Origin of the sequence: Amycolatopsis sp. M39, assembly GCF_001651785.1 — a bacterium.
Classification (GTDB): Bacteria; Actinomycetota; Actinomycetes; order Mycobacteriales; family Pseudonocardiaceae; genus Amycolatopsis; species Amycolatopsis rubida.
On sequence record NZ_LWSF01000040.1, the window covers coordinates 7789 to 51080 of the forward strand.

General features: G+C 68.7%; 41 protein-coding genes, 3 tRNA genes and 3 pseudogenes. 23 read left to right on the forward strand and 24 right to left on the reverse strand.

Annotation, left to right across the window (positions count from 1 at the left end; genetic code table 11):
* Nucleotides 1-92: 92 nt before the first annotated feature.
* Nucleotides 93-857: a hypothetical protein gene (locus tag A4R44_RS42980; protein ID WP_067594855.1), complete on the forward strand. Its 765-nt coding sequence runs from the start codon at nt 93-95 to the stop codon at nt 855-857.
* Nucleotides 858-916: 59 nt separating this feature from the next.
* Nucleotides 917-1600, forward strand: coding sequence for a DUF998 domain-containing protein (locus A4R44_RS42985; protein ID WP_067594858.1), 684 nt, complete (start codon nt 917-919; stop codon nt 1598-1600).
* Here A4R44_RS42985 and A4R44_RS42990 read toward each other — a convergent pair.
* Nucleotides 1578-2606, reverse strand: coding sequence for a D-cysteine desulfhydrase family protein (locus tag A4R44_RS42990; RefSeq protein WP_067594861.1), 1029 nt, complete (start codon nt 2604-2606; stop codon nt 1578-1580). The two genes, A4R44_RS42985 and A4R44_RS42990, sit on opposite strands and share 23 nt — an antisense overlap.
* A gap of 48 nt (nt 2607-2654) precedes the next feature.
* Nucleotides 2655-3260, reverse strand: a complete 606-nt coding sequence (locus A4R44_RS42995) for a DinB family protein (protein WP_067594864.1) — start codon at nt 3258-3260, stop codon at nt 2655-2657.
* A gap of 162 nt (nt 3261-3422) precedes the next feature.
* Here A4R44_RS42995 and A4R44_RS43000 point away from each other — a divergent pair, with 162 nt between their 5' ends.
* The 3 genes from A4R44_RS43000 to A4R44_RS43010 are packed head-to-tail and all read left to right on the forward strand — an operon-like array spanning nt 3423 to nt 6122.
* Complete coding sequence (locus tag A4R44_RS43000; protein WP_232792051.1) at nt 3423-4724, forward strand: amidase; 1302 nt, start codon at nt 3423-3425, stop codon at nt 4722-4724.
* Nucleotides 4691-5269 carry a TetR/AcrR family transcriptional regulator gene (locus tag A4R44_RS43005; protein ID WP_067594867.1) on the forward strand — a complete coding sequence of 193 codons (579 nt, stop codon included), beginning with the start codon at nt 4691-4693 and terminating at the stop codon, nt 5267-5269. The genes A4R44_RS43000 and A4R44_RS43005 overlap by 34 nt, the downstream gene beginning before the upstream one ends.
* The gene (locus A4R44_RS43010) at nt 5253-6122 is read left to right on the forward strand and encodes an oxygenase MpaB family protein (protein ID WP_202506508.1); all 870 of its coding nucleotides are present in this window, start codon (nt 5253-5255) and stop codon (nt 6120-6122) included. The genes A4R44_RS43005 and A4R44_RS43010 overlap by 17 nt, the downstream gene beginning before the upstream one ends.
* On the opposite strand, the gene A4R44_RS43015 is transcribed toward A4R44_RS43010, so the two are convergent.
* Nucleotides 6098-6643: an ABATE domain-containing protein gene (locus tag A4R44_RS43015; protein WP_161269481.1), complete on the reverse strand. Its 546-nt coding sequence runs from the start codon at nt 6641-6643 to the stop codon at nt 6098-6100. The genes A4R44_RS43010 and A4R44_RS43015 overlap by 25 nt on opposite strands.
* Before the next feature lie 45 nt (nt 6644-6688).
* Here A4R44_RS43015 and A4R44_RS43020 point away from each other — a divergent pair, with 45 nt between their 5' ends.
* The gene (locus A4R44_RS43020; RefSeq protein ID WP_067594873.1) at nt 6689-7546 is read left to right on the forward strand and encodes an alpha/beta fold hydrolase; all 858 of its coding nucleotides are present in this window, start codon (nt 6689-6691) and stop codon (nt 7544-7546) included.
* On the opposite strand, the gene A4R44_RS43025 is transcribed toward A4R44_RS43020, so the two are convergent.
* Entirely contained in the window at nt 7505-8944 is a 1440-nt protein-coding gene (locus A4R44_RS43025) for an amidase (RefSeq protein WP_067594876.1), read from the reverse strand. The two genes, A4R44_RS43020 and A4R44_RS43025, sit on opposite strands and share 42 nt — an antisense overlap.
* 169 nt (nt 8945-9113) lie before the next feature.
* Nucleotides 9114-9374, reverse strand: coding sequence for a DUF397 domain-containing protein (locus A4R44_RS43030; RefSeq protein WP_067594879.1), 261 nt, complete (start codon nt 9372-9374; stop codon nt 9114-9116).
* A gap of 468 nt (nt 9375-9842) precedes the next feature.
* Between A4R44_RS43030 and A4R44_RS43035 the strand changes: the two genes are divergently transcribed.
* The gene (locus tag A4R44_RS43035; RefSeq protein ID WP_067594882.1) at nt 9843-10079 is read left to right on the forward strand and encodes a hypothetical protein; all 237 of its coding nucleotides are present in this window, start codon (nt 9843-9845) and stop codon (nt 10077-10079) included.
* A 342-nt stretch (nt 10080-10421) separates the two neighbouring features.
* On the opposite strand, the gene A4R44_RS43040 is transcribed toward A4R44_RS43035, so the two are convergent.
* Complete coding sequence (locus A4R44_RS43040) at nt 10422-11270, reverse strand: SAM-dependent methyltransferase (protein ID WP_067594885.1); 849 nt, start codon at nt 11268-11270, stop codon at nt 10422-10424.
* Between the two features lie 120 nt (nt 11271-11390).
* On the opposite strand from A4R44_RS43040, the gene A4R44_RS43045 reads away from it, so the two are divergent.
* Nucleotides 11391-12545, forward strand: coding sequence for a glycosyltransferase (locus tag A4R44_RS43045; protein ID WP_067594888.1), 1155 nt, complete (start codon nt 11391-11393; stop codon nt 12543-12545).
* On the opposite strand, the pseudogene A4R44_RS43050 reads toward A4R44_RS43045, so the two are convergent.
* Nucleotides 12505-13340: pseudogene (locus A4R44_RS43050) on the reverse strand (helix-turn-helix domain-containing protein). The gene A4R44_RS43045 and the pseudogene A4R44_RS43050 sit on opposite strands and share 41 nt — an antisense overlap.
* 283 nt (nt 13341-13623) lie before the next feature.
* Here A4R44_RS43050 and A4R44_RS43055 point away from each other — a divergent pair.
* Together A4R44_RS43055 and gndA are read left to right on the forward strand one after the other, a co-directional pair.
* Nucleotides 13624-14541, forward strand: a complete 918-nt coding sequence (locus A4R44_RS43055; protein ID WP_067594890.1) for an MBL fold metallo-hydrolase — start codon at nt 13624-13626, stop codon at nt 14539-14541.
* An 86-nt stretch (nt 14542-14627) separates the two neighbouring features.
* Nucleotides 14628-16064 carry an NADP-dependent phosphogluconate dehydrogenase gene (gndA, locus tag A4R44_RS43060; protein WP_067594893.1) on the forward strand — a complete coding sequence of 479 codons (1437 nt, stop codon included), beginning with the start codon at nt 14628-14630 and terminating at the stop codon, nt 16062-16064.
* 55 nt (nt 16065-16119) lie between these two features.
* Here gndA and A4R44_RS43065 read toward each other — a convergent pair whose 3' ends face one another.
* The 4 genes from A4R44_RS43065 to A4R44_RS43080 form a co-directional block, all read right to left on the reverse strand.
* On the reverse strand, nt 16120-16842 hold the full coding sequence (locus A4R44_RS43065) for a Clp protease N-terminal domain-containing protein (RefSeq protein ID WP_067594896.1): 723 nt from the start codon (nt 16840-16842) through the stop codon (nt 16120-16122).
* A gap of 61 nt (nt 16843-16903) precedes the next feature.
* A complete protein-coding gene (locus A4R44_RS43070) occupies nt 16904-18076 on the reverse strand; it encodes a 4-hydroxybenzoate 3-monooxygenase (protein WP_067594899.1) in 1173 nt (390 codons plus the stop codon).
* 13 nt (nt 18077-18089) lie between these two features.
* Entirely contained in the window at nt 18090-19313 is a 1224-nt protein-coding gene (locus A4R44_RS43075) for an NAD(P)/FAD-dependent oxidoreductase (RefSeq protein WP_067594902.1), read from the reverse strand.
* A gap of 67 nt (nt 19314-19380) precedes the next feature.
* A complete protein-coding gene (locus A4R44_RS43080) occupies nt 19381-20460 on the reverse strand; it encodes an erythromycin esterase family protein (RefSeq protein WP_067594904.1) in 1080 nt (359 codons plus the stop codon).
* 89 nt (nt 20461-20549) lie between these two features.
* Here A4R44_RS43080 and A4R44_RS43085 point away from each other — a divergent pair.
* Nucleotides 20550-21222, forward strand: a pseudogene (locus tag A4R44_RS43085) (MerR family transcriptional regulator).
* Here A4R44_RS43085 and A4R44_RS43090 read toward each other — a convergent pair.
* Together A4R44_RS43090 and A4R44_RS43095 are read right to left on the reverse strand one after the other, a co-directional pair.
* On the reverse strand, nt 21223-21531 hold the full coding sequence (locus tag A4R44_RS43090) for an NIPSNAP family protein (protein ID WP_067594907.1): 309 nt from the start codon (nt 21529-21531) through the stop codon (nt 21223-21225).
* Nucleotides 21528-22649 carry a 5-methyltetrahydropteroyltriglutamate--homocysteine S-methyltransferase gene (locus A4R44_RS43095; protein WP_067594910.1) on the reverse strand — a complete coding sequence of 374 codons (1122 nt, stop codon included), beginning with the start codon at nt 22647-22649 and terminating at the stop codon, nt 21528-21530. Before A4R44_RS43095 ends, A4R44_RS43090 begins: the two co-directional genes overlap by 4 nt.
* A gap of 74 nt (nt 22650-22723) precedes the next feature.
* Between A4R44_RS43095 and A4R44_RS43100 the strand changes: the two genes are divergently transcribed.
* Nucleotides 22724-24064, forward strand: a complete 1341-nt coding sequence (locus A4R44_RS43100; protein WP_067594913.1) for a nucleobase:cation symporter-2 family protein — start codon at nt 22724-22726, stop codon at nt 24062-24064.
* Here A4R44_RS43100 and A4R44_RS43105 read toward each other — a convergent pair.
* Nucleotides 24021-24590 (reverse strand): TetR-like C-terminal domain-containing protein, encoded by a 570-nt coding sequence (locus A4R44_RS43105; RefSeq protein WP_067594916.1) that lies wholly within the window; start codon nt 24588-24590, stop codon nt 24021-24023. The two genes, A4R44_RS43100 and A4R44_RS43105, sit on opposite strands and share 44 nt — an antisense overlap.
* Nucleotides 24591-24680: 90 nt before the next feature.
* On the opposite strand from A4R44_RS43105, the gene A4R44_RS43110 reads away from it, so the two are divergent.
* A complete protein-coding gene (locus tag A4R44_RS43110) occupies nt 24681-25121 on the forward strand; it encodes a pyridoxamine 5'-phosphate oxidase family protein (RefSeq protein WP_067594919.1) in 441 nt (146 codons plus the stop codon).
* Between the two features lie 211 nt (nt 25122-25332).
* Nucleotides 25333-26751 carry a pyridoxal-dependent decarboxylase gene (locus tag A4R44_RS43115; protein WP_067594922.1) on the forward strand — a complete coding sequence of 473 codons (1419 nt, stop codon included), beginning with the start codon at nt 25333-25335 and terminating at the stop codon, nt 26749-26751.
* 40 nt (nt 26752-26791) lie between these two features.
* Here the strand turns inward: A4R44_RS43115 and A4R44_RS43120 are convergent, their stop codons facing one another.
* Nucleotides 26792-27322: a hypothetical protein gene (locus tag A4R44_RS43120; protein ID WP_067594925.1), complete on the reverse strand. Its 531-nt coding sequence runs from the start codon at nt 27320-27322 to the stop codon at nt 26792-26794.
* A gap of 148 nt (nt 27323-27470) precedes the next feature.
* Between A4R44_RS43120 and A4R44_RS49755 the strand changes: the two genes are divergently transcribed.
* The gene (locus tag A4R44_RS49755) at nt 27471-28475 is read left to right on the forward strand and encodes a rhomboid-like protein (RefSeq protein WP_232792052.1); all 1005 of its coding nucleotides are present in this window, start codon (nt 27471-27473) and stop codon (nt 28473-28475) included.
* A gap of 117 nt (nt 28476-28592) precedes the next feature.
* On the forward strand, nt 28593-31298 hold the full coding sequence (locus tag A4R44_RS43130; protein WP_095213987.1) for an EAL domain-containing protein: 2706 nt from the start codon (nt 28593-28595) through the stop codon (nt 31296-31298).
* A 123-nt stretch (nt 31299-31421) separates the two neighbouring features.
* Here the strand turns inward: A4R44_RS43130 and A4R44_RS47115 are convergent.
* Nucleotides 31422-32102, reverse strand: a pseudogene (locus tag A4R44_RS47115) (arylamine N-acetyltransferase); the annotation flags it as partial.
* A 156-nt stretch (nt 32103-32258) separates the two neighbouring features.
* On the opposite strand from A4R44_RS47115, the gene A4R44_RS43135 reads away from it, so the two are divergent.
* Nucleotides 32259-33092, forward strand: coding sequence for a hypothetical protein (locus tag A4R44_RS43135; RefSeq protein WP_067594928.1), 834 nt, complete (start codon nt 32259-32261; stop codon nt 33090-33092).
* A 36-nt stretch (nt 33093-33128) separates the two neighbouring features.
* Here the strand turns inward: A4R44_RS43135 and A4R44_RS43140 are convergent, their stop codons facing one another.
* The 6 genes from A4R44_RS43140 to A4R44_RS43165 form a co-directional block, all read right to left on the reverse strand.
* Nucleotides 33129-33935, reverse strand: a complete 807-nt coding sequence (locus A4R44_RS43140; RefSeq protein ID WP_067594932.1) for a glycoside hydrolase family 9 protein — start codon at nt 33933-33935, stop codon at nt 33129-33131.
* Between the two features lie 108 nt (nt 33936-34043).
* Complete coding sequence (locus tag A4R44_RS43145; RefSeq protein ID WP_067594935.1) at nt 34044-34259, reverse strand: cellulase N-terminal Ig-like domain-containing protein; 216 nt, start codon at nt 34257-34259, stop codon at nt 34044-34046.
* A 214-nt stretch (nt 34260-34473) separates the two neighbouring features.
* Nucleotides 34474-34547 (reverse strand) — tRNA-Phe (locus A4R44_RS43150).
* Nucleotides 34548-34578: 31 nt separating this feature from the next.
* A tRNA-Asp gene (locus A4R44_RS43155) sits at nt 34579-34652 on the reverse strand.
* Nucleotides 34653-34666: 14 nt separating this feature from the next.
* A tRNA-Glu gene (locus tag A4R44_RS43160) sits at nt 34667-34739 on the reverse strand.
* Nucleotides 34740-35119: 380 nt separating this feature from the next.
* Nucleotides 35120-35371, reverse strand: a complete 252-nt coding sequence (locus A4R44_RS43165) for a hypothetical protein (RefSeq protein ID WP_037807458.1) — start codon at nt 35369-35371, stop codon at nt 35120-35122.
* Nucleotides 35372-35821: 450 nt separating this feature from the next.
* Here A4R44_RS43165 and A4R44_RS43170 point away from each other — a divergent pair, with 450 nt between their 5' ends.
* Entirely contained in the window at nt 35822-36241 is a 420-nt protein-coding gene (locus A4R44_RS43170; RefSeq protein WP_067594937.1) for a hypothetical protein, read from the forward strand.
* 927 nt (nt 36242-37168) lie between these two features.
* Here the strand turns inward: A4R44_RS43170 and A4R44_RS43175 are convergent.
* Complete coding sequence (locus tag A4R44_RS43175) at nt 37169-37372, reverse strand: cold-shock protein (RefSeq protein WP_003097368.1); 204 nt, start codon at nt 37370-37372, stop codon at nt 37169-37171.
* A 458-nt stretch (nt 37373-37830) separates the two neighbouring features.
* On the opposite strand from A4R44_RS43175, the gene A4R44_RS43180 reads away from it, so the two are divergent.
* The 4 genes from A4R44_RS43180 to A4R44_RS43195 all read left to right on the forward strand — a co-directional run bounded on the left by A4R44_RS43180 (nt 37831) and on the right by A4R44_RS43195 (nt 40560).
* A complete protein-coding gene (locus tag A4R44_RS43180; protein ID WP_067594940.1) occupies nt 37831-39039 on the forward strand; it encodes an Ig-like domain-containing protein in 1209 nt (402 codons plus the stop codon).
* 162 nt (nt 39040-39201) lie between these two features.
* Complete coding sequence (locus tag A4R44_RS43185) at nt 39202-39501, forward strand: hypothetical protein (protein WP_067594946.1); 300 nt, start codon at nt 39202-39204, stop codon at nt 39499-39501.
* Between the two features lie 7 nt (nt 39502-39508).
* Nucleotides 39509-40054: a SigE family RNA polymerase sigma factor gene (locus tag A4R44_RS43190; RefSeq protein WP_067594949.1), complete on the forward strand. Its 546-nt coding sequence runs from the start codon at nt 39509-39511 to the stop codon at nt 40052-40054.
* A 5-nt stretch (nt 40055-40059) separates the two neighbouring features.
* A complete protein-coding gene (locus tag A4R44_RS43195; protein ID WP_143132350.1) occupies nt 40060-40560 on the forward strand; it encodes a hypothetical protein in 501 nt (166 codons plus the stop codon).
* Between the two features lie 353 nt (nt 40561-40913).
* On the opposite strand, the gene A4R44_RS43200 is transcribed toward A4R44_RS43195, so the two are convergent.
* Nucleotides 40914-42272 (reverse strand): MFS transporter, encoded by a 1359-nt coding sequence (locus A4R44_RS43200; protein WP_067594964.1) that lies wholly within the window; start codon nt 42270-42272, stop codon nt 40914-40916.
* A gap of 204 nt (nt 42273-42476) precedes the next feature.
* On the opposite strand from A4R44_RS43200, the gene A4R44_RS43205 reads away from it, so the two are divergent.
* Complete coding sequence (locus A4R44_RS43205) at nt 42477-43055, forward strand: PaaI family thioesterase (protein ID WP_067594954.1); 579 nt, start codon at nt 42477-42479, stop codon at nt 43053-43055.
* Nucleotides 43056-43292: the final 237 nt, after the last annotated feature.

The following is a 43292-nucleotide window of genomic DNA, read 5'->3' on the forward strand; positions in this document are numbered from 1 at the left end:
CTTCGGGGTGCCCCACACCAGCAACCAGGCCAATGTCGCCCCCAGGCGACGAGCCCCCCACCCCACCCCCACCCGCGAGCTACAGTCGACCAGTGCCCGAGATTTCGACCGCCGAGCGAGCCGGAGTCGGTTCCGACGGCCGCCCCCGCCCCACCGAAGACCACATCGCCCTCCTGGACCAAGCCGTCCTGGTCCTGGACGGAGCCACCTCGCCGAGCCCAGACCTCCCCCCAGGCGGCTGGTACGCCCACCTCCTCCGTGACCAGCTAGCCCAGGAACTACGCACCAACCCCCAAGAAGACCTCGGCAAGGCCCTGGCAACCGCAATCACCGCAGTAGCCAAAGACAACGGCTTAACCCCGGGAAACTCTCCCTCCAGCACAGTCTCCATCCTCCGCTGGAACGACTCCGAAATCGAAGCCCTGGTCCTGGCCGACAGCCCAATTGTCGCGTTTGGACAGTTCGGCGCCGACGTAGTCTCCGACGACCGCCTGCTCTCTCTCCGCAACAACGGCCTCCTGCAAACCGGTGCCGACGTCCGCCAGAAACGCAACGCCGAAGACGGCTTCTGGGTAGCCGAAGCCGACCCGTCCGCGGCCCACAAAGCAGTCCGCCGCAGCTGGTCCCGCACGGACGTCGACGCCGTCCTCATCGCCACCGACGGTGTCGCGATCGGAGTCGACGAATACGGCCTCTTCGCCTGGCCAGAAGTCCTGCAGCTAGCCAAAAACAAGGGCCCCGAAGCAGTACTGGACGCGGTACGCGCCGCGGAAAACGACGACCCGCACGCCGTCCGCTGGCCGCGCGCCAAACGGCACGACGACCAGGTGCTCGTCCTCGCCGACTTCGCGGGGTAGGGGCGGAATCAGGGGTTTTCCCTGATCACGAAACGCCGCGGAGCCGCCAATCTGGCTGCATGGGGAACTCACGAGGCGTCCGGGGATGGCGCCTGACCGCGCTCGCTGCGATCGCCTGGGGGCTGTTCACGATCACAGTGCTGCACATCATCAGCTCGCACGATCCGATCTACGACACGCTTTCGAGCTACACGATCACCGACCGCGGGGAGGGCATGCTCGGGGCGAGCGTGCTGTCGGTGGCCGTTGGATCACTCGCGGTGCTCGGCGCGCTGATCGCCGGCGGCGTGCCGATGACGTTCAGCACCAAGGCTTTGCTCATGCTGTGGGCGCTCGGGCTGGCGGTCGCCGCGGTTTTTCCGGCCAGTTACCCGCAAAGCCCGAGGCCGCTCAGCGGGGACATCCACCTGTACTCGTGCCTGGTCGCGTTCGCGAGCCTGCCCGGCGCGGCGATCACGATGCTGGAACCGTTGCGCGGCACGGCGGAGCGCGTGTTCGTGGTGCGGTGGCTGAAGTTCGGGCTCGCCGCGGTCGGGCTGTTCGCGCTGAGTTTCCTGTTCGTCCGGCTCGACGAAGCCGGGGTGCAGCCCTTCCACGTGCTCACCGAAGTGCTGCCGGTGGGCGCGACGCAGCGGCTCACGCTGATCGCGAACGTCGCCCTGCTGCTGGTCCTGCTCCGGATCGCGGCGCGGACCGAAACCGCTCGCGCCGCGGTGCTCGTTACTTCCGCGCCTCGGCCATGAATTCGGGCGCGTAGCCGAACAATCCGGGAAGACCGCCGGTGTGCACGAACACGACGGCCTCCTCGGGCGAGTACCGTCCCGCCGCCGCCCATTCCACGAGGGCGGCGGCGGCTTTTCCGGTGTAGACCGGGTCGAGCGCCACGCCCTCCGTGCGGCCGAACAACCGGATCGCTTCCCAGGTCCCCGACGCCGGAATTCCGTAGCCCTCGCCGATTGTCGTGTCGTTCAGCCACACGTGCGCCAGCTTCGGTGGGTCGAACCCAAGCAACTCCGCGGCCCCGGCGGTGAGCTGGGACAGGTTGTCCACAGCCTCGTTGAGCGGATGGCTGACGCAGGCGATGTCCAGGTCCAGCGAACCGAGCAACTCGGTACCGAGCGCCAGTCCGGCCGCCGTGGCCCCGCTGGCGTGCGGGCTGACGATCCGGGCGTGGTCCACGCCCTGCTCCACCAGTTGGACGGCTAGCTCGCGAGCGGCATCCACATAGCCAAGAACGCCGAGTGGGTCGGACCCACCAACTGGGACCGTCCTCACGTTCCGGCCCTCGTCCGCGGCTTCGACGAGCAGCCGTTCGTACGTCGCGGCCGCTTCCGCGTCGGACGCGCAGATGTGCACCTGGGCGCCGAAGAGCAGGTCAAGCGGGACATTGCCGGACCGCTCGTACGCGTCGCCGGAGCGCGGCACCTCAGTGATCAGCACCAGTTCGCAGCGCAAGCCAAGCCTGGCGCACGCTGCGGCGGTCTGGCGGCCATGGTTGGTCTGCAGCGCGCCGAAGGTGATCACGGTGTCGGTGCCGTCGGCGAGCGCCGCACCGAGGTGGAAGTCGAGTTTGCGCAGCTTGTTGCCGCCGACGCCGAGCGGATGGACGTCGTCGCGCTTGAGCAGCAGCCGGGGGACGCCGAGCGCTTCGCCGAGCCGCAGTGCCGGGACCAGCGGCGTCGGCCCGTGGTGAAGACCGGCGCGCGGAAAGCCGTCGAAGGAGGGGAACCGGGCGAAGTCGAACGTCATCGATCCTCCGTGCGCTGGCCGGGCTGGTGACGTGCAGTTTAGGTGGCGCTATCGAGCCGTGGCCGGGTCCGCGGCTTTAGCCGCCCGCTCGATTTCGGCCCGCCGCGCCTGCCAGAAGGCCGCGTCCCGGCCGCGTTTGGCCATAGCTTCCATGTCCATTTCGACCGTGCCGTCCAGCTGCTCGCGCAGGATGTCGGCGTGCCCGGCGTGCCGGCTGGTCTCGGTCAGCAGGTGGACAAGGACGTTGAACAACAGCACGTCCGGCCGTGGCCACCACGGCACGTGGCCGCGCGAATCGATGGCGAGAGCCGCGATCGTCGCGTCGGAATGCTCGCAGACGCGCTGGTAGCGGCTGGTGATTTCCTCGCGGGTTTCGTGCTCGGTCGCCCACAGGTCGCGACCGCGCTGTGCGAGGTCGTCCCACCGCGGGACCGGCTCGGGAAACGGACGACCGAAAACCTCGCCGAAGTACCGGGCCTCGGCTACCGCCAGGTGCTTGACCAGGCCGAGCAGGTTGGTTCCGGTCGACGTCAGCGGGCGGCGAATCGCGTACTCGGACAATCCGTCGAGCTTCCGGAGCATCGCCTGCCGGACCTCCTTCAGGTCGCTGTGCAGGTACTCCTTCGCGAAGTCATCGATCACGCCTGCGAGCATGCCCGAACCTCGCGGGGTGCTTTCCCGGCCGTCGCCGTGATACGTTCGTTCGAGCGAACGAGAGAACGGAGAGCCGCAGATGCCTTCCGCGACGACCGAGTTCACGACCCTTGCCGCNTTGCCGCCCAGGCCGCCGCGCTCGAATCCGGCGAGGTTACCGCCGTGGAGCTGACCGGGCTCGCGCTCAAGCGAGCGCACGCCAGCCAGCCCGTGCTCAACGCGTTTCGCGTGCTGCGCGACGAAGCCGCGCTCGCCGAGGCCGCCGAGGCTGATCAGCGCCGCGCCGGTGGTGACCGCGCGCCGTTGCTCGGGGTGCCGGTCGCGATCAAGGACGACGTGGACCTCATCGGCCTGCCCACCGCGTTCGGCTGCCCGGGCGAGTTCCCCGCGGCGACGGCGGACGCGCCCGCGGTCGCGAAGCTCAAGCAGGCAGGCGCGGTCATCATCGGCAAGACCAACACGCCGGAGCTGGGCCAATGGCCGTTCACTGAGGGAACCGCCTTCGGCGCGACGCGCAACCCGTGGCAGCCCGCGCACACGCCGGGCGGGTCGTCCGGCGGATCCGCCGCGGCGGTGGCGGCCGGGATCGTGGCCGCCGCGCTCGGGTCGGACGGCGCGGGTTCGGTGCGCATCCCGGCGGCGTGGACCGGACTGGTCGGCATCAAGACCCAGCGCGGACGGATCCCGACCGACAGCGAACTGTTCCACGGCCTCACCGTGCTCGGCCCGCTCGCCCGGACCGTCGCGGACGCAGCCACCCTGCTCGACGTCACCGCAGGCACCGGCACCGCGTTCCACACCGCCGCGCGACGCGAACCGGGACGGCTGCGGATCGGCCTCTCCACCCGGATTCCCTTCACCGCCACCAAAACCAGGCTCGACCCAGTGGTCGAGGCGGCGGTGCGGAAAACCGCCGAGACGCTGGCCGGGCTGGGGCACGAGATCGTTCCGGTCGAACCCGGATACGGCCTAATCGGCCTCACCTTCCTGCCGCGCTCGCTCACCGGCGTGCGGGATTGGGCCCGCCGTGTGCCGGAGCCGTCCGCGCTCGACCCGCGCACTCGCAGCAACGCCCAGCAAGGCGGTCTGCTCGCCGGGCCTGCCCTGAAAGCCGCCCGTGCGCTCGAACCGGTGCTGCGCCGCCGGATCGGCGGGATGTTCGGCGACATCGACGTCCTGCTCACCCCGACCACTGCGACCCCACCGCCCGCGATCGGGTCCTTCGACGGGCTTTCCGGCTGGCAGACCGATCAGTCGATGATCGCCGCGTGCCCGTACGCTTGGCCGTGGAACGTGCTGGGCTGGCCCGGGGTGAACGTGCCTGCCGGACTGACCGCGGACGGGTTGCCGCTCGGTGCCCAGCTGCTCGGCCCGTCGCATTCCGAGGAGCGGCTGATTTCCGTTGCCGCGCAACTGGAAGAGGAGCTGCGATGGCCGGACCGACGTCCCGAGCCGGGGTGGTGACCACGCGCGACGCGATCCTTCGCGCCACCCTGAAAGTGGTCGGCGAGCAGGGCGTCGGCGGGCTCACCAACCGGCGCATCGTCGCCGCGGCCGGGGTTTCGCTCGGCACGCTGACCTATCACTTCCCGAGCCAGACCGAACTGCTGCGCGAGGCGATGCTGCTATTCGCCGAGGAGGAAACGGCGAAGCTAGCAGGAATTGTCGAGGCCTACCGCGAACAGGGATTGAGCCTCGAACAAGCGGCGACCGTCGTCGAGCACGTGATCAAGCAGCTGCCCTTCGGCACGGACGAACTCGCGCCGCACGAGCTGTACCTGCAAGCCGCGCGCGACCCCGGGCTGCACGAGGCGTCCGCGAAATGCTTTGCCGCGTATGACGAATTGGCCATCACGATCCTCACCGCCCTCGGTCTGCCGGATCCGGAACGGGTCGCCGGTCCGGTGGTCGCGCTGATCGCCGGGCTGCAGTTGCGCCGCCTCGCGACTGGCACGGACGTTCCGGCTGCCGAGCCGTTGATGATGCTGTTGCATGGTGCGCGAGGCTGACGTGGCCCCGCCGGTCGTTCGCGGTACCGCGGCTTGGCGCTATTTCGGCGACTTCCGCGACGCGCTGCTCGCGGGGCAGGTGCTCGTGCTGCAGGTCGCGCATCCGATCGTCGCGGCCGGGGTGCGGGATCACTCGGACTACCGCGAGGACCCGTGGACCCGGTTGACACGCACCGTCGCTTCGCTGTCGATCTACGTTTACGGCGGAACAAAGGGCGCGCAAGCCGAGGCCGACCGGTTGCGGAAACTGCACCGCTCGTTCACCGGCACCGCCGATGGTCGTCGATACAGCGCGCTCGATCCTGGCGCGTACGCGTGGGTGCACGCGACATTGGTGATGGCTCCCGTTGACGCACAACGATTTTTCGGTCGCCCAATGTCCGCTTCGGAGCTTGACGAGTACTACGCGCAGATGTGCGGCATCGGCCGGATCCTCGGCGTGCGCGAGCGGGATCTGCCGCCGACCTGGCCGGAGTTCGAACGCTACTACCGGGAGACGATCGCCGGGTTCGGTCCGAACGAGACGATCAGCACGCTGTTCGAGACCATCGACACGGTGCGGAAACCGTTCTCCCGCATGTCCGACCGACGGTGGTCGAGACTCCAAAAAGGATACTCAAGCGCGCAGATGTTCCTGATCCGCGCGACAATCCCGTCCGAACTGCGCGCCCGCCTCGGTCTGCAATGGACCGAACAGGACGCACGCAGGTTCTCCCGCCTGTGCCGAGCGACCAGAATGCTCGCCACCTTGGTTCCGCCGCCGCTGCGGACTGTCCTCATGAGAGCGATCGGCAAGCTGAACGTGTGGTTGCGCGCGCACCCGTGGGCCTACCGGTTCTTCGTCCGCTCGTAATGCGCCCTGGCCTTCGCCCGGTTCCCGCAGCGGGACATCGAGCACCACTGCCGCGTCCGGCGAGGCGACGCGTCGACGAACCGCAAGCCACAGTCGTCCGCCGAGCAGATGCGAATGTCTGCCCCGCCGGTAGCGAGGTCGACGGCGTCGGCGGCCAGCACGGCGAGCGTCGTCGCCACCGGGTCTGCCGGAGCGGGTACTTCCCGCCGCAGCACACCGCCCTTCACCACCAGCCGGTCCGGTTTCGGCGCGGCCGCGAGCGCGTCGTTGACCAGCCGGACATCGGCGACCAGCGGTTTGGCGGTCAGCAGCCGGTTCACCGCCTCGCGTAAGTCCTTTGCCGCAGCCAGCTGGGCGGCGGTCGTCGACAGGCGGCCGAATCCGGCCAGCTCAAGCCATTCCGTCAGCGCGTCCGGGCCGGTCAGCAGCTCGATGCCCTCGGCGAGGTGCCGGGAGCGCAGCGTGTTCACCAGGTGCAGACACGGCCGTCCAGCGTCGAACACCCAATCCATGCCGCTCATTCTAACCATTGAAACCGGTGAGAACCCGCGCTACTGTCTAACCCCATGAGCCGGTTAGAAGCAGCCATGGCCCAAGTAGGCGACCTGCGTATGCACTACCTTCGCGGTGGCGACGGCCCGCCGCTGGTCCTCCTGCACGGCTGGCCGCAGACGTCGCACTGCTGGCATCGCGTCGCCGGGCCGCTGGCCGAGACGTACACCGTGATCGCTCCAGACCTGCGCGGATACGGGCGCACCGACAAACCCCGCACCGGCTACGACAAGCGGACGATGGCCGCCGACGTCGCGAAGCTGGCCGAGCAGCTCGGGTTCGACCGGGTCGCCGTCGCCGGGCACGATCGCGGCGGACGAGTTGCGCATCGATGGGCACTCGACCGTCCGGACCAGGTCGAACGGCTGGCCGTGCTGGACATCGCGCCGACGCGGGAAATGTGGCGTCGCCTCGACCGGGACCTCGGGAAGGCTTACTGGCACTGGCTTTTCCACCTTCAGCCAGACCTGCCGGAACTGCTGGCCGGGCAGAACGTCGCCGCCTACCTCAGGTACTTCTTCGAGCGCTGGACCTTCCAACGCCAGGGGCTGCCCGCCGAGGACGTCGCCGAATATGTGCGCGCGTTTGAAGCACCCGGCGCGCTCCGTGCCGGTTTCGACGACTACCGCGCCTCCTTCCCGGACGACGCCGAACTGGACGACACTGACTACGCCGCCGGGAAGCGCCTCACCCAGCCAGTACTGGCGATGTGGGGCAAGGCCGGACTGCTCGGCAGCCTGCCCACGCTCGACATCTGGCGCGACTACGCGGACAACGCGACCGGCATCGGCCTCGAAGACTGCGGGCACTTCCTCCCCGAGGAACAACCCTCACCGGTCGTGGCGCATCTGCGGGAATTCCTGGCCAGCTAAGGGAATCCGCGCGAACCCGGCACCCACCGTCTGTTCGATCGCCGCACCGACTCGGAACACCGTGCCGTCGTCGTACTTGCCCGCGACCACCTGGACCCCCGTCGGCACGCCGGTGCTCGCCCAACCGGACGGCACGGCGAGCACCGGATGCGCACTGCCGACGTTGAACGCCGGGGTGAGCGAGGCGTCCGAGAAGTGTTCCAGCGCAACACCATCGACCATGACCTGCGCAGAAAGGTAATCCTCTCCAGCGGCGAAAGCGGTGGCACCGAGGGTCGGCACGACTAGTGCGGCAAAGCGCTCGAACACCGCGTCGAGGCGTTCGCGAATCGCCGCTTCGACGGCGCGGCCGGTTTCCGTGTCCACAATGTTCTCGACGCCTTTGCGCGCGAAAGCCTGGCAGTACGGGGTGATGACGCCCGGGTTCTGCCGGTCCAGTTCCAAGACCTCGGCGGCCAAACCGGTTCCGAAGTGCGCCCACAGGGCCTGTTTGACCATGGCGAGCGTCCAGTCGATCTCGATCTCGGTCACCACCGCACCGGCAGCCGCCAGCGCGTGCGCGACGGCGCGGGTGTTGGCGGCGACCTCCGAGGCCACCGGAAAATCGCCAGGCACTGGACAGCACGCGACGCGGAGTCCGCGCACGTCGCCCAGCTCGATACGAGCCGCGGGAAGCCGCGAGTGCGGGTCGCGCGGGTCTTCGCCCGCCATGACGTTCTGCAGCAGAGCGCAATCGGCGACGGTCCGGGCCATCGGGCCGTGGTGGTAGTAAGTATCCAATCCGGCGGGCGGGAGGACCGGGTTGCGCCCGTGCGGCGGCTTGAACCCCACGACACCGGTGAAGGACGCGGGCGCGCGGAGCGAACCGCCGATGTCCGATCCGGTGGCGAGAAAGGCGGTTCCGGCCGCCAGCGCCGCGCCCGAACCGCCGGACGAGCCGCCCGCCGCGGTCTGGAGGTTCCACGGATTACGCGTGGCTCCCCAGCGCCGCGTGTGGGACAGCGGCATGCAGCAGAACTCGGACGTCGTCGTGCGAGCGTGCAGAATCCCGCCGGCGGCCTGGATCCGGCTGAGCCCGATCGCGGTCTCCCGCGCCGCATGGGGCGCGCGCAGGAGGGTGCCTTCGGTGACGGGGTGCCCGGCCAGGGGCTGTTCCTCCTTCGCCGCGACCGGCAGTCCTTCGAGCGGTCTCGGCCGACCGCCGGGCGCATACTCCCGCTCCGCGGCGGCCGCCGCTCGCAGCGCCTGCTCGAACATCTGCTCGGCGAACGCGTTGACGTCCGGCTCGACCCGCTCCGCCCGCTCCACGACCGCGCGCATCAACTCCACCGGCGAGAGCTGCCGGGTCCGGAAGAGGCTCAGTGCTTCGACGGCGGGGAGGTAGTGGAGTGGGGTCATGGCGCGCTCCGCGAGATCGGGGCGCTCAACCTACTCGGCCGGCGACCCTCGCCAAACCGACATTGGACCCGCACCACCCGGCACCCACGGTGACGAGAGCCCATCCAAACTCCACCCGATCGAGTGACTGTTTGCGAATCGCTCTCAGTCGAGACCTCGTCGTGGTGGACTACTCACTCGGCGGCGGGTCGAACTGGCCAGCCTTGACCGCGACGAGGAAGGCGTCCCACTCGCCACGGTCGAACACCAGCACCGGGCTCGCGGCGAGTTTCGTGTCGCGCACGCCGATCAGGCCGGGACGGGAGAGGTTGACCTCGACACAGTTCCCGCCGTTGGGCTCGCTCGCGAACGACTTCGCCCAGGCTGCGGCCGCGAACAGCGACTCTGCCGTGTCCGGGTCGTAATCCTGGGGCGACGGATAATCCGCCATGGGTCGTCCACCTCCGAGCCTTGTGCAGGGCGTGCGTTCCGCTGCACGTCCCCGGCTTCTTTGCGTCACTACGGAGCAAACCGCAGGGCCAAGCGGGTGATCAACTCGACCCGATCTCGACATGAAGATTATTCCAGGAGTAGGATTAATCGCAGCGATCGGGGCGTCAGTGGTGGGTGAATGGCTTGCGACATTCAGCCCAACACCGGCAGCACCGGCCCGGGCGGCGGAACAGCCGCGAGACAACGGGAGGAGTGCGGATGCGAACCGACCTATTCGGACCGGCGAGCCCGTCCGCCCGCCTCGCCGGAGTCGGCGCTGGTCCAGGTGCTGCGACGACCCTGCGGAGACACCGCAACGGAGCGGTTTCCCTGGTGCCCGGCGTTGACCCGCCGAGCGCGAACCACCCCGATCCGGCCGGCGCCGACCCGCGCCGGTTCCCGTTATCCGAACTGGGGGTGTGATCCCATGGCCGTCCGGCTCACCACGCTTTTCCGCCGTGAGGACGAACACACTCGCGGCCGGCGTGGGATCAATCACGAATTGCGCAACCGGTTCGGGTTCAGCCTGATCCAGGCCCCGCTGCGCAGCCCGATGATTGTGGACACCGAGATCGAAGTACCGGCTCCGCGCCAAGCGGACACCGGCCACTCCGCCCGCCGCCGTCGCGAGACACGAGTACCGCTGCTCCACGGGCTCGGCTGAGCCGAAACCCGCATCGTCCACGCTCCCCGGAATCCCTTGCCCGGGGAGCGTTTTCGTGTCCGCGTCCGGGGTTGTTCAGAGGTTTAGACCACTACCGGTCTAGACCACCCCGGCCGGCTGCGGCCCGCATTGGTGCCTCAACTGCTCCCGCTGACGTACGTGGCCGGGCAGGGACAACCTCGCCACTGCGCCCGCTGGGGTTTCGTCCCGCCGACGGCCCGGAGCGCAACGCTGAGGGAGAAAGAGCCACCCGGCGCCTCTCCTCGACCGGCGTGCTCCGCGAAGCCTGACGAGCACCTCGCTACTGGAAACCCCTCGGGCCGCTAACCGCGCGAACCAGCGTCAGGGCTTGCGGCCCAGAGCGCAAATCCCGCCGCTGAACGAAGGGTCGTCCGACATCCGGTCCCCAGCGCTCGATTCACCCGCCTCCGGGTGCCAGTCCGACACCCACGAGATGCCCGGCTCCACGAGTTCCAGCCCGGAGAAGAACTCCGCGAACTCCGCCCGCGAACGGAAGTGGAACGGCGTGCTCGACTGCTGGTACTGCTTGTGGATCGCGTCGCGGCGTTCGCCGTCGTTCGTCGGCACGCCGTCGTCGGTCAGGTGCGAGGACAGGAAGTACGAGCCGGATGGCAGCAGCGACAGGTACTTCCGCACGATCTCCAGCGCAGGCTCGTCGCGGCCGATGAAGTACAGCACTCCGACCATGATCAGCCCGATCGGGCGCTTCGGGTCGAGTACGCCGGTATCGAGCGCGCGCGGCCAGACGTCGGCCGGGTTGCGCAGGTCGCCCTGCAGCACCGCGTGCCGGTCGGCGACGCCGTCGCGTTCCAGCAGGATCTGCGAATGCGCGACGGCCACCGGCTCGTTGTCGACATAGACACAACGCGCGTTCGGGTTCACCGACGTGGCGATCTCGTGCACGTTGCCGACCGTGGGCACGCCGGAGCCGATGTCCAGGAACTGGTCGACGCCCTGTTCGGCCATGTACCGCACGCCGCGGCCGAGGAACTCGCGGCCCGCCTTGGCAATGGTCTTGATCATCGGAAAGGTCTGGGCCGCCCGTTCGCCGAACTCGCGGTCGATCGCCCAGTTCGCGGTGCCGCCGAGGAACCAGTCGTAAATCCGCGCCGCGTTCGGCCGATCGAGGTCGACGCCCTCCGGGGCTTCCGGATCCGGTGCCTGAGTCATCAGCTTCCCCTTCCGTGCGGGTACCAGTGTGCCCACTCGCCGCGGCCGCGCACCGCCGCCCCCTGGTACCGCCCGAAAATGCCACGACGCTGGGACGTTCGGGCCACTAGGTTGCGGTGGATGCGCGTACTTTTCTCCTTCGTCGGCGGTCGCGGCCACTTCGATCCGATGGCACCGGTCGCGCGAGCGCTTGCCGCACGCGGCCACACCGTAGCCGTCGCGGGCGGTGGTTCGCACGTGCCCGCGCTCGCCAAAGCCGGGTTCACGACCTTCGCGGTCAACGAGCCACGCGAAGTCGAGGCGACGCGGCAGCCGATGCCGCCGGTCGATCCGGCGCGCGACGACTGGGAAATCCGGGAGCTGTTCGCCCGCCGCGCGACGCGCGAACACGTGCCGGTGCTGCTGGAGCTGGCCCGGGAATGGCGGCCGGACCTGATCGTCCGGGACGAAGTGGACTTCTCCGCCGCGATCGCCGCCGAGGTGCTGGGCCTGCCGTGCGCCACCGTCCTGGTGCTCGCCGCGGGAACGTTGCTGCGCAAGGAACTCCTCGCCGAACCGCTCGCCGAGGCCCGCGCCGCGTACGGTCTGCCGGACGATCCGCAGCTCGAAATACTGACCCGCGGCCAGGTGCTTTCGCCGCTCCCGCCGTCCTTTCGCGACCCCAGCTCGCCGCTGCCGCCCGGCACTTTCTCGTTCCGCCAGGGAAATCCGATCGCGCCCCGGACACCTGCCGAGAAGCCGGGCGTGTACTTCACCCTTGGCACCAACTTCAACCTGGAGTCCGGCGACCTCATCGAGCGCACCCTCGCCGGGCTGGGCCAGCTGGACGCCGACGTGACCGCCACTGTCGGCACCCAGATCGACCCCGCCGAGTTCGGACCGCAGCCGGCGCACGTCCGCGTGGAACGGTTCGTGCCGCAGGCCGAACTGTTGCCGCGCACCGACTTGATGGTGTCGCACGCCGGGTCCGGCAGCGTGATCGGGGCGCTCTCGCACGGTCTGCCGTCGCTGCTTTTCCCGATGGGAGCCGACCAGCCCGGCAACGCCCGGCGCTGCGCCGCGCTGAACGTCGGCTACGCGCTCGACCCGGAAACGTCCACAGCGGACGAAATCCGGCAAGCCGCCGCGCACGTGCTCGCCGATCCCCGCTATCGCGAGGCCGCGCGGCGCATGCAGGCCGAGATCAACGCCCTGCCCGCCGCCGAAGAAACCGTGCCCGTGCTCGAAGCACTGGTCACATCATCTGCGAACGGTAGCTTTCCGCCAGTTCCTTGAGGAACTGGCGCGTCTCGCCCCGCTCCAAGGCGGCGCCGCGCAGCCGGTCCCACGAGTCCACGAAGATGTTGAAGTCCTTCACGTCGTCGAGGTACAGCCCGCCCGCGGAGTGTTCGATGTAGACGAAGTCGCGGGTGCGGTCCGGGAACCGCATGATCGTGAAGTCGTTGGGCACCGCGGCGAGTTTCGCGCCGAACGGCAGCACATGCACGTACACGCGCGGGTGCCGGTCGAGCGCGAGCAGGTGCTCCACCTGGTCCAGCATCACCGCGGGCGCGAACCCGCCGGGTGCGCGGCGCAGTGCGCCCTCGCTGATGATGAACCGGTAGTACGGCGGCTGCTGCTGGTCGAACACCGCCTTGCGGTCGAGCCGGTTGCGCACCAGCGAGGTGACGTCGGTGGCTCCCGCCTCGGTGAACTGCTTGAGCATGTAGTGCTCGGACTGCAACGGCCCCGGCACGCGCTCGCCGTGCCAGGTAAGGATCTCCGCGGCGGCCGGCTCAAGGTCGGTGAAGGTGCGGAACCAGTGCGGCACCACCGACCGGTAGCCCGACCAATGGCCGCGCTGCCCGGCCGCGGCCCGGGCCAGGTTCATCAGAGTGTCGGCTTCTTCGCCGTTGATCCCGAACGCGTTCAGCATGGTCCGCACATCTCCGNGGACTCGATCTTGTTGACCTTGCCCTGGGTGCAGCCGAGTACCTCGGCGACTTGCTGCTGCGTCATCTTCGCGGCGTTTCGAGCATGCCTGAGCTCATTGCCGAGCTGCTTGCGGCGCGAGGTGACGGTGCTCGCCATCTCCCCTTGCTCTCCTGGACCACTCCTGCCGACGGGCTCTCCGCCGGACCGCGAACTACGAACCACCCAGGCCACTGCGACCCAACGGAGTTCGATGATGACACCCGGCAGCGTTTCAGGAAATGCGCGAGAACGCCAGTCACCCGGCATGTCACCCTGCCGGAGCAGTGGATTCCGGGCGCCCCGGACATCTCGGCTACTCCATTCGGACCAAGCGGAGACTTCCGGGCACAGCTGAGCCGCAGGTCCCCAACATCGGCGGCCCTGGCGGCATAGTGTCGGCGTGATCGATCGATCCCCCGGCGCGGCGAGCGTCAAACAGCTGGCAGACGGCGCGTTCGGCTACGTCCAGCCCGACGGTTCCTGGTTCATCAACAATTGCGGCTTCGTCGACGCCGACGGGCACGCTGTGCTTATCGACACATGCGCGACCGAACGACGTACGCGCGCCCTGCTTTCGGCCGTCGGCGACACCGCCGGCCCGGTCACGACGCTCGTCAACACCCATCACCACGGCGACCACACCAACGGCAACTATCTGGTCGGCGGCGCGACCGTCGTCGGCCACCGCAAGACCCGCGAGACGCTGCTGGCCGACGGAATCCAGCGGTACGAGGGCGTCTTCACCGACAGCGAGTGGGGCAAGCTCGAACTGCGCGTGCCCGACCTGGTCTTCGACGACACGGTCACGATCTACGCCGGGCGGACCCGGATGGACCTCATCCACCCCGGGCACGCCGCGCACACCACCAACGACGTCCTGGTCTGGCTGCCCGGACAGCGCCTGCTGTACGCGGGCGATCTGGTGTTCAACGGCGGCAGCCCGTTCGCGCTGATGGGCTCGGTGGCCGGTTGGCGGGCCGCGCTGAACGTGATCCGCGAACTCGACCCGGCGGTCATCCTGCCCGGCCACGGCCCGGTGTGCGGCCTCGAAACGGTGGACGCGGTCGATGACTACCTGGAGTTCGTCCAGCGCGCGGCGGAAACCGGCAAGGCGGCCGGACGCTCGCCGCTGGACCAGGCGAAGGCGACCGACCTCGGCCGGTTCGCCGAGCTGACCGAGCAGGAGCGGCTGGCCGGGAACCTGCACCGGGCGTACGCCGAACTCGACGGCGAAGGGTGGGGTGCGCCACTCGATCTGGGTGCGCCGATGCGGGACATGCTGGCCTGGAACGGAGGCCCGATCCGCTGCTTCTCGTAAGTGTTCATCACGGTTCCAACCGGGACTGCCACTCGCGAGGGTTGACTAAGCTCGGAATCCGGCAGAGGCTTTCGGAAAGGTTTCGGATGAGCAAGAAGGCGAGCATCGGGGTTACCGGCCTCGCGGTCATGGGCCGCAACCTGGCGCGGAACCTGGCCCGGCACGGGCACACGGTCGCCCTGCACAACCGCTCCGAGGAGCGCACCCGCTCGCTCGTCGAGCAGTTCGGGGACGAAGGCGACTTCATCCCGGCGTACTCCGCGCAGGAGTTCGTCGACGCGCTGGAGCGGCCGCGGCAGATCGTGATCATGGTGAAGGCGGGCGGCCCGACCGACGCCGTCATCGAGGAGTTCGCGCCGCTGCTGGAGCCGGGCGACGTGATCGTGGACGCGGGCAACGCGCACTTCGCCGACACCCGCCGCCGCGAGCAGGCACTGCGCGAACGCGGCCTGCACTTCGTCGGCACCGGCGTGTCCGGCGGCGAGGAAGGCGCGCTGCACGGGCCGAGCATCATGCCCGGCGGGTCGAAGGAGTCCTACGAGTCGCTCGGCCCGCTGTTCGAGGACATCTCGGCGAAGGTCGACGGCGAACCGTGCTGCACGCACGTCGGCGCGGACGGGGCCGGGCATTTCGTCAAAATGGTGCACAACGGCATCGAGTACGCCGACATGCAGCTGATCGCCGAGTCGTTCGACCTGCTGCGCGGCGCGGCGGGCTACTCCCCGGCGGAGATCGCCGACGTGTTCGGCACCTGGAACACCGGGCGGCTCGACTCGTACTTGATCGAGATCACCGCCCAGGTGCTCAAGCACGTCGACGGCGCGTCCGGCAAGCCGTTCGTCGACGTGGTCGAGGACGCGGCGGAGCAGAAGGGCACCGGCCGCTGGACCGTGCAGATCGGGCTCGACCTCGGCGTGCCGATCAGCGGCATCGCGGAAGCCGTGTTCGCGCGGTCGCTGTCCGGGTCCACCGGCTTGCGTTCGGCCGCACGCGGTCTGGGCGGCCCGACGCGCACGCCGCTGACCGGGTCGGCGCTGGAGACCTTCGCGGACGACGTCGAGCAGGCGCTGTACGCGTCGAAGGTGGTCGCGTACGCACAGGGGTTCAACCAGATCCAGGCCGGTGCCGCGGAGTACGGCTGGGACATCGACCTGGGTCGCGTCGCCGCGATCTGGCGCGGCGGCTGCATCATCCGGGCGAAGTTCCTGAACGACATCACATCCGCCTACGCCGCGGAGCCGGGCCTCCCGACGCTGCTCACCTCCGGCGGCTTCCGGAAGGCAGTCGAGGACGCGCAGGACTCGTGGCGTTCGGTCATCTCGACGGCGGTCCGCCTCGGCATCCCGACGCCCGGCTTCTCGACCGCGCTGGCGTACTACGACGGCCTGCGCGCGGACCGGCTGCCAGCCGCGCTGGTGCAGGGGCAGCGCGACTTCTTCGGCGCGCACACCTACCGGCGGGTCGACCGCCCCGGCTCGTTCCACACGCTGTGGGCCGGGGACCAGTCTGAGGTCGAAGCCTGATCTTGGCGCTGCGAGAAGGGCTCTCCCCAACGTGTTGGGAGAGCCCTTCTTTCGGTCAGTTGCGCAAGGTGCCGAGGATTTCCGCGAGATATTCCTTGATTTTCGTTTCGGCCTGTTCCTTGTCGACCCCCAGCGCGGCAAGGACTTCGTACCCCGCGCCCTCGCCCTGTTCGAGGATGCCGAGCAGAATGTGCTCGGTACCGATGTAGTTGTGCCCGAGCCGCAGGCTTTCCCGGAGGGTCAGCTCCAGCGCCTTCTTGCCCGCCGGAGCGAACGGCACCGGATCCGGCGCGTTGTCGACCGGCGCCGGCAGCCTCGCCTCCGCGGCTTCCTTCACCGCCGCCAACGTCACGCCCTGGGCGACGATCGCGCCCGCAGCCAGCGCGTCCGGTTCGGAAAGCAGGCCGAGCAGCAGGTGAACGGTGTCGATCCCGGGGCTTTCGCTCTCGATAGCCGCCTGCTGAGCAGCGACGACGACGTGCCGCGCCCGGTCGGTATAGCGGCCGAACGTCCGCTGGATCCCGCCGGGGGAATCGTCGCTCTTCGGCACGAATCTCTTCTGCGCGGCTTGTTTGGACACGCCCATACTGGCCCCGATGTCGGTCCAGGAAGCCCCGTTCCGGCGAGCCTGGTCGACGAAGTGGCCGATCAGGTGGTCAGCGACGTCCCCGAGGTGCTGTCCGACGTAGACGGCGTCGGTGAGCTGGGCGAGGGCGTCTTTTTCGTTGTTGGCCTTGATGGCGCCGATGAGGTCGTCGAGTTTCACTGAGTCGGTCATGTCGTCAACTGTAGGTTGACGATTGCCGTGCGTCAACCTTGGGTTGACCAGGTTGAGACCCTCAGGTGAACGGCAACCCCACGTAGTTCTCCGCCAAACTCGTCGCCGCCGCCCTCGACGAAGCCGTGTACCGCAGCTGTGACAGCTGCAACCGCCGGGCGAAAGCGTCCGCCCCCGGATCCACGTGCAGCATCGTCGTCATGAACCACGAGAAGTGCTCCGCCCGCCACACTCTCCGCAGGCAAGTGTCCGAATAGGACTCCGCCAGCGACGAATCCCCCTGCAGCAAAGCGGCCAAGGCCCGCGACAGCACCACCACGTCCGCGACCGCCAGGTTCATTCCCTTGGCCCCGGTCGGCGGCACGATGTGCGCCGCGTCGCCGGCCAGGAACAACCGGCCATGGCGCATCGGCTCGGTCACGAAGCTCCGCATCGGCGTGATGCCCTTGTCCAGGATCGGCCCCTCTTGCAGAGTGAACTCCCCCTCGACCGCCAAGCGCGCCGACAGTTCCGTCCAGATCCGGTCATCCGACCAGGCCGTCAGATTCTCCGTCGGAGCAACCTGAAGGTACAACCGCGTGACATCCGGGGAACGCATGCTGTGCAAGGCAAATCCCCGCGGATGATGGGTGTAGATCAGCTCCTCGTGCGACGGCGGTGTCTGCGCCAGCACCCCCAGCCAGGCGAAGGGGTACTCCCGTTCGAAAGTCGTCAGCACACCGCCTGGAATGGACGGGCGCGAGACACCGTGGAAACCGTCGCAGCCTGCCACGGCGTCGCATTCCAGACTTTGCCAGTAGCCAGCGGAATCCCGGTAACGCACAACGGGCCGCGAAGTGTCCAATAAGGACAGAGACACTTCCGAAACCTCGAAGTGCAACGGAAGAGCCGCGGCCTCGTGCGCGTCCACGAGGTCTTTCACGATCTCCTGCTGCCCGTACACCGTGATCGCCTTGCCGGTCAGCTCGGTGAGCGCGATGCGGTGATCGGCACCGTCGAACCGAAGCGAAAAACCCTCGTGCGGCAAGCCTTCCGCGGCCAACCGACCGCCGAGGCCGATCTCGGTCAGCAGGTCGACCGTCGGTTGTTCGCAGACCCCGGCACGCACGCGTTGCCGCACGTACTCACGGTCGCGGGCTTCGAGCACCACCGCCTCGACACCCGCCTGGTGCAGCAAGTACGACAGCAGCAACCCGGCCGGGCCGGCACCGATCACGGCGACCTGCGTGCGCAACGGGACCTCCGTATCAAGCCGCGGTGCGCGACTTCAGGTGTGCTTTCAGATCGAACGAGCTGGCTTCCAGATCCGCGTACGCCGGATGCGGTTCCACGGCGAAAAGCCGGCGCGCGGCGATGTGGTCCGGCGCGCGGTTGACCGACTCGACGGCGATCAGCACGTCGTCGCGGAAGGACAGCACCGAGAACTTCCCGGCGGACCGGTCGCCGGTCACCACGGTCCGGTCCGCGGCGTCGAGGATGCCCGCGATCTGCAGTTTCGCGCCGGTCTGGTCGGTCCAGAACCAAGGCAGGCTGTCATAGCGCGCCGGTTCCCCGGCGATCGCCGCGGCTACCGAACGGGCCTGGTCGACGGCGTTCTGCACGGATTCCAACCGGGTCGCGGCACCGGCCTGGACGCAGGGGAAGCACGCGCAGTCGCCGATCGCGAAGATCTTCGGGTCCTCGGTGCGCAGGTGTTCGTCCACGACCACGCCGTTGCGCACCTCAAGCCCAGCCGCCTCGGCCAGCGCCGTCTCCGGCAGCACGCCGACCGCGACGACCACGAGGTCCGCGGGCAGCCGTCGCCCGTCGGACAGCTCAACCGACTCCACGTGACCGGACCCGTGCAGCGCGGTAACTCCGACGCCCAGCAACAGCGTGTGCCCAGCCGCGCGGTGATGCTCGGCGAAAAACTCCGAGATCTCCGGCGACGCGACCCGCGCCAGCAGCCGGTCCTGCGCCTCCACCACGGTGACCGGACGGCCGGCGTGCGAGGCGAACTCCAGCCCGATGAAGCCGCCGCCGATCACCACGACGTCGCCCGCCGCGCCGAGCGAAGCCCGCAGCCGGTCGGCGTCCTCGCGGGTGCGCAGCATCAGAACGCCTTCGAGGCCGGCACCGGGCACCGGCAGCGCACGGTTGCGCGCGCCGGTGGCCAGCACCAAATGGTCGTACCCCAGCTCCGTACCGTCCTCAAGCCGGACTCTCGCCGCGTCCCGGTCGATCGCGGCGACCCGGCCGGGGACCAGCTCGATGTCCTTCTCCGCGAAGTAGTCCTCCGGCCGCAGCACTAGCTGCTCGACGCCCGCGCTGCCCGCCAGGTACGCCTTCGACAACGGCGGTCGCTGATACGGCACCCCCGGCTCGTCCCCGATCAGAATCACGCGGCCGGCGAACCCCTTGTCCCGCAAGGACGCCGCGGCCTGGAAGCCGCTTTGCCCGCTGCCCACGACGAGAACGGTCTCGGTGCTCATCTCGCTCCTCCCGACATCCCGGGCTCCATCTGAGCACACCTGGGCCAAGATCGTCGAGGAGCAGCGGTCACACCCGGTGCAGGAACGCGATCGCGTCCGCCGCCCCGACCGCGTCGAACGGCAGATACCCGCGTCCGTCGCCGGTCCGCGCGGGCAGATCGGGGTCGATTCCGGCGGTCTCGACCAGCTCACGGTCCTGGACCGTCGCGGCGAGATACGCCTGCAGCGTCCCCGGCGCGGGAGCTTCTACCCCATCGGACGAGCCGAAATCGGTGGCAATGAACACATACCGGGCACCGAGCCGGTGCGCGACCTGCGCGCCCGCGCTCCACCACTGCGCACCCACCATCGAGGCCGCGCGCCGCTGGAGGTGCTGGTTGTGCGCGGAGACGAAGGTGCCCGGCAACGCGAGCAGGTTGTCCGCCATCATCGCGTCGCGCTGCGCGCCGAGGCGGCCCATCCGTTCCGGCGAGGTGTCGGCCATCAGCGAGTGGTAACGGCAAAGCCCGACCGCGGTCCGGGCGAGCAGATCGCCGCCATCGGGCAACGCGGGCCGAGCCCGTTCGAACTGGCTCGCGAGATCGTCGGCGACCAACCGCAGCTCACGCGCGTCCGGACTGTCCCCTTTGGACTTCGCCCCATCCCACATCGCCGCTTCGTCCGCCCAAGCCGCGTCGTCGCCAGCCAGCCCCTCGATGGTCGCGACATCGTGCGGCACGTCGTCAAGATGCCTGGCCAGGAAGCCGTGCAGTTCGGTGAGCACCGCGCGCGGGCTGGGTGCGCTCGCCATCTCCAGCGGGGCGTCGAAGCCATGGAAGTGCACCTGGTCCTCGGGCTTGCGGCCAGCATTGTGGTCGCGCAGCCACTCGACCAGCACACGGTTCGACGGGAACGCTCCGAAGCCGTGGCTGAACCCGGTGGCCAGCACGTTGTCGAGGTCGCCTTCGCCGGTGGTCACGTAGCGGTCGACCAGCCGTCCGGCCAAGCAGTCGCTCTCCAGCGCGATCGAGCGGTAGCCGTGTTCGAGGACGAGGTGCTGGAAGATTTCGTTGCGGAACAACGGGAACGCTTCGGTCCAGTGCGTGGGCTCCCCCAGCCCGAGCAGGGTCGGCGAACGGTGCACGAGGAAGTCGTCGAGGGTCTTCATTGCTTTGACCGTATCGTTGAACTCTCGGTTGGCACTTATCCGCGAATCACCTGGTTGAATAGCGTGGAAACCCTCAAACCGGAGGTGACATGCGTCCGAAGGACCTCGCCCGCGAGCACGGCTTGTCGACCCAGGCCGTCCGCAACTACGAGGAGGACGGAATCCTCCCGCCCGCCGAGCGCGGACCGCAGGGCTACCGGACGTACGCCGAACACCACGCACAAGCGTTGCGCGCCTTCCTCGCCCTGCGCCCCGGCTTCGGCCACGCCCGCGCGGCAGCGATCCTTCGCGCGGTCAACGAGCGTTCAGAAGACACCGCGTTCCAGCTGATCGACGAAGGCCACGCCGAGCTGCTGCACGACCGCGGCACCCTCACCGAGGTCGAACACGCGCTGCGGAACCTGACCCGGGGAACCGGACGTGCGCCAGACCGTTCCGTCGATCGGCGCGCTCGCGCACCAACTGTCCGTGCACCCCGCCACGCTGCGCAAATGGGAGGCCGCCGGGATCCTCCAACCGGAGCGGGATCGAGCCGGAAACCGCCGCTACCCACCGGCCGTGGTCCGCGACGCCCGCCTCGCGCATCAACTGCGCCGCGGCGGCTACCCGCTCGCCCGGATCGCCGCGGTGCTCCAGCAGGTCCGGCACGCCGGCGGGGTCGCCCCGCTGGAAGAAGCCTTGCGCACCTGGCGTTCCCGGCTCACCGCCCGGGCGCACGCGATGCTGGTCGGGGCCGCCCAGCTGTCGCGCTACCTCGGCTGATCACTCCGGCAGCAACGGCCGCAGGAACGTCCGCCGGTACCGGATCACGCAGCCGCTCTCGTCCCGGATCCGGTCCGCCGCCACGAACTCCGGGTCCACTCCGAACAACGTCCGGTACCGCTCGTACGCGGCCAGGCTTTCGAAGCTGAACAACGCCCTTGCCTCGTCGCTGGCCCCTTCCGCGGGGAGGAAATACCCGTGGTGCACCCCGCCCTCGCGGCGCACCAGCCGCATCCACTCGGCGGCGAATCGTTCGAAGTCCGCGATCTTCTCCGGGTCGATCACGTAGTCGACAACGCAGGTGATCACGAGCGGCCCCAGACCCGCTCCGCCGTCGAAACGATCAGCTCCAGCTTCCGCAGCTGCTCAGTGGCGGTCAGGTCGTTCCCCTCTTCGGTGGAGGAGAACCCGCATTGCGGTGACAAGCACAGCTGGTCCACGTCCACGTACCGCGACGCTTCCTCGATCCGGCGCACCAGCGCGTCCGGGTCTTCCAGCTCCGGCCGTTTGCTGGTCACGAGCCCGAGCACGACCCGTTTTCCCTTCGGCACGAACCGCAACGGCTCGAAGCCGCCGGAGCGTTCGTCGTCGTACTCCAGGAAGAAGCCGTCCACCGCCAGCTCGCCGAACAGCGCCTCGGCGACGAACTCGTAGCTCCCGGACGCCACCCACGACGAGCGGAAATTGCCGCGGCACAGGTGCGTCGTCACGGTCAGGTCAGCCGGTTTCCCGGCGAGCGCGGCGTTGATCGTCGAAATGTTGCGCAGGTGCATGGTGTCCGGTTCGCTGCCCATGCGCGCGACGAGTTCGCGTTGCTCCGGGTCGTTGAGATACGCCAGGCTCGTGTCGTCCAGCTGCAGATACGTGCAGCCCAGCGCACTCATCGCCCGCAACTGCTCCGCGTACGCCGCGCTGAGGTCGGCGAAGAACTCGTCCAGCTCCGGGTACACGGTCTCGCTCACCGCCGCCCGGCCGCCGCGGTAATAGACCATGCTCGGCGACGGGATGGTCAGCTTCGGCGTTATCCCCGGGTCGGCGTGCGCCTTCAGGAACTCGAAGTGGTCGGCGAAGATCGGCTTGTCGAGACGCACCTTGCCCTCGACCTGGAGGCCCGGCGGGCTGAACTCCAGGTCGCCGGCCAGATTGTGGAATTTCACGTGCAGCCGCTCGTCGCTGCGCGAGACGCCGCCGAGCGCGTAGATGAAGTCCATGTGCCAGGAGGACCGGCGGAACTCGCCGTCGGTCGCCGATTCGAGCCCGGCCGCCTTCTGCATCTTCACGACGTCGCGGATCGCGTCGTCCTCGACGGCTCGCAGTTGTTCGGCGGAGATCTCCCCCGCCGCGTGGTCGCGCCGCGCTTCGCGCAGCACCGCCGGCCGCAGCAGGCTCCCTACATGATCGGCACGGAACGGAGGTCGTGCAGTCATGTCTGGCATGGTCACACACAAACCGGCGGTATGTGCAGCGATAATCCGGCGGGACCACACCGAAGGAGCCGCTCATGACCAACGCCGCGCACCCGGTCGACCGGGGCCTTCCCGCCGGACGGCTGCTTCTGCTCGGACTGCAGCACATGGCGATCATGTACACCGGCTGCATCGCCGTGCCGCTGGTCATCGGCAGCGCGCTGCATCTGGACACCGCGTCGATCGCGCTGCTGGTGAACGCCGACCTGTTCGTCGCCGGACTGGCCACTTTGGTCCAGTCGGTCGGCATCGGGCGGGTGTTCGGCGTCCGGCTGCCGGTGGTCGCGGGCGCGACGTTCACCGTGGTCAACCCGATGATCCTGATCGCCGCGCAGTACGGCCTCACCGCGGTGTACGGCGCGATGATCGCCTCCGGCGTCTTCGGGCTGCTGATCGCCCGGCCGTTCGCCGCGCTGATCCGGTTCTTCCCGCCCCTGGTGTCCGGGACGCTGCTGCTGGTCATCGGCATCTCGCTGCTCGGGCCCGGCACGGCGATGATCGGCGGGCACGACACCGGCGACCCGTCCTACGGCGATCCGGCGAACCTCGGGCTGGCGTTCGGCGTGATCGCGCTGGTGGTGTTGTTCACCCGGGTGCTGCGCGGGTTCCTCGGCCAGATCGGGCCGCTGGTCGCGCTGATCGCCGGTGTCCTGATCGCGATTCCGCTCGGCCGCACGCACTTCTCCGGCGTCGGCGACGCGAGCTGGTTCGGGCTGGCCTCGCCGTTCCATTTCGGAGCGCCGACGTTCCCGGTCGCCGCGGTGGTGTCGATGTGCGTGGTGATGCTGGTCTCGTTCACCGAAACGACCGCCGACCTGATCGCGGTCGGCGAGATCACCGGCCGCCCGGTCACGCCGTCGGATCTCTCGCGCGGCCTGGCGACCGACGGCCTGTCGGCGATCTTCGGCGGCTTCATGAACTCCTTCCCGGACACCGCCTTCGCGCAGAACGTCGGGCTGGTGCAGATGACCGGCGTGCGCAGCCGCTGGGTGGTCGCGACGACCGGCGGCATGCTCGTCGTGATGGGCCTGGTGCCGAAGATCGGCGCGTTCATCGCCGCGATCCCGGAGCCGGTCGTCGGCGGCGTCGCGGTGGTGATGTTCGCGATGGTCGGGGCGGTCGGCGTGCAGACGCTCAAGAAGGTCGACTTTTCCGGCAACCACAACGCTTTCGTGGTCTCCGTCGCGCTCGGTGTCGGACTGCTTCCCGCGTTCGGCCTCGACCGGTTCGGCAACTCGGTGTTCTTCCAGCACTTCCCCGCCTGGCTGCGGACGATCTGCGGCAGCCCGATCACCGTCGCCGCGGTGCTGGCCTTCGTGCTGAACCTGCTGTTCAACCACCTTGGCCGGAAGCGGGAGGAAGACCTGCTGCCCTAAGCAGCCGATCCGCGAGCCGCACGCCGATGCCCGGCTCGATCGGCCTGCTCAGCAACACCCGCAGGTACATCGGAGCGAGCACGTAATCCAGCAGGTCCTGCAGCTTCAGCGCGGGCTCGCCCCGGCCCGCGGCGGCGGTCAGCATCCGCTCCAGGTCCTCCCCGCGCGACAGCAGATGCTCGATCGGGTCGGCGTTGGTCCCGATGAACGTGATCAACGCCCGGACCAGCACCGCACCGTCCGGATCAGCGAGCGCGCGCTCGACCGCTGTCGCCCACTGCTCGACATCGCCGCGCAGCGACCCAGTGTCGGGCACCGGCGAGGCAAGGCTCAACCGCGCGACCGCGGCGTCGAGGAGCACGCTCGCACAACTGCCCCAACGACGGTAGATGCTGGTCGGATTCACCCTCGCCCGCTCGGCGATCTGCGGGATCCCCGCGGTCGTTTCGCCCTCCGCGAGCAGCTCGATCACCGCACGGTGCACCGCTTCGCGCACCCGCGCGCTACGTCCGCCCGGCCGAGTCACCCCACCATCCTAAAGCAAAGAGGCTGGCCTTAATGACCGGAGTGTGCGTAAACTAAAGGCAAATCAATTGGCCTTAAGGAGCACTCTGAGATGGTCAGCAAGATCCCGCCGGCCGAGCGCGAGGCCCTGCTCGCCGAACCGATCATCAGCGTCCTGAGCGTGACCGCCGAGCCCGGTCGCGCACCGCTCACCACCCCGATCTGGCACCAGTACACACCCGGCGGCGAGGTCACCGTCCTCACCTCGCCCGGTGCCCGGAAAACGAAACTGATCGAAGCCGCCGGCCGCTTCGCGCTGTGCGTGCAGGATCCGAAAACCATCCGCTACGCGACCGCTGAAGGCCCGGTCACCGGCATCCGCGCAGTCACCGAGGAAGACCGGCTCGCGATGGCCCGCCGATACCTGCCCGAGGAGACGGCGATCGCCTACGTCAAAGCCACTCCGCAGCAGAGCGAGAACATCGTGATCTCGATGCGCCCGGAACGCTGGAACACCGCTGACTTCAGCGACCTGACCGACGAACTCTCCTGACCCGCGCCCCGGTCGGCTCCGTTCCGCGGAGCCGACCGGGCCCCTTGTCCCCCAACCTTTTCCCCGGTACCGCCGTTCGGTCGCACTGCTGATCATGTCCGGCCGCCCTCGTTTCCCCGGCCGTTCGGGCAGCTCTTTCCTGGCCCGCTACGCACGCCGTCCCGGCCATGGCACCTTGTGCCCGAAAAGACCTTCGGACAGAAGAGGGCGCATGGACGGCACTTCCCTCATTCTCAATTCCGCCGAACGGACCAGAGCGGCCGAACTTTTGGCCCGGTTCACCGACAGCTACGAAAATTCACTCACCAGTCGCCCCATCGCCCCAGACGCGGACCGGGAAACGCTGGCTAAACTGTTAGCGGAACCGTTCCCGGAAGAAGGTCTCGGCGTCGAAGCATTCTTCGCCGACGTCGTAGACCGCCTCGTGCCCTACACCACCACGATCGCGCACCCAAGATTCCTCGCCTACGTACAAGGCCCGCCGAACGGCATCGGCGCCTACGCGGAAGCGATCGCCGCGGTACTGAACCAGAACTGCAACCTGTGGCAGATCTCCCCAGCCGCCAACGTGATCGAACGCTCCGTCATGGACTGGCTCACTGGCCTCTTCGCCATGGGCCCTGCTTCCGGCGGCATCCTCACCAGCGGCGGTTCCGGAGCCACGAAGGACGCGATCACCACCGCCATCGCCAACCGCCGGCCAGACTTCCGCGAACGCGGTCTCCAAGAAAACCGTGCCCCGCTGGTCCTTTACACCTCCGACGAAGCGCACCGCAGCGTAGTCAAAGCCGCGACACTGCTAGGAATCGGCTTGGCCAACGTCCGCGCAATCCCCACCGACGCCCATTTCCAACTGCGCGTCGACTTGCTAACCCGAGCGATCGCCGAAGACCGCGCCGCCGGAAAAGAACCGTTCTGCGTAGTCGCCACCGCGGGCACAGTAACCACCGGCTCGATAGACCCAATCGGCCCCATCGCCGACCTCTGCGAAAAAGAAAACCTCTGGCTGCACGTAGACGGTGCGTATGGCGCACTTTTCGTCCTGGCCGATTCAACCCGCGACGCACTGCTCCCGCTTTCCCGAGCAGACTCCGTCACCCTGGACCCGCACAAGCTGCTGTTCGCCCCGCTGGAAGCAGGAGCCCTGCTGGTCAAGGACATGGCAAAACTACGCGCCGCCTTCGCCTTCTCCTCCTCGTCGTCCTACCTCACCGCAATCGACGACGCCCACCTGCTCGACTACATGGACCACGGCCCGCAACTTTCCCGCAGCTTCAAGGCGTTGAAGGTCTGGGCCGCCCTGCGCACCTTCGGCGTAGGCACCTTCCGATCAGTCACCGAACGCTGCCTGACCCTGGCCAACCGCCTAGGCGCACACATCGCCGCCGCCCCCGGCCTGGAGTTGATGAACCCAGTCACGCTCACCGCAGTCTGCGTCCGAATGCCCGGCCGCACCGCCGAAGCACACGCAGAACTCCTCACCAGACTCCACGAAGAAGGCACCGCGATGCTGGGCCCAGCCAAGGTCAACGGACAGCCCTGCGTCCGCGCCTGCGTCACCAACCACCGCACCACCGAGGCGGACATCGACCTACTGGCCAACCGCCTAACCGCACTGGCCGCACTCTGAGCCCGCCCCGCGAAACCGCGGGCAATGCACCCAACCAGCCCTAAAGGCAAATGATGTTCAAAACACAAGGCGGCTCGTGACTGCTCGGCGACGACGGCTGGCTGGAAGTCGACGGACCCGACGTGGTCGACGACGGCTGCGTCGGCCCGGCCGGACCGGTCGTTTCCGGCCGCTCGCTCGACGACGGATGCGCCGGAGCGGAATCAGCCGGGTGATCCGCGGTGCTGTGCTCGCCAAACGGATTGACATTCGCCTTGCCAGAAGGCGCGTCCCCGACCCCGGCAGTGCCCTCTTCGGTTTCCTCGCCGGTGGGCGTCGGCGGGTTCGTCTCGTCGACGCCGCCCGCGCCGCCGGTGCGGTCCGGCATCTCGATCACGCGCATCTCGGTGATCCGGGCGGCCCCGTCGTTCGCCGTGGTCCCGTACGAGACGAGCATGGCCGCCGCCCCGCAGCCGACGATCACCGCGAGCATCACCGAAACCATGCGCCACCTGGACCGGGACGGCGGCGGAATCCGTCGTTCGTGTCCTTCGCGCACCAACAGCTCGGCGACCGAAACCTCGTCGTTCACCAGCGAGACCTTTCACCAGGAGTGGCCTATTCCTACCGGATGCGGCCACCGAACGGGTGACAAAGAGTGAAACCTTCTACCCAGAGTGCTCACTCTAGCGGGTGTGAATCACAGCGCATTCACAGCTGCGCTTAGCCAAAATCCCAGCATGCCCAGCCACTCTGGACGCATGTCGCTGCGCGAGCCGGATCCGGCACCCCGCCCGGCACGCACTGCTGCCACCACCGGAACCCCCCGGAAGTGGCGCTCCTTGACGTGGTTGCGCGCACGGCCGTCCGCCGTCCCGATGGCCGGGAAGCCGGGGCCGGGCACCGAAATCCCCGAACCGGCCACCACCGCGGCAGCGACCCCCGGCAGAGCAGGCGGCACCCCGTTGGTCGAGATCATCGACGGATCCTCGCGGCCTACGGCGACCGCCGTGCTGGTCAAGAACGACCCGGCCGCCAGCTCGCTCGGACTCGTCCAGCCCGCGCCGAGGCTTCCCTTCCTGGCCGCCGTCCCCGCGACCTGGCGGCCCAAGCGAGCCTGGCTGCGCCTCGTCCCCAGCCCGCGGTCCACGCCGTTCACCTTCGGCTACCTGGTGCTGCTCCTCGGCACCTCGCTGCTGATCCGGTTCGGCAGCTCCACGCTCACCGGCAAACTCCTCACGGTCTCCAGCACCGACGCGCACAACATGGCGCGCCACCCCCTGACCGCACTCCTGACCAGCGCGTTCTGGATCGCCGGCGGCGGCTGGCTGCCGTACGCGGTGATCTTCGCGATCGCGGTCGCCCCGTTCGAGCGGCGGTTCGGCGGGCTCCGGACGGCGCTGGTCTTCTTCAGCGGGCACGTGCTCGCCACGATCGCCACCGAACTGCCGGTGATGGCCCTGATCCACACCGACGTGCTGCCGCATTCCGCGGGCCGCTGGCTCGACATCGGAGTCAGCTACGGCTTCCTCACCACCGCCGGCGTGCTCGTCGCGCTGCTGCGCGGGCGGGCTCGGATCGCCGGGATCGTGGCCCTTGAGCTATTCGTTATCGGCGTCTACGTGACCGACGACCCGGCCAGTCTCGCGTCCGTGGTGACCGTCCTCGGACATGCCTGTGCGGCCCACTTCGGCCTGCTCGTGTGGGGTCCGCGACTGCGCAGCGTGCCCCGCATCGCCCGATAGCACCCGCCGGCGGCGTCCGGACGAGTGACGCAAGCAGCTGCCCGTGCGGATATACACGGGCTTCACTCGGTGGTGTAATCGACGGGCCATACGCCGACAAGGGGGATCGGAAGCACCATGGAGGCTGACGCCCTGGCCGGCGAACCGGGTGGAATCACCCGGCGCGCCCAGCTCGCGGGCCTGCGGCCGGACGCCGGCGCGGGGGTCCTGTTCTCCCTGCACGCCTCCGAACCGGCGACCCTCACCTGGCTGCCCGGCCTCGACGCGGTGCTCGGCCTCCCCGGCGCGACCGGCAAGGAGCTGTGCGACCGGCTCACCGAACTGCTCCGCCCGCTCACCGCGAACCTCCGCCGCACCCCGCCCGGCCGCGATTTCGAACTCGAACAGCCGCAGGACGGCCCCGACGGCACCCCGCGCCGCATCCGGCTGCGCGCGCGGACCGTCGGCGAACAGGACCACACGACCGGCCTGCTCGGCGTCGCCTCGGCGGTCGCGGAAACGGCGCCGGAGAAGTCCGACCTCGCGGAGCTGTCCGACCGGTACCGGTTGCTGATGGAGCAGAGCCCGGACGCGATCTGCGTGTACTCGGGCGGTGTCGTCACCTACGCCAACCAGGCCGCGCTCGACCTGTTCGCGGCACGGGCGGCGCACGAGGTCGTCAGCCGCGAGTTCGCGGACTTCGTGGCGGCCGAATCCACGCAGCTGCTGGAGGATCCCAGCGCGGAACCCCGCGAAGCGGTGCTGAAACGGTTGGACGGGAGCAAATTCGTGGCGGAGACCGTTTCGGTGCGCACCAGCGACTCGAACCCGCCGTCCTACCAGGTGGTGATCCGCGACAGCACCGTCAAACACGCCGCCGCGGCCGCTGTCCACGCACAGGAAGCGCTGGTCACGCACGTCAGCGACGCCATCGTCACGATCACCGCCGAGGGCATCGTCACCGGCTGGAACCCGGCCGCCGAGACCGTCTACGGCTGGCCCGCCCCGGAAGCGCTCGGCAGGCGGGTGCACGAGGTACTCGGCATCGACCCGGACCCGGCCTCGATCCGCGACGGCGTCGCCGAGCAAACCCACCGCGGCCGGGACGGCTCGCCGCGGCAGGTCCGGGTGTCCGCGACCGAGACCGTCGACGGCTTCCTCCTCGTCTGCACGGACGAAACCGCACGTCGCCGCGTAGAACAGCACTACGCGACGGTCGTCGCCGCACTCGACGAGGGCGTACTGGTGATCGGCCCGACCGGGCTGATCCAGTCGGCGAACCCGTCCGCCTGCCGCATCCTCGGGGTCCCCGAAGCGGAGCTGCTCGGCGTGCCGTGCACGACGCTCGTGCTGTTCGACGAGGACGGCAACCGGATCCCGGACGACGAGCTGCCGTCCATGCACACGCGCCGCACCGGGATCACGCACAACGGACTGGTCGTGCGCCTGCGCCGCCCCGACGGCCGCGACGTGTGGGTGTCGTTGACGTCGCGGTTGCTCGATCCGGACGACCCGAAGGGCGTCTCGGTGGTCACCTCCTTCACCGACATCACCGAACGGCGCGCGATCAGCGCCCGGCTGGCCCACGAGGCGACGCACGACCCGCTGACCCGCCTCGCCAACCGCACCCTGGTCCTGGACCGGCTCGACCGCCGCGACGGCGCCGAGGAGGCCGCCGTGCTGTTCCTCGACCTGGACAAGTTCAAGCTGATCAACGATTCGCTCGGCCACCCGGTCGGCGACCAGGTCCTGCGCATCGCGGGCGAACGGCTGCGCCGCGCCACCGGCCCCGAGGACGTCGTCGGCAGGCTGGGCGGCGACGAGTTCGTGGTCGTGACGTCCGCGACGACCGGTCCGGCGCAGGTCGGCGTGTTCGCCGCGCACCTGCGTTCGGTGCTGGCGGAACCGGTTTCGGTGCACGGCAGGCAACTGCACCTGGACGCGAGCATGGGCATCGTGCTCGTGGAGCCGGGCGACCGCCGCAGCGCGGAGGACCTGCTGCGCGACGCGGATGTCGCGATGTACCAAGCGAAATCCCGCGGCCGCGGCCGGTTCGAGTTCTTCGACGTCGCCCTGCGGAGGCGCATGCAGCGTCGGCTGCGGATGGAACAGGACCTCCGCGACGCTGTCCACAGTGAACAGTTATGGCCCGCTTATCAGCCGGTGGTCGACCTGCGCACTGGCGAAATGGTCGGCGTCGAGGCCCTGCTGCGCTGGACCCACCCGAAACACGGCGCGATCTCGCCGGCGGAATTCATCCCGCTGGCCGAGGAAAGCGAACTGATCAACGTACTGGGCAAGTACGTCCTGCGCGACACCACGCGCGAACTGGCCGCCCTGCGCACCGGCCGGGGCCTCGACCTCAGCTTGAAGGTCAACCTCTCGGTCCGGCAGCTGGACGACCCGCACCTGGTGCCCGCGGTCCGCGACGCTCTGGCCACCACCGGCCTGCCGCCCGGCTCGCTGACGCTGGAAGTCACCGAAAGCGCCCTCATGCGCGATACGTCGGCGGCCGCGGAAGTGTTGTCCGCCTTGCGTTCCCTCGGTGTCCTGCTGGCGATCGACGACTTCGGCACTGGCTACTCGTCGCTGGCCCAGCTGCGTCGGCTGACGCTGGACACGCTCAAGATCGACCGCTCCTTCATCACTGGAATCGCAGATTCCCGCGACGCGGCCGCGATCGTCACGAGCATCATCGCGATGGCGCACGCGGTGGATCTGACAGTGGTGGCGGAAGGCGTCGAAACCGCGGAAGAGCTTGCGCTGCTGCGAGAACTTGGCTGCGACCAGGCCCAGGGCTATCACCTGGGCCGGCCGCTGGCCGCCGCGGAGTTGTTTCAGTAAGTCTTGAGCAGCGCCGCCAGCTCGTCCTCGGNCGTCCTCGGCAAGGAAGACGTCGAGGTCCTCCAGCGTCTTGCCGAGATCGACCGGTTCGATCGTGCGCGTCTCGACCGTGCCGTCCGGGCGGCTTTCCTGGTACTCGCGGCCGAGCAGCCGGCGGAACCGCCCGGGTTCGAGCCGCATCACCACGACTCGCCCGGTGAACGGGGATTTCGGGTGCGTGGACGTGTAGTGGTGGAACACCTGGTAGTCCAGCGGACGGCTGTGCACCAGCGGAAGCACCTCGTGCAGGTCGTCCCAGCCATCGGCGTCCTGTTTCTGCAGCACCCACCAGCCCTCGCGCAAGGTCATCCGGTGCCTCCACCCGGCCTGGTCCACCTCGGCCCCGTCGATCAACGGCATCGGCACCAGTATCCCGGCACCGAACCCGACGTCCACGAGAAACTGTTGCCCCTCAACGGTAATCACGAGCGTCATGTGCGTATACGGACCGCTCTTGCGCGGCTGCACCCGCGCGACCGTGCGCTGCACCTGGTAACCCAGCTGCTCCGCGACGGCCGCGAACAACCCGGCCTGCTCGTAGCAGTACCCGCCCCGGCGCCGCCCGACGAGCTTCTCGCTGACGACCTCCAGCTCGATCCCGCGATGCCGGCCGATCACCACGTCGACGTTCTCGAACGGGATCGTCTCGACGTGCGCCTGCGCCAGCCGCCCCAGCGCCGACGCGGACGGTTCCTCCCGGCGCTGCCCCACGCGGGCGAGGTAGGCGTCGACGTCTGCTGCCTCGATGTTCCATTCCCCAGCCATGCGATCAGTCTGCAACCTCCAGCCAGCTCTAGGTCAATAGTCACCCAGGGTCACAACGGTTGTGACTGGCGCCACTCTCTGGTGTGATGTAGCCCCGATGCCTACCGGTCAGTAGCACACGTTCGAGTGAGTGCTGGCCTTCTCGAAGGGAGCCCGATGAAGACCCCTCGACCACTGGCCCGGGCCAGTGCGGTGACGGCACTGGCGACCGCCGCCGCGTTGCTGCCCGCGACCGCGTGGGCGGCGGCCCCGACCTGGGCCCCGGCCGGCACCGCAGCCGTGCACCCCGGGGTGCAGACGCACACCAACGGGGCGCAGTGCACCTCGAACTTCGTGTACAGCAACGGAACCGACGTGTTCCTCGGGCAGGCCGCGCACTGCTCCGGCACCGGCGGTTCGACCGAAACGAACGGCTGCTCCGCCGGTTCGCTCCCGATCGGCACCCCGGTCGAGATCACCGGGGCGAGCAAGCCAGGCACGCTCGTCTACAACTCGTGGCTGACCATGCAGTCCCGCCACGAAGCGGACGCGAACACTTGTCAGTACAACGACCTCGCACTCGTGAAGATCGACCCCGCGGACGTGTCGAAGGTCAACCCGAGCCTGCCGTTCTGGGGCGGGCCGACCGGCGTGCACACGACCGGCACGAAGCAACTGGGTACCGTGCTCAGCTACGGCAATTCAGAACTGCGCGGCGGGATCACCCAACTGTCCCCCAAACAGGGCACCAGTTTGGGGGACACCGGCAGCGGCTGGAGCCACACGGTGCTCACCGTGACCCCCGGCATCCCCGGCGACTCCGGCAGCGGCTTCCTCGACCGTGACGGCAACGCACTCGGGGTGCTGAGCACGCTGAACCTGCTGCCGCAGCCGGGCACGAACGGCGTTGGCGATCTGTCGCGCGAGCTGCAGTACGCGAGCGCGCACAGCGGGCTCGGGACAGTCCAGCTTGTTCCGGGGACGACCAAGTTCCGCGGGCCGTTGATCTAGCTTCGAGTTCGCGGCCACCGGCGTGCCCGGCACGATTCAGCTCGTGCCGGGCACGATCCGGTTGTGTGGCCGAGCGCTCGTGAACGCCCACGGCGAGCCGGGGACCGGACCGGCTCGTGCTGGGCACGACCAGGCTCCGTAATCCCGGTAAGACTTCCAGGAAACCAAGCGCTGCAACAGGTTCTGCGCCGGGCGATCCGCTGCTTCGCGGTACGCTGGTTTCTTGGTCACCTGGTACAACTCGACCGCCGCCAGCAACGCACCGTAGTCGTCCTGGATGTTTTCCTTGCCGTCATTGGTCATCTCGACGTTGTGCTGCTCCAGGAATTCGAACGCGGCTTTCGCTGTCGCCAGATACTCCTCGTGCGAGTAGTCGCCCGACGCGTCCAACGTCGCCGCCGCAGCCAGCGCCGCGATCGCGACCCCGCCGCCCTCGCGGTAATTCACCTGGACAGGCTCGCCGTCGCTGTTCGCGAGGACGTACCGCAGCTTCGGATCCTTCGGCGGTCCAGGCTGGATGACCGAGGCGACGAAGGTGCCGCCGTCAAGTTTGACCCGGCGCAGGTAGTCGGGGTCGCCGCGCGCGGTGAGCCGCTGGTACGCCTTGGCCAGCACCCAGGCAGTGAGCGGGATCTGGAGAGTGTTGAAGTAGCTGCGGTCCGACAGCTGCGTGAAATGCTCGCCGAAGTCGCCGGTCGCGTCGTACCAGGCGCCGTGCGCGTCCATGACCTGCGTGGTCTTGGGGCCGATCGACGCTTGCCGGTCCCGGCGATCGAACCGGTCCGAGCTGCGGGTGCCCTTGAAGTAGTGCACGACAGGGGAGAGCGTGTAGCGCTCAAGCACCAGCTGATCGATGCGAAACGGCTGCGACCGCCCGTCCGCGGCGAGCAGGACGTACTCGCCCTCGGTCTTCAGCGCGGAGAAGTCCGCGGTCCAGTAATGCCGGTCGTCCTATCCCGGGACCTGAGCCGTCGGGTGCGGGCTGCCGGTGAAGGCGACCTTCCCGATAGCGACGTCCGCGACGGTAAACCTCGGGATCGCCCGCGGCGATTCGATCGCGAGCACCGCCCGCTCGGGCGCGCCGGGTGCGTAACCGACGTTGTTCGCGTAAACCGCCACCCCGGATCGCCCCTCGACGGCCCCCGCCTCGGCTCCGAACGGAGTCATCGCCCCCACTGCCCCGACCCCCACCGCCGCCGATCCGGCAACATCTCCCGGCATACTCGACCTCCGGTGGTCCAGACCTTTTGAGAGGTCATTGCGGCTAAGTAGCGATCCAGCGGGTTGGCAAAACTGCCGCCGAACGGCGACCGCCTGGCAGATCGAGGCGACGAAAAAGCCCCCATCCGCTGGATGGGGGCTGCTTCACCGAAATTCGCTGTGGCCAGGGCCGGGGTCGAACCGGCGACCTTCCGCTTTTCAGGCGGACGCTCGTACCAACTGAGCTACCTGGCCGGGAACGCCGGCTAGGAGCCGAACGATCTTGCGACCCTGACGGGACTCGAACCCGCGACCTTCGCCGTGACAGGGCGACGCGCTAACCAACTGCGCCACAGGGCCTTACTGGTACTGCGTACTCCCAACGGGATTCGAACCCGCGTTGCCGCCTTGAAAGGGCGGAGTCCTAGGCCACTGAACGATGGGAGCCCGATCGGTTTCGGTGGACCGACCGACCGCGCTCTCAGGTGTTCCCCTGGGAGCGATTACAAGCATAGGGCACGTTCCAAGGGCTTTGCACGGGGGGTTCATTAAGCGATCGGCGAGCCTCCTGCCTGCGGTAACGCCAGCACCAACGATCCGGCCGCGCCACCTCCCGCCGATCGGCCGCTTCGAAGCCGGGCCCGGCGACCGGTGTGCGCCACGCCACTCTACGCCGGAGACGGTCGCGCACGCCGGGAATCCGGGCCTTCCCGGCCACCGAGACACGAGTTCGGGCAGTTCGTCACCAGGACGGCGAGCCGGACGCGCTGGCGACCGAACACCGGCAGCCGGCTCCGCCCGGACCCGCGAACCCAGCGTCCAGACCCTCAGCGCTGCACGGGAGCCTGACCGTCGTCGCCCGGACTCAGCCCGAGCATCTCCAGCAACTGCGCGCAGTCCTCCACGTCGAGCGCGCCGGCCGCGACGGCCAGGCGGGCTCGGCGGACCTGGTCGTCGGAGACCCGTTGCCCTTCCGACGACCCGCGCTGCGCCGGCACGCCGCCGGACAGTGACGTGCTTCCCCCGTCGGCACCTTCGTACCGAAGGAGGAACTGACGAACTTCGACCGATCCGCTCATGGCCCCTCCGTGCGGTTCGCAACAACTGGCCGCGAGGCTAACCAGCGACGAGCGGCACCGGCAGCCCCCCGGAGAGTGAACCTGCGAACACTCTCCGAAGCTTCCCTGGTAACGCATTCCAAGATCGCGCAGAACGATTTCTCCCGGCTTCCCCTCGCCGATCCCCGGAACTCGTGCAACAATCGGTGTTGCTGACACACCCCCGGTCAGCGCCTGTGGAGATCCCCTCCGACCCCCGCGTTCCTCCCCCTGGCGCGGGGGTCTCTCCATTTCCGCACATCGGCACTGACCTGCGGATCCACTCCCCGTACCCTGATCAACAGACAGTCGCGAAATGCGTTTGCCGGCTGGGCTGAACAGGTGATCGAATTAGGCTTGCCGGGCATAGAAATGCGTGTGTCGTGGCTCACAGTGGTTTCCTTGTCGAGACCCAACCGTTATCGTGACCGCGTGCCTCTTCCCTCCCTCGGCCGCCTCAGCAGCCGCACGAATCTCAAAGCCGTCTCGAGCGGGCGGCATCGCAATGCCGCCAAGGCCGTCGGCGACGAAGTCGTCGAGGACAAGGAGCTCACCAGCTACCTCGCCGCCCTCGCCCCGGACTCCGACCCGGAGAGCACCGGAACCGGCAGCCGCTTCGGCGACGCGCAGGTCTACCAGCTGCGCATGAACCTCATCGCCAGCCAGCAGCTCAAGGACATCGCCGTCGCCAGGAACCTGACCCCGCAGGCCCTGGCGCAGGAATGGATCCTGGAGCGTCTCTCGTGGGAGGGCCAGGCCGCCTCCGCCCAGGAGCGCCGCCACTCCGACGCGATGACCGACGAATTCCACTTCCCGGCGGAGACGTTCGAACAGCCCCTCGTCGGACGCTGATCCCCGCCCCCCCCCGAACGAAAACCCCCGGCTTCCCCCGACGGCCGGGGGTTTTCCCTTTTCCGGAGTCGCCGCAGAGCCGCGGTTCCGGTGGGTGGGACGCTGCGGTCTTGGCCGCGGAACGGGCGGCGCGGCGGGCGGCGGAGGATGGCAGAGGGTGGCGAGACCGCCGCGCCGGAAGCCAGCGGAAGCCAGTTGCCGGAAGCCAGTTGAGGAGCGATGGGCCCGGCCGCTGCTGTCGGGTGGCGGCAAGATGGCGGCAAGGTGTGCGATCACCTGGCAAGAGCGGCGCAGCGCAGCATGAGTCGCGAGCGGCNGTAAGCGGCGATCACCTGGCAAGAGCGGCGCAGCGCAGCATGAGTCGTAAGCGGCGATCACCTGGCAAGAGCGGCGCAGCGCAGCATGAGTCGCGAGCGGCGATCACCTGGCAAGGACGGCGCAGCACGAGTCGTAAGCGGCGATCACCTGGCAAGAGCGGCGCAGCGCAGCATGAGTCGCGAGCGGCGNGGCAAGAGCGGCGCAGCGCAGCGTCGTGAGCAGCGATCACGGTTAAAACCGTGCTTGCCACTCACGAGAGCCCCGGCCTCCAGCCGCAGCGGCCAGCGCCACCCAACCGGGTCAGACCACACAGCCCACCCACAGTCGAGCAACCATCCGTTCCGGCGTCGCCCGTCCGTGCCGGAAGCCTCGACGAGACCCGCCAAACCAGCCCGCAACCGCGAGCCCAGCCCGGTAGCCCGCCCGAAACCCCAGCACCCGGTGGCGCACCCGCACACCCGGCAACCGTCGACCCAACCCCGCCCGGATCGACCGCGGTAACCGTCGCTCCAAACATTCCCCACAACGGAACCCGCAATGAAAAAAGGCCCCGACGGGAAATCCCGTCGGGGCCCTTCTTTCAGGCCTGAGAAAACGCGCGGGCCTGACTCAGATCGCGCGGACCTTCTGGGCCTGCGGGCCCTTCTGCCCCTGGCCGACCTCGAACTCCACTCGCTGGTTCTCCTCAAGGGTGCGGAAGCCGCGTCCCTCGATCTCCGAGTAGTGCACGAAAACGTCGCCTTCGCCGCCGTCCTGCGCGATGAAGCCGAAGCCCTTCTCCGCGTTAAACCACTTCACAGTGCCTTGCGCCACCGCTGTACTCCTCGTAACAGATCCGCTTCGAATGCCACCGAAGCGGCACCCAGGCCGTCCCGGGCGGTTCCAACGAGACGAGCGAAGAGCTTTTCGGCCCCACGGCTCGCGTCAGAAGTTCCGCGAGTGTGAAGCCACGAACACGCAAAACGACGGCCTGGTCAGCAGCCTACCGGGATCTCACCAAATCTGAACCCCGTTGATCGCAAGGATCGGTTCCGACGTGCGCGCATCACCGGAACGTCGTATCGCCGCCTACGCACCGCTGTCGGACCCCGCGACTACTCTGATCCAGTACACCCAGCGCATTTCGGGGATGCACAGTGCGCGGTCGGTCGAGCCGCTTCCGTAATGGTCACTCGGTGCAGTGTGATGCTGGTCACCCCGTTTCCGGTGAACGTGAAGGCATCTCGGGACGTCTGGGTGTTCGGGGTACCAAGGGGAGATTGGGGATCGGTGTGACAATCCGACACTTCGCACGCCGCCGGGCCGGCGTCGCGGTGCTGGGCTTGATCGCCGCGCTGACGCTCGGGGCGTGCAGCAGCGGCGGGTCGAGCGTGAACGCGGGCGGGACCGCGGGCGGCGGGCCTACCGAGGCGCCGGCCACGCCGGTGAAACCGGCGGCCGTGGCGCTCACGCCAGCCTCCGGCACAGGCGACGTGGCGCCGGGCGAACCGGCGAAGGTGACCGTCGCGAACGGCACCATCGGGGCCGTCACGCTCACGAACGCCGACGGCAAACAGGTACAGGGACAGCAGTCCCCGGACAAGAAGAGCTGGAGCAGCACCGAAGATCTCGGCTACGGCAAGACCTACACCTGGTCCGGGCAGGCCATCGGCGAGGACGGCAAGCAGGTCCCGATCAACGGCTCGTTCACCACGGTCAAACCGCGCCGCCAGATGCAGGGCAGCCTGAACGTCGGCGACGGGCAGACTTACGGCATCGCGATGCCGATCGCACTCACGTTCCCGAGCGCGGTCAAGGACAAGGCCGCCGTCGAGCGCGCGCTGTCGGTGGAAACCACGCCGAAGACCGAGGGCGCGTGGGCGTGGCTCAACGGCAACACGTCGGTGCACTGGCGGCCGAAGGAGTACTTCAAGCCGAACACGAAGGTCATCGTCTCGGCCAACGTCTACGGCGTTTCGATGGGCGACGGCGTCTACGGCAAACAGGACGTCTCGGCGAGCTTCACCATCGGCCGGTCGCAGATCGTCAAGGGCAACACCCAGGAACACACCATGCAGGTCATCCGCGACGGCCAGCAGGTCATGGACTTCCCGGTGAGCTACGGCCTCGACTCCGACCCGGGCCGCGTCACGCACAGCGGCACGCACGTGGTGATGTCCAAGCACGCGACCTACTCGATGAGCAACCCGCGCTACCACTACACCGACGTGAACGTGCCGTGGGCGGTCCGGATCTCCAACAACGGCGAGTTCATCCACGGTCTCGCGGGGTCGATCTACGCGCAGGGCAAGCAGAACATCTCGCACGGCTGCCTCAACCTGTCGCCGAAGAACGCGAAGATCTACTACGACAGCGTCCTTCCCGGCGACCCGGTGGAGATCTCCGGCAGCACCCAGCAGCTGGGCCCGAAGGACGGCGACTACAGCGACTGGACCTATGACTGGGCGGCGTGGACCAAGCTGTCGGCGCTGGCCGCCTGAGCACAACCGAACAAGCGCCAACCGGACGGCCGGGAGCTCTCGAACGCTCCCGGCCGTTCGCTGTCCCGGCCGGAAAAATCCGATGCAACCCCGGCGACCGCCGACCGCATGACTAGAGCAGAGAGGCGCCACCCGGCGCTCGCCTGAACCAGGAGGAAACTCGTGCGTGTTCGCTTCGCTCTCGCCATCGGTTCGCTGCTGCTCGCCGGAGGCGCGCTGACCGGCGGCGCGGTCGCTTTCGCCGCGGACGCCCCGCCCTCGGCGCAGCCGGCCCCGACGAAGACCGCCCCGGCCGAGCGGCCCACCGCTGCCCCGGCCCCGGTGCCCACGGAACGCCAGACCGCCGCCCCGGCCGCGCCGAGGGTCGCCGCCCCGGGGCAGCCCGCGAAGTCCAAGCGCGTCCCGACCGCCGTGCCCGCGGGCCCGACCGGCGACCTGCACCTGCCCTCGGTCTGGGGCTGATCGCCCGGTGCCTTCCCGCTCCCGTCCGGCGTCCGGGCAGAACTCGTCGTGGGACGGCGAGTTCGCCCGGTACTTCGGCGAGCGCGCGCACAGCCTGCGGTCCACGGCCTACCTGCTGTGCGGGGACTGGCACCGGGCCGAGGATCTCGCACAGGCGGCGCTGCTCAAGCTGTACCTCGCCTGGCCGCGGCTGGCCCGGCACGACGCGCTCGACGCCTACGCGCGCAAAATCGTGCTGCGCACTTTCCTCGCGGAAAACCGCCGCAGCCGCTGGAAACGGGAGCGGCTCACCGACGCACCACCCGACGTCCCGGCTCCTGCCGCCGAGACTGAGCACGACCAGCTGATCCAGCAGGCCCTCGCCGTGCTGGCCCCGCGCCAGCGCGCGGTGCTCGTGCTGCGGTACTTCGAGGACCTGTCCGTCGAGGAGACCGCCGCGGCGCTCGGCTGCCGGACCGGCACGGTGAAAAGCCAGGCCGCACGCGGTCTGGCCACCCTGCGGACCCGGCTGGGTCCGCATTTCGAGGCACTGCCCGTGCCTGGAAGGAGGTGAACGAGATGGTCTCCGATGATGCCGAGGATGTGCGCGCGCTGTTCGCTCGCACGCCGGACGGCCCGCCCATGCAGGTCGGCGCCGCGGACGTGATCGTGCGCGGTGCCGCCGTCCGTCGCAGGCGCAAGCGCTGGGCGGTCGCGGGCAGCTCCGCCGCGACGGTCGCGGTAGTCGTGCTGGCCGGTCTCGCGGTGGGCAGCCGCGGGACCGAGCAGCCGCCGGTCATGCCTGCCGGACCGGGGCTCGCCACCGTCTCGCCCGCCCCCTCCAGTCCGGCCGCGCCGACGAAGGCGCCGTCGGATCCGGCACAGGTGCCGACACCCGGTCCGGAGGTGAGCCCGGGTTCGCCGGACAGGCAACCGCCGGCGGAGCCGACCGGTCCGCGAGCGGGCACGTCCCGGGTGCCCGCGCCCCCGCGAGCGCATCCGACCGCGGGCGAACGGGCCCCCGCGGCTATGCGTTCACCTGCGGGAAGCACCTCGTTACCCAGCTCGACCTCCAGGTGAAACGCATTCGCGGCAAGAGTGGTGGAGGTCACCAGATCAAGTGGGTTTTCGACGAAATATCCCAGGCTTCCGGGGCGATGTTCTCAGTGACGGCCGGAGCGGCCGTCGAACCAGTCGCTCAGCCGGCACACCATTGGCCGGCCCGAGAACCTGAGGAGGAAGCACCATGGTGCTCGTTGCACTGATGATCGAAACCGTTGTTGCCGTCGTGGTCGCCGGTGGCCTGGCAGCTTGGGCCCGCAAGCGCTTCGCTCCGCAGGCGGTCGAGGCGACGCAGAACAGCTGACTCGCAACCGAAAAACCGCCCTCTGTCCTTAATGGACGGAGGGCGGTTTTCGGGTCGGCTCAGCCGCTCATTTGCCGGCGCCGACGAACTTGCCGCCGGTGTCCGCGGTGTCGATCTGCTCGATCGGCACCTGGGCCGTCTCCGGGATCTTGATGATCGGGACCAGCGCTATGAGCGCCGCGGCGATCAAGTAGTACGCCGGCCAGTCCGCGTTGCCGGTGCTGTCGATCAACGCCGTGACGATCACGCCGCAGGTACCACCGAACAGCGACGTCGAGATGTTGTAGCCGATGGCGAACGAGCCGTAGCGCACGCGCGTCGGGAACATCGCCGGGAACGTCGAGCCGATCACCGCGAGCAGCAGCGCCAGCAGGATCGCCACGACCAGGAAGCCGATGATCAGCCACAGAAGGCTGCCCGTCTGCATCAGCTTGATGCTGGGCCAGCTCAGCACGATGAACCCGATCGCCGCGGTGAGCATCAACGGTTTCCGGCCGATCCGGTCGGACAGCGCGCCCAGCGGGATCAGCAACGCGAACTGCACCATCTCCACGCCGATGATGATCAGGCTGGATTCGGTGTCGCCGATCTTCAGCGTGTCGGTGAAGTACGACGGCATCGTGGTCAGCAGCATGTAGTCGGCGATGTTGACCAGCAGCACGATCCCGATCAGGTTGAGGATCATTCGCCAGTTGCGCTGGATGGTCTCCTTGAGCGGAGCCTTCTCCGCCTTTTCGCCCGCCGCCTCGAGCCTGCGGAACTCCGGCGTGTCCTCGAGCTTCGACCGCAGGTACAGCCCGATCGCACCGATCGGAAGCGCGATGAAGAACGGGATCCGCCAGCCCCACGAGTCGAACTGTTCGGTCGTCAGGGACAGCGAGGTGATCAGCACGGTCGCGTTGCCCAGCACGTAGCCGGCCAGCGTGCCCATCTCCAGGAACGAACCGAAGAAACCGCGCCGTTTCGTCGGCGCGTATTCCGCGATGAACGTCGCCGCGCCGCCGTACTCGCCACCGGTCGAGAAGCCCTGGATGAGCCGCAGCAGCAAGATCGCGATCGGAGCCGCGATGCCCATGCTGTACCCGCCTGAGTACGTCGGCAGCACGCCGACCAGGAAGGTGCAGCCGGACATCAGCAGAATGGTGAGCGCGAGAACCTTCTGCCTGCCGAGCTTGTCCCCCAACGGGCCGAAGAACGCTCCGCCGAACGGTCGTACGATGAAGCCGACTGCCAGCAGGGCAAGCGATTTCAGCACCGCGTTGCCCTCGCCGGGGAAGAACAGCGTTCCGATACTCGTCGCGATCGCGCCCGAGGTGAACACGCCGTAGTCGTACCACTCGGTCGCATTACCCATCGCGGACGCGATCACCGCGCGTTTGACTGTTCTCTGATCGACCTCGGGTTTCCCCGTCTTTGGCTCACTCATCCCGGCGGTGACCTCCTCCTGCACACGTCCCGGTCCATCCCGTAGAGCACATTTCCCCAGTCTTGACCTGTTGAACCAAGCTGGCAGGGTGAGTCGCGAAATTTCTACCGTGCGGAATTTTCCGACTACCCTGCGCTCAGGAAATGCGACCGCGCCGGTCAGGGCGGGTGCCGGCGGGTCCTTCCGCCGGGTTAACGTCGTCCCATGAGTCCTGTTTCCGGCCCGTGGCCGCCCGTGCCGGTGGAGCCGCCGGAGATCCATCCGAAAGCCCCCGCCCCCGGCACCGAACTCGGCGCCCACTTCGCCGAATGCTTCGGCTGCGGCGACGAGGTAGACGACGGCCTGCACCTGCGCTCAGCCATCGGCGAGGGTTACACGGTGCACTCGAAGTTCACCGTGACCTCCGCGCACCAGGGCGCGCCCGGACTCGCACACGGCGGCCTGCTGGCGTGCGCCTTCGACGAGGCGCTCGGCTCGACCGTCGGCAACCTGCTGCACCGCCCCGCGGTAACGGGAAAGCTTGAGACGGACTTCCGCCGCCCAGTACCGGTCGGGTCCACGTTATACATCGAGGCCCGGCTGGACGGAGTCGCCGGCCGGAAAATCTACGTCAGCGCGGACGGCCACCTGGACGCCGCGGACGGCCCGGTAGCGGTGAACGCCCGGGCGGTATTCATCGCCGTGGGCTTCGAGCACTTCAGCACCCACGGCGACCCGCAAGCGCTGGAGAAGCTAGCCGAACAGCACCGCCGCAACAAACGCGAGTGGGACATCAACCCCTGACCCCTCGCCCCAGTCGAACCCTCTCGACGTGCGTGAGGGCCACCCTCATTGACTCTGATTCCCGCAGGGTTCCCCTCACGNGGCCCGCGAGGGGGCCCCTTCACGAACGCGGGTTCCCTCAAGAAGCCCCTCACCGCCCCACCCGCAGACCGCAGCCGACGCACCCACCATCGAGGCACCCAGCCCCTCCCCGCAGCCGACGCACCCGACCATCGAGGCACCCAGCCCCTCCCCCGC

Excerpts from the sequence above, each read along its gene's own strand:
- A4R44_RS42985 (WP_067594858.1), top strand. The coding sequence starts at position 917 with ATGGGGAACTCACGAGGCGTCCGGGGATGGCGCCTGACCGCGCTCGCT.
- A4R44_RS42990 (WP_067594861.1), bottom strand. The coding sequence starts at position 2,606 with ATGACGTTCGACTTCGCCCGGTTCCCCTCCTTCGACGGCTTTCCGCGC.
- A4R44_RS42995 (WP_067594864.1), bottom strand. The coding sequence starts at position 3,260 with ATGCTCGCAGGCGTGATCGATGACTTCGCGAAGGAGTACCTGCACAGC.
- A4R44_RS43005 (WP_067594867.1), top strand. The coding sequence starts at position 4,691 with ATGGCCGGACCGACGTCCCGAGCCGGGGTGGTGACCACGCGCGACGCG.
- A4R44_RS43010 (WP_202506508.1), top strand. The coding sequence starts at position 5,253 with ATGGTGCGCGAGGCTGACGTGGCCCCGCCGGTCGTTCGCGGTACCGCG.
- A4R44_RS43015 (WP_161269481.1), bottom strand. The coding sequence starts at position 6,643 with ATGAGCGGCATGGATTGGGTGTTCGACGCTGGACGGCCGTGTCTGCAC.
- A4R44_RS43020 (WP_067594873.1), top strand. The coding sequence starts at position 6,689 with ATGAGCCGGTTAGAAGCAGCCATGGCCCAAGTAGGCGACCTGCGTATG.
- A4R44_RS43025 (WP_067594876.1), bottom strand. The coding sequence starts at position 8,944 with ATGACCCCACTCCACTACCTCCCCGCCGTCGAAGCACTGAGCCTCTTC.
- A4R44_RS43030 (WP_067594879.1), bottom strand. The coding sequence starts at position 9,374 with ATGGCGGATTATCCGTCGCCCCAGGATTACGACCCGGACACGGCAGAG.
- A4R44_RS43035 (WP_067594882.1), top strand. The coding sequence starts at position 9,843 with ATGGCCGTCCGGCTCACCACGCTTTTCCGCCGTGAGGACGAACACACT.
- A4R44_RS43040 (WP_067594885.1), bottom strand. The coding sequence starts at position 11,270 with ATGACTCAGGCACCGGATCCGGAAGCCCCGGAGGGCGTCGACCTCGAT.
- A4R44_RS43045 (WP_067594888.1), top strand. The coding sequence starts at position 11,391 with ATGCGCGTACTTTTCTCCTTCGTCGGCGGTCGCGGCCACTTCGATCCG.
- gndA (WP_067594893.1), top strand. The coding sequence starts at position 14,628 with ATGAGCAAGAAGGCGAGCATCGGGGTTACCGGCCTCGCGGTCATGGGC.
- A4R44_RS43065 (WP_067594896.1), bottom strand. The coding sequence starts at position 16,842 with ATGACCGACTCAGTGAAACTCGACGACCTCATCGGCGCCATCAAGGCC.
- A4R44_RS43075 (WP_067594902.1), bottom strand. The coding sequence starts at position 19,313 with ATGAGCACCGAGACCGTTCTCGTCGTGGGCAGCGGGCAAAGCGGCTTC.
- A4R44_RS43080 (WP_067594904.1), bottom strand. The coding sequence starts at position 20,460 with ATGAAGACCCTCGACGACTTCCTCGTGCACCGTTCGCCGACCCTGCTC.
- A4R44_RS43095 (WP_067594910.1), bottom strand. The coding sequence starts at position 22,649 with ATGACTGCACGACCTCCGTTCCGTGCCGATCATGTAGGGAGCCTGCTG.
- A4R44_RS43100 (WP_067594913.1), top strand. The coding sequence starts at position 22,724 with ATGACCAACGCCGCGCACCCGGTCGACCGGGGCCTTCCCGCCGGACGG.
- A4R44_RS43110 (WP_067594919.1), top strand. The coding sequence starts at position 24,681 with ATGGTCAGCAAGATCCCGCCGGCCGAGCGCGAGGCCCTGCTCGCCGAA.
- A4R44_RS43115 (WP_067594922.1), top strand. The coding sequence starts at position 25,333 with ATGGACGGCACTTCCCTCATTCTCAATTCCGCCGAACGGACCAGAGCG.
- A4R44_RS49755 (WP_232792052.1), top strand. The coding sequence starts at position 27,471 with ATGCCCAGCCACTCTGGACGCATGTCGCTGCGCGAGCCGGATCCGGCA.
- A4R44_RS43130 (WP_095213987.1), top strand. The coding sequence starts at position 28,593 with ATGGAGGCTGACGCCCTGGCCGGCGAACCGGGTGGAATCACCCGGCGC.
- A4R44_RS43135 (WP_067594928.1), top strand. The coding sequence starts at position 32,259 with ATGAAGACCCCTCGACCACTGGCCCGGGCCAGTGCGGTGACGGCACTG.
- A4R44_RS43145 (WP_067594935.1), bottom strand. The coding sequence starts at position 34,259 with ATGACTCCGTTCGGAGCCGAGGCGGGGGCCGTCGAGGGGCGATCCGGG.
- A4R44_RS43165 (WP_037807458.1), bottom strand. The coding sequence starts at position 35,371 with ATGAGCGGATCGGTCGAAGTTCGTCAGTTCCTCCTTCGGTACGAAGGT.
- A4R44_RS43195 (WP_143132350.1), top strand. The coding sequence starts at position 40,060 with ATGGTCTCCGATGATGCCGAGGATGTGCGCGCGCTGTTCGCTCGCACG.
- A4R44_RS43200 (WP_067594964.1), bottom strand. The coding sequence starts at position 42,272 with ATGAGTGAGCCAAAGACGGGGAAACCCGAGGTCGATCAGAGAACAGTC.
- A4R44_RS43205 (WP_067594954.1), top strand. The coding sequence starts at position 42,477 with ATGAGTCCTGTTTCCGGCCCGTGGCCGCCCGTGCCGGTGGAGCCGCCG.